The following is a 55,176-nucleotide window of genomic DNA, read 5'->3' on the forward strand; positions in this document are numbered from 1 at the left end:
TGGTGCGTGTGTGATTGATGCACTGGGCCATGCTGCGGGCCCGAGGGCTCGTCGACCTGGCCACCTGCTCCCAGCGGGGTCCTCCCCGTGGCGGCGGCGCCCGTCATCACTGCGTGCGCGTCCTCGATGCACGGACGGGAGCGCTTCAGCACGAGTTCCCTCACCCGTCCCCGGCCTTCTCCGTGGCCCTGGGGACGAGGCGCTCGTCATGCTTGCCAACGAAATGCCCGCGCGCATCTTCGACCTGTCCACGGGCGCGCTGCTCGCACAGGTGCAGGGGGCGCGGCGGAATGACGAGCGCGCCGAGAAACGCCTCAATAGGTTGCTCGTCCCATGAACAGATGACCCGCGGGCGCGACAGCAGATTCTTCAGCTCGTCGACGCACTGGGCTTCGATGCCATCGACGCGGGCCCCTTGTCGGGGTCCTGGCGGCAGCAACAGGGCACGGCGGTGTACTGCACCGACCTCGACGCCGAGAATCCCCCAAAGGCCCTGGCCGCTGCCGACGCGACGAAGGTGGCCGAGGTCCGTCAGCAGAACGACCTGAGCGTCAAGGCCATGTTCAGCCGCTGAGGCGCCCGCGTTCAACGCGACCCGCGGACGGGCTCGTAGGCCACGCGTCGCCCCTGGAAGTGAGGCGGCTCAGGCACGCGTGGCTTCGGCGATGCAGCGGGCGGCTTCGGCCGCGTCGCATCCGTTGAGCCCGGCGCCCCACGCGGCGTTGGCTTCCAGGAGCGCCCAGCCCCGGCCCTCCACCCAGGCCGCGTCCAGCACGCACGTGCGAGGCAGCATGGGCGCCCCCGCCGTGGTGGCGAGGAGCGCCCGTGCCTCTGATCCCAACGTCACGACTTCCGAGGACAGCACGGGCGTCTCCGGCGAGAGGCCCCGGCACTCCGCCGTGAGCGGCTCCGGTCCGCTCTACACTGCTCTCCGCGCGTGTGTCCCAGGTGGGGCGGGCCTACAACGCCTGACCCAGGGCGCGCGTCACGGCGCGAACTGTTCGACCGAAGGCGCGTGCGAAATGCGGATGGCTGGGATGTCCAAGACATCATCCTGCTTCACGCGGGTCCCCACGGTGACCTGGTAGGGCGGTTCATCCATCACGGGGGCACGCCCGTAGACGACGAAGTACTTGTCGTTGGCATAGGCCACGTTGCCGGACACGAGCTGGCGAGCCGCCGCGCCCCGGGAGATGGCGAAGCCGTGGCGGTCACGGACGTCCCCGTTCAGCTTCACCCGGGCGCCACGGACGCGGCCGGTGTCGGCCGTCAGCGCGCTCCAGGTGACGAGCACCTGGTGGCCCTCGGAGGCGACCTTGGGCGTGATGTCGTTCGTGTTCGAGGTGGCGATGGGGATGCCGCTGGGGTCCAGGACGTTCGCCGTCCCGTCCTTCACTCGGGCGCCGTAGATGTCGGCGGTGCCATTGCGTGCGTCGCTCCATGCGACGAAGAAGCCCTGCTTCGTCGCCGTCACCGCCGAGAAGTTCTGATTGCCCGGCGCAGCGGAGATGACGAAGCCGTCCGGGTCGAGCACCGCGCCCGTGCGCCGGATTCTCGCGGCGAAGATGTCCTGGCCGCCGAAACGAGAGTCCGTCCATGTCGCCAGGTACCGGTCATGGGACCAAGCCACCGCGACCCCATAGGAGTTGATGGCAGACAGCTGGTTGGAGATGAAGACCTCCTGGACGTCGAAGCCCGGCTTCGCCGTGTTCAGGGTGATGCCGCGGACCGCGCCAGTGGCGGTTCCGCCGAAGCCAATCCACGCCACCAGGCACTTGCGGTCGTGGCAGGCGATGCCCGGGGAGCCCGCGGGCTGGTGGTCGGTGGGTGTGAAGAGCGTGACCGGCGGGCCGTCCAGTGTCCCGTTCCGGTTGACACGCGTCAGGAAGATGGAGCTGTCTCCGGTCCAGACGACGAGGAACTGCCGGCCATCGAACGCGGTCGCATGGAAGTAGGCGTCGGGTCGAAGCCCGGGGTTGAGGGGGATGGCATCCGGGTCCAGCAGCCGGCCATTCTTCGAGACGCGCGCGGCGTAGAAGCGGCCGGGGCGGCCGTCGGACCAGGCCACGAAGAACTGGTTTCCGTCCTCGGCCACCTGGGCATCCGTCGAGAAGGTCGGTGTCGACCAGTTCGGGTAGGGCCCCTGGTTCCCCGGACCATGAAGCCCGGCCTCGACGTCCTCTTGCGAAGAAGCGTTGTCCTCGAACAGCTCCGCTTCACCGCCGCACGCCAGGGTGAGTAGCCCCCCGAGGAGCAACGCGCCCCAGCCACGAGTTTGCTTTGACAGTCCACGCATGAATTGCCCCCTTGCAACATCAGTCCGGCGGCAGGGTCCACGGCGGGGGCAGGTGGTCGCAATGCGGTATCCATGCTGAAGCTGGCGAATGGACAGACGCTGGACGCATCCACGCGTGCTTCGTCGCACCTTGAACGAACGCCTGAAACCGTGGCCCATGGCATGGCGGCCGGAGAAGAGCGCGGGTGAGGGGACAGGTTGCTCGAAGGCCGGTGTTGCTCTGGAGCCAACTGCGTTCAAGGAGGCGGACCTGATTTTCCGGGTGGTGTCGCGCAGGGATGGGAAGAAGCCGATTGTTCTGACGACCAATCTCCCGTTTTCGGAATGGACGACCATCTTCCCCAGCGCCGAGTGCGCCATCGCCCACATCGACCGCGTCATTCACCACGCGAGCATCATCAGCATCGAGGGTGACAGCTACCGCCGGCGCGTAGCCGATGCGTCTCGCGCCGAGCGCAAGGCCAAGAAGGGCTGGATTCCTCCGCTACCGGCCGGTCCTGCTCTCCCGCTGCGTTTTCTCGGACCCGACGGTAGTTACGCGGCTATCGCATCGACGTCTACGACTCCACTGCGTGTTCCGGGGCATGTCGAGCACCTGCGGTGAGGAGGGGCGCGACAGGCGCCATGACGGCGCCGGGCAGCAGCAGGCCACTGCGCCTCCGATTCGGAGGAGATGGCGGCACAGAGGCTGTCCATGCGGGAGTTGAGAGAGCTGTTCCGGTTGAGGTTCGAAGCGAAGCTGACGACGCGGTCGATTGCGGCGAGCCTGGGCATCGGCAATGGCACGGTGTGCGACTCCCTGGGGCGGGCGGCCGCTGCCACTGGAACTGGACGATGACGTGGCGCTGGCGGCGCTGCTGTTCCCCGAGGACGCGAAGGTGCTGGCGGAGCGTCCGGAGCAGGACTGGGCGCGCGTGCATGCGGAACTGAAGAAGAAGGGCGTCACCCAACTGCTGCTGTGGCAGGCGTACCTGGAGGCGGTGCCGGGCGGCTACCAGTTCAGCCGCTTCTGCTTTGGCTCGGTGTTACGGACAGCCCACCCTCATTCAGAGGAGTGAACGGCCACTCGTACGGGTAAGCGGAGCACAGGGAACGAGGCGCTTGCTCAGCGCACGAAGAGTGGCCCAATGGAGGGGCAGGAGGGCGAGGAGCGCGCAGTCCGCCACAGGGCTTGGCTGCGTCGAGGGCTTTGGAGGGTGAACGAGGTCTTCTGCGCTGGATTCGCTGGCCCCCGGGAAGTCTGCGCCGACTTTCGTCGGGCTTGCAGAATGGTCTCAGTAGTTTGGGCGCTCGAAAGGCCGCGAGCCAATATTCCGGGTGGCGCGTCCTGAACTGAGTGTCAAGACTTGGCCTGATGGGGAGCCCCGGTTTGAATCTTGACGGGCTCTCAGGGGGAACCATGACCCTGGCAATACCTACAACTGCAAGCAAGAGCCATTTCGAGAATACCGCGTACCAAAACCCTCATGATGAGTGTGACCTCATCATGAAAGGAGGTGTCACCAGCGGTGTCGTCTATCCACCGGCAATCCTGGAGTTGGCGCGGCAGTATCGCTTCCGTTCGCTGGGAGGGACTTCTGCCGGCGCTATCGCTGCTGCCGCAGCTGCCGCCGCCGAGTATGGCCGAGAGAAGAATTCACGCCCAGACGTAGGGTTCGCCGGTTTGCGCAGCATGATGGAGCAGCTTCAGCAAGCAGGATTCCTCCTCCATCTTTTCCAGCCGGCCCCTCAAGCGCGCAAGTTATTCGATGCCGTTGTCGCGACAATCACCGCTTTCAATGAGCCTGGGGAGAAGCGACAGATACTTCAATGGATGGAGTTGGTGCGAAAGGTTCTTCAGGGGCCCGACGTGGCAGCGCAGCGAGGCATACTGCCCATTAGAGCAGTTCGTCAGTCCCTTGCATTGATGGCATGGCCCGTTGCGACCATGGCACGTTGGGCCTCACGTCCCGTGAAGACGCTGGCAATGGGATCATCGCTTTGGTCTTTGGCCGGCGTGATGCGGAGGGGACTCGACATCTGGCAGTCACTCAAGGGTGGGGTTGCGTATGTGAGAGCCAAGGACGAAAGCTTCTTCGCCCTTTGTACAGGAATGGATGTCTCGTCCGAGAGCAAGGCCCCGAAGTACCCGGCACTGACTCCCTGGCTGCACGAGCACATCCAGAAGCTCGCGGGACTCGACAGCGATGACGTCCTGACTCTTGGCCGGTTACGGGAAAAGAAAGATGACAAGGGCAAGGCTGTTGGCATCGACTTTCGTATGGTGACAACGAATCTGAGTCAGCGTCAGCCCTATACGTTGCACGGCGAAGACGCGGACGCATCGAGCAGGCGAGTCGTGCACCCGGAAGAACTGGACGCTGGGTATCTCTTTTGTGCCGACGACATGCGTCGCCTCTTCCCCCTTGAGGTGGTGCGATATCTCAAAAATTGGATGGATGTGAGAACGTATCCGCTCAACAAGACTCAAAGTGAGCGAACCAAGGCCGCTTTCGAAAACTTCGACTTGGAGAAGGCGCGGGACAAAGGCTTCTATCCGTTCCCTGCAGGTAACGCGCTGCCCGTCGTGGTTGCCACGAGGATGAGTCTCAGTTTCCCTTTGCTCCTCAGTGCGGTACGTCTCTACACCATCAGGCATAGTGTTTTTCAGATGCGAGAGACGTTGAGCAAAGGGAAAAGGCCCTATGTGCTGCGGGTGAAGGATGCTGGTGCTGAGAAGAGCGACCTGCTGGAGAACTGGTTTAGTGATGGAGGGATTTCGAGTAATTTCCCCATTCACATGTTTGATGACTGGTTGCCTCAACGTCCGACGTTTGGGATTAATCTGGCGGACTCGCAGATGCCCACGAACATCACTGGGCCCAGGGAGGCGTCCATTCATCGGGGGAGTGATGATGTCTTTCTGGCACAGCCCCGATGTGTCCTCACGCCTCATGTCTACCCGCTTACGTGGTTGCGTGAGTTTCTAGGGGCAATCTTCGATACCGCACAGAATTATCGTGACAATACGCAAGCCCGCCTGCCTAGTTACAGAGAGCGGGTGGCTCACGTCCGCCTGGCGGATGGGGAGGGGGGACTCAATCTGAACATGGGGGTGGGCACCATCCAGACCATTGCCGAGAAGGGTGGTCGTGCCGCGGAAAGATTGCGGCGTGAGTTTGGATTCGATGAACACCGCTGGGTGCGCCTGCTCGTGTTGCTCGGACGATTGGAGGAGGAGTTCTTCCGTCTGCGAGAGCGATACGAGAATGAGTCAAAGGATGGGGACTGGCGTCAGGAGTTGCTGCGCCAGTACGCGGCGCTCTTGGCAATGTCTCAGGAAAACGGGCGAGGGTGGTACCGTGTCCCGCAGGAATCGCGGTGGCCACGATGGCGCAAAGAGGCGATACAGCGCATCGAGGCCCTGACCGTGCTCATCGACAAATGGACCTCCGGAAATACAACCGGAATTCCGTACGCACGAAATGAGCGGAAGCGGTATTTCTTCGCGTACGATGAGCCCATGCCCGAGAGCATCCTGCGTGTGACGCCCGAGCACTGATTGACATCGACCTTGGCTGCGGCGAGGCCTCACGTTGCAATCAACGCACGGGCGTCCCACGGTTGTGATCTGGCCCCCGTTCTTTGGGCCACGAGTTACGAGAGTCCTGCGGTGCTGCTGATGCCGTGCTCGGGGGATGATGCGGCGGGGCCGGCATGGGCACCTCGTGGATTGAATGTCAAAGTGGGGGCTCTGACCTCATGCGCTGCCCGGTTCCACCATTGGCTTCGCCATCGCCCGGCATTTCAGAGGCTTGCCCTCATGGTCCCATCCATCACAATCCAGGCCCTGGAGGACTTCCCTTCGCAGCTCGAAGCGCACTACGCCGCCATCCCGGAGGACTTCAAGCATTGGGCCCCCCCTTCGTGGGACGGCGTGCCCAGTGCGCCTTTGACCGCCATCGAGCAGGTCTGGCACGTGCGGGACATCGAGATTCTGGGCTACCACGTTCGCCTGCGTCGCACGCGGGACGAATGGAATCCAACGCTGGCGTCGCCGGATACCGATACCCTGGCCAGGGAGCGCGCCTACGGCAGCCGGCCCGCGGACCTCGCGCTGGCGGAGTTCCGGGAGGCCTGTGCGCAGACGGTGGCGCTCATCGCGAGCCTGTCGCCCGAGCAGCTCCATCGCACCGCTGTGTTCGAGGGCTACGGTCCACTGTCGCTGCAAAGCCTGGTGCACAATCTGTGTAGCCGCGATCAGCAGCACCTTGCGCACCTGGGGGCGGTAGCTCCCGCACCCCGCGCTCAGACGGGCCACACCTCAAGACGGCAATTGGTCCCTCACCAACTCGCGGACGCTGCGGAGCTTGTCCGGGTTGCGGGTGACGTAGATGGTAACGACGCGGCCATCTTCGATGCCCAGGGCGGTCGTCTGGAGCGTGCCGTCCTTCTCCAGGGTGACGAAGGCGGGCAGTCCGTCGATGAATCCCTCGTGCACCAGTTGCGAGTAGTTCACGCCCCTGATGCGCAGCAATCCCTCGAAGAGGCGCAGCGTCTTCTCCTGCCCGTAGATGGGGTTGAGGGCCGCCCTCACCTTGCCGCCACCGTCGGAGTACACGACGACGTCCTGGGCCAGGAGTGCCTGGAGCGCGCCCATGTCCCCGCTTCGTGACGCGGCGTAGAAGGCCGAGGCCAGCTCATGGCCCTTCGCCTCCGACACGGGGAAGCGGGGCCGAGCCTCGCGCACGTGAGCCCTCGCGCGGCTGGCGAGCTGGCGGCAGGCGGCCGGGTCCCGGTCGATGGCCTTCGCCACCTCCTCGAAGTCCATGCCGAACACGTCGTGCAGGAGGAAGGCGGCTCGCTCCAGAGGGGACAGTCGCTCCAGGGCCATCATCAGGGTCAGCGTCAAGTCATCACTCTCCACCGCATCGACGATGGGCTCCGGAAGCCAGGTGCCCACGTATTCCTCGCGGCGTACGCGGGCGGACTTCAGGACATCCAGACACAACCGCGTCACCGTGCGGACAAGCACGGCCTCGGCGTCGCGCACGGCGGTGCGGTCGGTCTGGTGCCAGCGCAAGTACGCCTCCTGCACCACGTCTTCTGCCTCCGCGACGATGCCCAGCATCCGGTAGGCGATGCGGAGCAAGCGGGGGCGCAGTGGGTCGAAGGCGTCAGCGGGATTCACGTCAGGCGGCCTCGGTGCGGGGAGCGGTGACGGGGTGAATGGAGCGGAACCCCACGGCGATGCGGTTCCAGGTGTTGATCATCCCGATGAGCAGGGTGAGGTGCACGATTTCCTGCTCCGAGAAGTGCGGCTTGAGGGCAGCGTAGTCCTCATCGGGCGCGTGCGTCTGGGAGACGTGCGTCAGGGCCTCCGTCCAGGCCAGGGCCGCTCGCTCGCGCTCGGTGTATAGAGGCGACTCGCGCCAAGCGTCCAACAGGTAGATGCGCTCCTCGGTCTCCCCATGCGCGCGGGCGTCCCGGGTGTGCATGTGGATGCAGAACGCGCAGCCGTTGATCTGCGAGGCGCGGATCTTCACGAACTCCAGGATGCTCTTCTCCAGGCCCAACTCCAGCAGCTTCTGGCCATAATCGAGTGTCAGCTTCATCGCATCGGGGGCGGCGGCGTACGGGTTCAGCCGGGGCTTCATGGGCGGCTCCTGAGTGTCGGGCAGGGCGAAAGTGCCTGCGTTCAACTTCAGGACGACGCAGCCGGGGCCGCATGTGACATGGCCTTTTCCGGCCGATTTATTCGCCCTACCGTTCCCGGGGCGAGGAATCAGTCGAGCCCCGTCTTGCCCACCGCCCAGTAGGCCTTCACCTTCGGCGTGGCGCGGTCGCCGTCGCCGCGCAAGCGGGCGCGCAGGGCCTGGATCGACTGCGCCCGGCCCGTCATCACCAGCGCCGCCCCGGGCTTCGCGCCCATCGCCTCTCGTAGCCGTTCATGGAGGCGGGCGAGATGGGCGTCCCCAGGCTCCCGCGCCACGGACTGTCCCTCGAAGCCCAACTCACGGAGCACGGGGACGCATGCGTCAGGCTCCGTCACCTCGAAGACGGGCGTGACGTCCCGCCTCGCCGCGGTTCGGAATGCGTAGGCCACTGCGAAGGACGTCTCGTCGCCGAACAGCACCACCGGCGCGTCTCCGGCCTCCAGGGACAGCGAGCGCCGGGGGCCGAAGAACTGGACGGTGTCGCCCACCTTCACGTCGCGGCCCCAGCTCGCACCCGGGCTGTCGCCGTGCAGGTACACGAGGAAGGAGGTGGCACCCCGTTCCTCGTTCCAGGACAGCGGCGTGTACGTACGCATGCCCAGCCCTGGCAGGAAGACCTGCACCTTGTCGCCAGGGGTCCAGCCCTGTCCCTTCAACGCGGGCCCCTCGCAGTCAATCTGCCGGAAGACGCGCGAGCGCTCGTGGACCTGCGTCACACGGCTGTCGGTGAAGAGGAAACGCCCCAGGACACTTCCCAGCAAGGTCTTCGCGGATGCCATTGGCACCTCCCTCCCGGCTTCCTTATGCGCCCCTCCTGTCTGGGGCTCGTGAAGTTGCGTGAAGCCGTCCCCGTGGTGCGAAAGCTCACTCCGGCTGGAGGAAGCGTCCGTCCACCAGGTGGTCGATGACCTCTCGCGCGGAATGCGGGTCGAGCCGGGCCTTCGCGCCGAGCTTTGACACCGCGCTGGAGACGGTCGTGGGGTGCTCGAAAGCAGCCAGGGCGGCCAGGAGGATGGCGCCGTCCTCGCCCTGCGTGAGCGTGGGGTCGGAGAACCGCTTCGGGCTGACAGAAGGAGCGCAGCTCATCGTGATGCCATCCACGGAGCGGAGGACCGTCACCGCCTCACCCGCGAGCTTCGCGGGGGCGCGATGGCTGCCCAGCCACTCCCCCAGGGTAAAGCGCTGGGTCCAGGGGGCGGTGTTGCGCAGCCGCGTCCTGCCCTGGATGGCGACGCTCTTGCGCGTGTCGCGGTGCTTCCATGCCAGCGCGTCCACCCGGTCGGAGGTGTGCTGGACCGCTGCTTCCAGCCCCGCGTCGCGGAAGCGAATCATCGGCACGGACACGTCACCGGGCTCGCGGCGCTCGAAGTAGCCGAGGAACTCCGCGAACGTCTTCGCCTCTGTCACCATGTCGAAGCGCGCGGGGTGCTGCGTCACCAGCGCCCCGGGCTGCGCTTCGAGCCGCTGGTAGCCCACCACGCAGTCCAGGCCGATGATGCGCTCCACGAGCCGCAGCTCCTCCGCCAGGGTGGCCTTGCTCGCGAAAGGCAGGCCTCCGATGCCGGAGATTTCGATGTCCAGGTTGGGGTACTTGCGGCAGGCGTCGATGACTTCCAGCAGCTCGTGGTCCTTCGCGCAGGGCTTGAGCAGGCCCCGGCCCATCTGCTCCAGCCGCTGCTGTTCGGAGAAGCAACCGATATCGATGACCATGTAGACGCGCTGGAACGTCGCGGCCAGCGCCGCCACCAGCTCCACCCGGGGTACGCCCCACAGGAAGTACGTGCAGCAATGGCTGGAGAGGTCCACGCCCGCCCAGCTGCTGCTCAGGAACCCGGCGGTGCTGCCCGCGAAGTCGTAGCGCATCTGCCACGTCCGGGCGGCGATCTCCTGGTGGTCGCGGCGCACGTTCTCCTCGGCGCGCAGGAAGGGCTTCGCGCGCCCGAAGTCCGCTTTCTGGTTGCCTCGCGCCCCGCCGCAATACAGGCAGTTCTCACCGCACCCCTTGCCGGGAGCGACCCAGCCGGAGAACGAGTGCTGGTCCATCTGGCTGAGGAAGATGTCGTTGAAGTGCGAGTAATAGATGTCGTCCGTGTTCGTGGAGCGCTGCACGTACTCCAGCGGCAGCCGGCGCGGCCGGCCGTCCGGACTCCTCGTCACGACGTTGGGCGGCGCCTCCTCGCCGTTGCACAGCGCCAGCAGTGGCACCTCTCCGTCGCCCAGCACGATGTGGTCGATGCTGTCGTAGCCGCTCAGCTCCTTCCACCAGTACGACGCGGAGTTGCCTCCCACGACGATGCGGATGGAGGGGTCGAGCCGCCGCACCGTCCTCGCGATGAGCAGCGCGCGGTCCACGTGGTGGAACCATTTGAGGCTGATGCCCACGAGCTTCGGGCGTACGCGGCGCAGGAGGCCCTCGAAGGTGCGTGTCACCTCGGCTTCGGTCTCATCCCCGTCGTACAGCCGCACGAAGGCCTCGATGCCGCCGCGCCGCAGGTAGCCCGCCAGGTACAGGATGCCGCACGTGGCCTCCCCCGTTCCGGCACCGACGAGGAGGACTGGAGAGAGGACACGACCGCCCATGCGACGTACACCGGCCTTTCAGGAGACGGCGGGCAGCGTAGGCGAAACAGGCCCGTCTCGGGCGGAATGGTGGCGCCCGTCCGCCTGGCTGCCCGTCCCCATCCTGGTATGGCAGAGCATTTCAGCAGGTCCGCCAGGTCCGCGGCACGCAGCGGGGACTGGAACTCCGCGTCCTGCTTCACGCCCGGTAGCCAGTCTGCTCCGAAACACGCGGGCATGAGAGGTGCTCGCGGAGCACCCGAGCCGGGTCATGGCGGCCTTCCGTCCGCCGTTCACTTCGGCGACGCACCGTTGCTCGTGCGAAGCCTCGCGAGGGTTCGCTCGAGGACCTTTCGCTGGAGATGGTCCTGGGGAATGCCTGGCGTCCGGTCCATCTCGCTCAAGGCCTCGGTCAGCAGTCGCTCCGCGTGTGCCCGCTCGCCATGTGCCATGAGGATGCGCGCATGGCCCGCGAGCACGGTGCCTCGGGAGACTCCCTTGGCCAGGGCCAGGGCCCGCTTGCTCGCCGTCAGCGCCTCATCCTTCCGCCCGGCCATCAGGTACAGCGCCGCGAGCCGGGCTGGCGGGTTGTAGTCCCCGGGCAGCTCCCGCTCGCTGCGCTCCAAGAGGGGAATGGCGGCGTCCGGCTCGTCCAGCAGCGCGGTGGCCATCACCCGATGCGAATCGAGCGCCGCGCGCTCCTCGGCCCCATTCGCGTGAGTGGCCTGGCGCTGGAGGAACGCCCACCAGGTCCGTGCCTGGTCGCGCAGCCCCGCTTCGTCCCCGGACGCCTCACGGGCCTCGCAAGCCAGCTCGTAGAGCGACGAGCGCTGAAGCGGAGTCAGCTCGGTCTCGGGAGCACCCAGGGCCCGGTTTGCCTCCTCGGCGAACTGGCCGCGCACCGCTCGCGCCTCATCGGTGTCCGTGTCCAGCGCGCAGCCCATGCCCACGTACAGCAGCCGCGTGCGATCGTCCACGCGCGAGAGCTTCGGCAGCTCCCTCGCGGCCACCCGCATGCAGTCCGCGGAGGCGCCCGTGGCGGCCAGCGACTTGCTCCAGGACACGAGGGCGCCCGCGCGGCGCGCGTCCGCGGGTGCCAACTGCTCCAGGGTCCGCTGATAGGCCGCCGCGGCTTCGCCGTGCTGACCGGAGAGGGCGAGCGCATCCGCCCGGACCAGCGCCTCCGTGCCCAGGCGGCCTTGCTGGAAGGTCCGCTCGGATTGCTCGAGCAAGCCCAGTAATTGGGGGAGGGACACCGCACCCAACGAGCGCGCGAGGACGGCACCCGTTTCTGGCTCCAGGACGAAGAAGGTGGGCCACGTGTCCACCGGGTATCGCTGGAGGAAGGCCATGCTGGTGTCGGCGTCCGTGTCCACCGCGAGCCAGACGAAGCGGTCCGCCCACTCATCCAGGGCGGGGGACGTCAGCACCGTGGCGCGCATGGACCGGCACGACTGGCACCAGGGGGCCCAGGCCTCCACGAGGACAGGCCGCCGGCCCTCCCGCCCCGCCCGGAGCGCTCCCTCCCAGTCATTCTCCATGAAGACGGGCCCTGCCTTCGCGGGAAGGGTGCGCTGCGGGGTGGCGGGAGGCGTCGCGCACCCCCAGAGCAGCAGCAGGGCGCCGACGGCGAGTCTCATCGTCATGGATTCTCCGGGGTTGTTGGCTCGACGCGGGCCCCAGACACCCCGGGGGCTGGTGCGGTTCCGGAATGCGGACGGATTGGACGGAGAGGGGCTGTGTTGAGAGGGGGAGGGCTGGAGCCGCAGCTCCGCGCCCCCCGAGGACCGAGTCGCTCGGGGAGCGTGGAGCATGCCGTGGCCGGCGGTGACTTCAGCGCGGCGTGACCTTGAGCAGCTTTCCGTTGGTGGCGTCGGTGAGCAGGTAGAGGGCTCCGTCGGGGCCCTGCACCACCTCGCGGATGCGCGCGCCCAGGTCCTTGAGGAGATGCTCCTCGCCCACCACGCGGTCGTTCCGCATCATGAGCCGCACCAGCGCCTGGCTGGACAGGCCTCCGATGAAGATGTTGTTCCGCCACTCGGGGAACAGGGTCCCCGAGTAGATGGTCATCCCCGAGGGAGAGATGACCGGGTCCCAGTAGTACACGGGCTGCTCCATGCCTGGGCCCCGAGGGCTCTCGTGGATGGGCGCGCCGGAGTACTCCTCGCCATACCCGATGGTGGGCCAGCCGTAGTCCTTGCCGGCCTCGGGGCGGTTGAGTTCGTCACCCCCGCGCGGTCCCATCTCGACCGTCCACAGCCGGTGCTGGCTGTCGAGCGCCGCCGACAGGACGTTGCGGTGGCCCACCGACCAGATTTCCGGCTTCGCCCCCTCGGTATTCACGTAGGGGTTGTCCTGGGGCACGGAGCCGTCGGGATTGATGCGGACCACCTTGCCGAAGTGGCTGTTCACGTCCCGAGCCTGCACCCGGCCCGCGAGGATGGAGCGCTCCCCGAGCGTGACGAACAGCTTGCCGTCGGGGGTGAACACCATCCGTCCCCCCGAGTGCAGCGTCGACTCGAGCGTGGGCATCATGCGGAAGATGACCTGGACGTCCTCCACGCGAGGCTGCGCACCGTCCACGAGCTTCGCACGCGCCACCGCGAGCCCGTTGCCGCCCTGGCGTGGCTCGGAATAGGTCCAGTAGATGAGCTGGCTCTGCGCGTAGTCGGGGCCGACCTCCACGTCGAGCAGGCCCCCCTGTCCGCGGCCATCCACGTTGGGCAGCCCCACGACGGCGGGAGACTTCGCGCCCTGCGGTGTGACGATGTAGAGCGAGCCGGTGGGCTTCTCCGTCACCAGCATGCGCTGGTCGGGCAGGAAGGCGATGGCCCAGGGATTCCTGAAGCCCGAGGCAATCTCGGTGACCTGGATGGGCGTCTGTGTCTGGATGGCTGGGACGCGTGTCTGCCCGGGGAAGGCCGGATCGAACTCGGGCACGTTGGGCGGCCCCTGCGGGACCGGGGGGCCTGTGGGAAGCGGCTCTTCCGGCGGAACACCCGCGTCGTCCGGCGGAACACCCGCGTCGTCCGGCGGAACGCCCGCGTCATCTGGCGGAACGCCCGAGTCTTCCGGTGGGAGGCCCGAGTCCTGCTGCGGGACGCCCGAGTCCTGGGGCGTTGGCGTGGGGTCTGGCGTCTGGCTGCAGCCAGATAGGAGGGCGGCGACGATGAGGGGCAATGACAGGGTTCGCATGCGACTCTCTCCTGGGGGATAGAACGGAAATGAACATCGCGTGCCTCGTGTCGAGTGGAAAGTCCGCGCTTCAACCGGCGGCCGGACCGTGCCGGACATCGGACAGAGGCTCGGCTCTCGGGCGGAGCTCCGCACGCCATCGCCAATCGCTGTGCAGCGAGGCACCAATTGTATGGAGTGGCCGTAGTATCCCGTTCACGGCGAAGCGGTGCCAGGGCAACGCCCCCCATTGGGCCGTGCACGGGGGCGTCACGGCGGTGCTCACCTGGGACTCCGCCGAAGAGCCACCGGCCAACGCCCAGGAGGAGCGCGACGAGGACGAGAGCCGGCTTCCTGCCTCACGAGCCCAGGGGGCGCCCTGGGGCCCGGCGAGAAGAGCGGGCTACGGTTCCGCGCCAGGGCGGGCTGAAGACTTTGGCGACGGGGCCTGGCCCGGCAGGACGGCGCGGAGCCGCGCATCGCGCAGCCAGAGCCCCAGCCAGAGCAGCGTCGCGATGTAGACGGGGAAGAGCATGTGGGAGAAGAGCGGGTTGCCGACCCGGACGTGGGTGGCGACCGCGCCTCCGAGATAGCCCGTCCACAGGATGGCCCCCAGCACCGAGAGCCGGGGAGTGAGGTACACCGCCAGGCACGCCAGTTGAACGATTCCCAAGCCGAAGAGAACGCTCACGGGGTAGCCGAGCTCCACCGTGCCCTGCTGCGCCTCCGGAATCTGGAGCAATTTCCCGGTGGCATCGAACAGCAGGAAGAGGACGGCGATGCCGCTCAGGATGCGTCCCGTCCACAGGGCCTTCTTCGAGGAGGACTGCGTGCCCGACTGCAGGCAGGGGGCCGGGGCGGTGTGCTGGAATTCGGTGTGGGTCGTCATGGTCATGGGGTTCTCCGTGAAGCGGTTTTGAGGGTTGGACCGCCATGGCCGCCGAAAATCATCGGTCGGTCGGAAAAAAGATCGCCGGCCCTTCGCGCCTGACTGTCCGCCGCTCGGTTTGGCGGGCAGGGTGGAGGAACGAAGTCCTCGCGGGGGGCAGGCCTCCCTCGGTTCAGCGCGCTTCTGGCCCGCGCGCCATCATCCATTGCTGTGCAGTGAAGGACCCAGCGGGTGCAGGCGCGAACGTCACGCGCGGCCGTCAACCCGACGAACCCGCCGGAGCACTGACCGGTTGGCCCAACGCCGTCGTTGGAGGACTCTCCGGCGGCGGTGTGGTTTCCGCCGGACTTGGCATCGCCAATGGAAATCTCACGCGAGGCTGAAGCTCGTCACGACGCGGCACTCCTACCCATCAATCGAGTTGACGCCCATCTTCTCTGCTTCCGTCGTGTCGCTGTACCAGAGGTTCCGCTCCCCGCGCGTGTCTCCCGAGCCCGCTGGCTTGTTGTTCCAGGTGATGGTCCGCTCGTGCCAATCGTCATCGGGGACGTAGGTCGTGTAGGCGTTTCCGTCGCCCCTATGTGCGACGCCAGTGTTGGCGGTCACGGAGAGCCGCACTGAGCGCACTCGTATATTCGGTGGCAGGAGGCTCAAGTCGAAGCGCAGGTAGACGTGACTGTACTGGCGGTTCACTTCCCACGCGGAATACTGGCCGTAGTTGGTGTCCGGTGCGGAGGAGGTGACCTAAGAATCGGCCACGGGCTCCCTCGTCACCGTGGTTCCGCCCAGCGCGGAGGTTCGGGTGGCGACGGGAAGCGGGGGTTCGGGAGAGGACTCCACGCTGACATCGCCGCACCCCGCGGCGCAGAGCGCGAGCAGGGCCGTCAGCGAGAGCGAATGTCGGTGAGGCGGAGAGAACTGCTTCAAGAAATGCATCAGGTCTGCCTCTCTGTGAGAGTTGTCAGACACGGGTCCTGATGCCGCCGTGAATCCAGGTGTACATCACGACTGAGAAGGGCCGGGCACGCTCATTCCCAGACCCGTAGTGTCGAGGCGCGGGGTGGCGGTCTAGGATGCCGCGCCATGGGAATCTTCGTCATCGGGTCTTTCTTTCTGGCGCTCCTTGGAGGGGGCGTGCTCGGGGTCGTGTCACTCCTCATCCACCTGTTCGCGGTGCGAAAGGGGCGCGGCTCGTGGAAGCGGTTCCTGCTGATTTCCGGAGCATCCACGGTGGTGGTGGGCGTATCAGCCTATTTGTGGATGTTCAGTGGCCCCGAGGCATCGGGCGCACCGACAGGGGACGACTACTCGCGGGCCATCCTGGGAGCAGCGCTCCTTGGAGGCTCGCCTGGGGTCGGGCTGCTCGCCGGACTGCTGACCTTGCTCAAGGGCAACGCACCGGCCCCCGTCTCGCCGGCATGAGGGCGCCTGATAGGGGACCCATGCGTCACCTGGCGGCCGTCGCTCTCTGGGTGCGTTGGTGTTGCAACCGGAGCCCCACGCCGCACGCGGGCGTGGCCTCCAGAGGCGAGGCGCGCTACTGCATGCGCTTCTTCCCCTGCTGAAGACGCGCTGGCGAAACGAACAGTCGAGTTCGTCCGCCATGGGGTATCCCCAGTTGCCCTCTATGCAACGGCCATGGGGGTGGGGTCCTCACGCGGAGTCAGCCGCCGCCTGGGCGCCGCGAGAATCCCTGTTGCCATGTACCAACCGAGAACAGGACCAGCCCCTGCTCCCATGACGGGTACCGGGAAGTTGCCGAGCATCGGCACGCAGAGGGTCGCGGCGATGTAGACGAAGAGGCTGGTAGCGAGGGGTGTTCCAGGGCCATCGCTTGTCTTCCATCGGGCGGTGCCTGGCGCGGCGGGCAGAAGGAGAAGGGCAAGCGCGGCCACTGCCACGATGCCGAGCGCGGGCGCCAGACTGGCGGCGAGTTGGAGGATGCGCTCGACGTGGGGGACCGCGGGGAGTGGGTCCGGCTGGAGCCATGCACCGAAGCCGATGAGGAGAACGACGGTGCAACTGAAGGCACGCTGGAGCCAGTGCGTCGAGTGCGCGCGGGCGAGCAGGGTGCTCGCCGCCAGTGCGAAGGCAGTCCCCTGGCCTGCGTCGGGTTGCGCGGCATGGACGGCCGATAACCCCACGGCAAGGACTGCAGCGGCGGAGAAGCGCCGGTGCAGCGCATCGCTCATTCCGAGGAGCACCCACGGCACCGCCACGGCGGAAGCGTGGAGACGAACCTGCCCCAGCTCAATCCATCGATGAACTTCGTCGAGTCCCGGAAAGAGGAGCGTCGAGGCGGTGAGCAGCACCGCGATGACGGAGAGGGGGCCGGAGACTCTCAGGAGTATCGCGCTCGAGAGGCGTCCTGCCATGGCCGCCACGCCAGCACCCAGTGCCGCCGCCGTCGCATTGATGGCGAATGCGGCGATGGGAGCGCCACTTCGCCATGCGACGAAGGCGCCCAGGATCATGGCGGGAAGTGGCAGGAGCAGAAGCCATGACGGTGCAGTCTTCTGCGCCTCGGTTGGAGTCATGCGGGGCGCATAATACGAGCGACAGTGCCCTCGCCTTGCGGCGCCCGGCCCCGACCTCGCTAGTAGGTGCCCCAGCGCGAAGGCAGGGGGCCGCTCCACTGTGTCCGAGTCCCGGGCGTCGTCAGCGGCGAGTCTCCGGCGATGCGCATGACGTTTGCGTCCGCGTTCATGTTGGACCAGTCCACCGCGATGTTCCGGCAGTACCGGTCACGGGCGAACCCTGTCTGGAGGTCATGCACACAAGGCGTCGGGTCCCAGACCCGGTCTGCTTGCAGACGCTGGACCGCTGCGACGATGTTGGAGGGCATCTCCCCGGAGGCCCGGACGAAGGGAACGCCGTCGATGGGCGTGCCGTCCGACGCGAAGAGTTCGAAGACCTTGCCGGAGTAGCTCAGCGCGCCCGGCATGCTGAAGTCCCATGCCCCGGCGGTGAATGGGGCGGCCTGTCCACAGGAGGCCGGGTTCCCAGGGGCATCCGTGCAGGCGCCGCGAAGGTGGAGGACCAACACCGCGCCCGTCTCCACCGTGTAGCCCTGGGGGAAGGTGAAGGTGAAGTCGGAGTTGGTGAGCTCCTTGAGGGAGATGCCCGTCAGCGAACCGCCGGTGACAGCCACCAGCTCGATGAGTTCCTGCTGGACGTACGGATTGATCTCCGTGATGCGCAGCGAAGCCTCCGGCGCGGAACTCCCGGCATCCGTGCCCGAGTCCGGCGCGCCGGCATCGCCCGAGCCTGCGTCCACGCCACCGTCATCCGAGCCCGGCTCCGTCGAACCCGCGTCCACCCCGGCGTCTTCCAGGCCTGCGTCGACGGTTCCCGAGTCGGGCAAGGAGGCCTGAACGCAGGTCTCCTCCACACAGACGATGTCCGGTCCACGGGATGCGCAGTCGCGGTTCTCCGTGCATTCGGAAGAGGAACAGGCGGAGAGGAGTGGGAGCAGGGCGAAGGCCAGGACTCGTGGGACGCGGTGTGTAAGGAGCATGGGGGGAATTCCTGGAAGCAAGAGGGGGAGACGGAGGGCAGTGATGACGGAGTGGCAGGGGCCGCAGATACACGGCCCGCCAGCAGCCCGTTGAGCCCACTTCATTTTTACTACGGAGGACACGGGCTCATGGCGCCGCGGGCGAACATCCGTGCGAGCCACGCGTCGCGTGTCGCGATGCATGCGCGCGCCAGGTCGGACTGCGGGGCGATGTCATAGAAGCCATGGAAGGCTCCGCCCCAGACGTGCAGCTCGCACTCACCACCCGCTGCCAGGATTCCGCGGGCATAGGCGACCACTTCATCTCGAAACGTCTCCGCTCCTCCGACGTCGATGAAGGTGGGCGGCAGCCCGCTCAAGTCCGATGCTCGCGCGGGCGCGGAGTACGGAGACACCTCGGGGCCTCCACAGCGGTCTCCCAGCACGGCTCTCCAGGCGGTCAGATTGCTGGTGCGGTCCCAGACGCCGACGCCATCGTATCGGTGTGCGGATTCCGTCTCGTTCCGGTCGTCCAGCATCGGGCATTGCAGAAGTTGGCCCAGCAGCCGAGGGCCCTGCTGGTCCCGAGCCAGAAGCGTGGTGCCCGCCGCGAGCCCTCCACCGCCGCTCCCGCCGAAGATGACCAACTGATTCGGATCAAACCGGAGCATGTCCGCATGCGCCGCCATCCACGCCAGCCCGGCGTAGCAGTCCTCCACCAGGGTGGGAGCTGGATGCTCGGGTGCCAGCCGGTACTCGACGGTGACACAGACCGCATCATGGCGGAGCACCCACTCCACGAGCGGCTTCGCCCCCGCGAAGCGGGTGCCCATCACCATGCCGCCGCCATGGATGTGATAGATGGCGGGACCGGGAACCGAGTGGCCTTGCCGGGAAATGACCGAGACCACGATTTCGGCGCCCTGGTATCCGGGGATGCTGTAGTCAACGCAGCTGACCTGCGCGTCGCCAATCAGCGTTTCCCGGGTCACGTGGCTCAACCGGCGGAAGTGCTCGAGCTGCTCCAACGTCATCTGCAAGGGCACATACCCCTTCAGCGGCGGGAGGAGGGGGGCCAGTTGTGGATCGAAGTCCGTCGATGAGGTCGGGCGAGTCATGCGCGTTCCATACCGGATGGGTGTGACACCCGCAAAGCGGCTGTCAGGCAACTGGCGGATGGGCACGCCCGCGTGGTTCTCCCTATTGTCCACACATGCGTGCGTTGCGAGTGCTACTGGCGTTCACGGTGGGGTGTAACGCACCAATGCCTCACCCCATTACGGCACAGGGCGCTCCGCCCGATGTCGGCGATACGTATGAAGCCTGTGGCTGCGGCTGTTGCCCGATGGCGGGGCCGGTGTACGAGTGCCTCTACTGGACCCAGGGAGACAGCCTGCAGGCTGTCATCGCCAAGGACAAGGCAATGAAGGACGGGCCGTTCTGCAAGGGGACCGGCAAGCGCCTGGGATGCTCATTGGGGACGATGTACAGGTACTGTGACTGAAGGCACCTGTCCGTCGGCTCGATGCGCTCAACCCGCTGAGCGCTTCCGAACCAGGTCCTGGCGCCTGAACGTCTTCACCAGGAAGTCCACGAGGGAGGGGCCCGCGCCGGCAGATGCCATTTCTTGAGAGGGGGCCTATCGTCCCCCGGCTAGGCCACTTAATCCACCCGAGGCAATGAGAGCGCATTCGCCTGGGGGATTCATGACGAGGATTGGTGAGCGTCTACCTTCTGTCTCCGCGCCCAAGGTCCGGACCTTGGCGGACATGAGCTCCGCCCGCGCGTTCGTGGACCTGCTCGGCTCGGTGATTCCGGCCCAGCATGCCGCGCCGGTCGCGGCTGCCCGCCACTACAACATCGAGTCCCTGGGCCCTTCCAACGCCATGCAGCAGGCTGCCCATGCGAGGGAGGTTCTCCCCTCCCTGCTGGGCCTGTTGACCGATGAGCGCATGGCGCGCTGCGTCGACGAGGCCTACCGGGAAATCTTTCAGGGCGACCGGTGGCCGCGCGGACCGGAGCGGTCCAAGTGGCTGGGCTTCGCGCGTGAGCTTCGCGCCAGCAACCCCCAAATCACCGCCGAGCAGGTCCGCGCCGCCATCGCGAACGAGCTGCGGCTCGAGCGGGACGGGCTGGATGTCGCGACGGTCGAGAACATCGACCTGTACATCTCCGGAGCCATCGGCTGGGTGACCTGGTGCTACGAGGGGGAGTCGCGTAACGCCACCGAAGAAGACATGCACCATTGGCGCGCCTTCGCCGCCGAGAAGAAGCGGGAGAACCCCGATATCCAGCCGGACGAACTCAAGTACGCCATCATCGACGCGGTGCGGGCGAAGGTGATGAAGATGGACTCGACGTCACCGGAGAACGTCGACAAGTTCATCGAAGACGCCGTGAAGTGGGTCACGCTCTGCTACCAGGGCAAGGAGCGTCATGCCTCCCCAGCGGAGATGACGTACTGGCGCGCCTTCGCGGCGGAGAAGCTGCGGGAGGACCCGGAGATGTCTCCGGTGGCGCTCAAGTACGCCATCACCGATACCCTCCGCGCGAAGATGACAGGCACGGACTCCGCGTCGCCCGCGAACATCGATCGGTTCATCGAAGACGCCATCGGGTGGGTCTCGATGTGTTACGAGAGCAAGACGCGCCACGCCTCCCCGGCGGAGATGGCGCACTGGCGTGCCTTCGCCACCGCGAAGCTCGCGGAGAATCCGAAGATGACGCCGGAGGAGCTCAGACACGCCATCACCGACGCCATTCGGGCGCAGGCACTGGGGATGGACACCCTGTCCCCCGCGAACATCGATGGCTTCATCATGGAGGCCATCGGCTGGGTGTCGCTGTGCTACCTGGGCGCGTCCCGCGCCCCCACGCCCGAGGAGATGCAGTCCTGGCGTGCCTTCGCGGCGGAGAAGCGGCGGGAGGACCCGGACATCACCCCGGAGGAGCTCAAATTTACCATCCGCGATGCGGTACGTAACGAACTGACGGGCATGAGCAAGCCCGCGGAGCTCAACATCGAGCGCTTCATCCGGGAGGCCTACGAATTCATGTTCCACGCCTACCGGGGCATGCCCGCGAACATGAAGCGCGAGCCGACGCCGCGAGAGCTGCACGAGTGGCAGCAGTTCGCCCGGGCCCGACTCCGGGAGGAGCCGAAGCTGTCGAGCGAGGAACTCAACTCCTACCTGCTCGACAGCCTGCGAACGGCGCTGGCCAACCAGTGACGGAGGCCGCTGCCTCGCGACCAGCGGTAGTCCAACAGCCATCGCCCCTCGCGTCTGTAAACGCGCTCTGTCCCGAGACCTCGCCGAGTGTTCAGAGGCTCGCAGGGGGGCGCGTTGCTGGTGATGGGCGGTAGTGGGGATGCCCTCCCAACACAGGGGAGAATTCACCAAGGGGTGCTTCGTCCTCCTCGCCGGGCTGTCCGCGTCAGAAGTCCCTGTTGGTGCTGGTGCGCAGGGATGGCGAGTGCATCCGCGGGCAGGGGGCCGTTCACTCCTTCCGGTGGAATCGTCTCAGATGCGTGGGCCTCCTTCCTTTCGTGCGCTCTCGCGCTCAGTTTCCCGGCGAGACGTTCGAGGAGGGGACAGATGACGGGGTTGGCTGGTTCCATGCTCGCCGTGGTGATGGCGGCGGCGAGTGGCTCGGCGTTGGTGCCGGTGAGCGGGGGCAATGCCCTGACGCTCCCGGCGCAGCGCCACATTGTTCGCATCGAAACCGGAAGCAATCGTCCGCCGACGTGGCTGGTGGCCATCCAGCACGGGGGCGTGGACGGCAAGGGGCTGGTGCTCTACCGCTCCGAGGACGCACTGCGAACACTGCGGCGGGTGGGGGACATCCAGCCCAACGCAGCGCACACGGACCGGGCAGAACTCCTGGCCGTGGGCATGGATGTGGCACTTGTCTACTCCTACGAGGGGCCACAACTGGCGGCATCCAGTCAGCACGACGTCTACTTCCAGTGGTGGCGCTATCAGCCCGGGGCGAATACCTGGGCGCCGGAACCCGCGGTGCGGGTGTTCGACGCGGACGCCAGCACGGCCTACTCACGGGCCTTGCTGGCGCGAGACTCGCAGGGACGGCTGTGGGTGCAGGCCTTCCGTCTGGAGCTCGACGGCGGCGCCACGGCGATGGTGTCCGTGTCCTCGAATGGGGGGCAGGGCTTCGGTTCGGCTCAGGCGCTAGACAAGGTCCGCCGACGGGGTGGGGGACGGCTGCTCAGCCTGGGGACGAAGCTCGTCTTCTTGTACGGAATGCATGACGGCTGGGAGCCCGCGCGCATGCGCATCCGCTCCGACTCGGACCCGGAGGGCACGTGGGAGCCGGTGCGCCAGGCTTTCTTTGACGGCATCTACCATGGCGCGGCGTTGAGCGCGGTGGCGGATGGGAAGGAGGGCATGCACCTCGTCTACAAGGACGAGCTGGAGAAGCTCTACTACCGGCACTTCGACGGGAGCAGCTTTGGTCCCCGCGTGTTGGTGGAGGGCAGCTCGGACTGGGCGACCCAGCCTGCCATCACCCGCATCGGCGACACGTTGTATGTCTTCTACAACCAGGTGCGGGCGCTCAATATGAGCTACGAGCTGCGCGTGCGCACGGTGGACGAGGATGGAACGCTTGGGCGCGTGGTGGCGCTCGACGGGGATGCGACGTTCAAGGGCTACCTCAACGCGGTGGATGTCCTGCCGGAGGGCAGCGGCGAGGTGCCCTGCCTCTATGGTGAGGCGGTGGACGCGGGCTCGCGGGGCTCGGTGTCGCGGGTGTCGCTGGTGCTCGATGAAGCGCCTCCGCCGGAACCGGAGCCGGGGCCGGGACAGGGACCTTTCGTCCTGGAGCTCGTGCGCTCCCTTTCCACGCACGAGCTGCTCGCGGTGGACGGGGCCGGCACGTTGTACGGCATTCCCGCTGAGGGCCCGCGTTCGCGGTTGATGGCGAGCACGGACGGTGGGCGCACCTTTTCGGCTCGGGGGCAGCGGGGTGGCAACCTGTGGACGGTGGCGGCGATGGAGGGAGGGGCGCTCCTGGCAGTGGCGAGTCACAGCGGGGAGTACTTCCTCCAGCGCTCCACGGACGGGGGGATGACGTGGGGGAACCAGCTGCGCCTGGGCACGTATCGTGCGCGGGGGCCCCAGAGCTTCGCGCGCTTGGGGAGCACGTGGTTCTTCCTCGAGTACCAGTCTTTTACCTCGGCCGCCGTGCCGATTCGGCTATGGGCCACCACGGACGGCGGGGCCACGTGGTCCGTGCGCTCCATGTTCACGGCGCACCGGCACGGCTCTGCCCTGGTGGCGGACCCGGCGACGGGCACGCTGTGGGCGACCATGGGGAGCAGCGAGGCACAGGCCGCAGTGCTTCGTTCCACGGATGGCGGGTGGACCTGGACGCCGCTGTTGCGTGGCTACAAGGCCAATGCCCAGGCGGGGGTGGTGCACACGGGCGGGGCACTGCTCTTCGGCCAGTCAACGTTGTTCGAGCCCGAGCACCCGAAGCTCCTGAGCCTGTCTCCGGAGGGGACCGTGAGTTCGCTGATGGAGCTGCCGGGGCCGGCGTACTCGCTCACCGCGGTGCCCGGGGGCGGGTGGGTGATGGGCACGGCCTGGTCCCGCGATGGGGACGTGCATGCGTCCGGTGACGTGTCCGCGCGACTCTTCATCAGCGAAGACGGCGTGACGTGGCAGGAGTCACACCGGTACGAGCGGATGAGCGGTGCGGACCTGACGCGCGCGGACGCCTGGGGCACGTTGCCATCCGGAGAGCTGGTGGTGCGCGTGGAGGATGCAAGCGGCTTCGGGAGCGCGGGCGTGGGCTTCCAGGTGCTTCGCGTCAAGCGCTGAGGCTGGCCGCGCCGAAATGGGGCGGGCTGCGTCTCTGTGGTGACAGCCCGCATGGCGGGGCCGCGGCCCGGTGGGTTTGCCACTCCAGGCGATACCACCGGGCCTTGTCGTAGCGCCCGACCCAGAAGCCCTCGCCGGAAATCGTACGGGTGAAGTGAGGGGAAAAAATCCCGCCCTCCGTTCGGGTGGCAAGCCGCCCACGACGGCCCGTTCCAATGCCACGCTCACTTGGGGAATCGACTCCGCCAGGCGCCGGATGCGCCTCTCCGTCGCCGACACGCGGCTGCGCATCGTCGTCTGGGATGCAGCCCTGCCGTAGTCGTCCGGCCTCCCGGAATCGCGGAGCGCATCGCCTTCCAGGGGGCGCCTCACGTCCGCCATCACACTTGCCGCGGGAGGGACCTTTCGATGACCATGAATGCACCTCGGAGGAACTTCCACGTGGAGCCACGACACAGGCCGGCACAGGCCATGGTCTCTCTCCCCTCGGACGTACTGGAGCAACTGCGAGAGGACCTGGCCCGTGCGGTGGCCCGGGTGTGTCCGCCCCGGATGGCCGATCGCCGCGATGACCTGGTGCAGACGGCCATGATGCGCGTCATGGAGTTGCAGCGGCGAGAGCCGGACTGCAGCCGGTTGACCTCCGCCTACCTGTACCGCGTCGCCTACACGGCGCTGGTGGATGAGTTGCGCAATGTGTCACGCCGCCGTGAGGTCCAACTGGAAGAGGTGGAGTCGCTGCCCGAGCCGCCGGTGGCATCGGGCGACCCGGAGAAGGCAGCGGGCGGCTCCCAGATTGCCCAGGCCGTGCGCGACTGTCTGCGCAAGCTGGTCCAGGACCGCCGGCTGGCGGTGACGCTGTACCTGCAGGGCCACAGCGTGCCGGAGTCCGCGCGGTTGTTGGGCTGGGACGACAAGCGCACCGAGAACCTCATCTACCGGGGCCTGGCCGCGCTGCGCCTGTGCCTCTCCACGAAGGGATTCGAGCCATGAGCGAGCGAGAACGCGGCGAGACGAAGCCCGATGATGCGGCCGTCGAGCGTCTGCGCGCCGCCGTGCGTTCCGAGGACCCGGTGGAGCGCGCGGATGCGCCGGTGGATGCGGACCTTGTATGGCGCGCGGTGAGCGGCGAGCTGCCCGCCGAGGAGCGGCGCGCGGTCGTCGAGCGTGTGGCGGCGGACCCGGCCTGGGCGGCGGCCTGGCGGCTCGCGAACGAACTGACGCGCTCCGCCGCGGAGGCCGCGCCTCCCGTGGAGCCCCCGGCGGACAGTTCGCGCACCCGGCGCCGAGACGGTGGCGCGCGAACGAAGCGCCGCTTCCGCTTCGCGTGGAGCCAGCCCCTGTGGGGTGTGGCAGCGACCGCGGCCCTGGCCCTCATCGTCGTGGGCGTGGTGATGCGGGAAGAGCCCGAGCCGCCGCGGCTGCGTGGCGGCGATACGGCGGCGGTCGCCTCCCAGGTGCCAGAGGCGGTGCCTCTCAAGCGCGACGCCTGTGTACTGCGCTGGAGCGGCGGTCCCGAGGGGACCCGTTGGTCCGTGCGGTTGTCCACGGAGGACCTGAGTTGGGTCCACCGCGTGGACTCGCTGGAGACGCGTGAGTACCGGGTGCCCGCCGAGGTGCTGGCGCCGTTGCATCCGGGAACGACGTTGCTGTGGCAGGTGGAAGCGCGTTTGCCGGACGGGCAGGTGCTTCGCGGCGCCACGTTCATCAACCGGTTGGAGTGAAGCGCGCGGTCCGAAGTCCAAGGGGGACCTCATGAGAACGGAGCTGGGCATGAAGACACGGCGGTGGATGCGAGCAGGACTGGTGGCGCTCCTGATGGGAGTGGCCGGAGGGGCAGGGCAGGCCTGGAGCCAGCCGGCTCCTGTCACCCGCGCGGTGAAGACGGCCTTCAGCCACGGCGAGGCGGGGGACCTGGTGGTGGCCTCGGTGGTGGAGACGGGCGTCCGCACGGGCCAAAGCCAGTCCGTGACGCTCCAGCTCCTCGACCACTCCGGTGCCGTCGTCGCGCAGACCACGGGGGTGGTGGACCAGGAGACTCCCCTTCGCCTGACCTACCGGACCCCCACCGCGGCCCCGGTGTTCGCGCGCGCCATCGCCACGGTGAGCGCGGAAACCCTCTCCGCGGCCGCGGTGACGGTGGAGCGTTGGTCCGTTGCGGAGCCGGCCTCCTGGACCGGAGCCCTCGTTTGCTATTTCGAGCTGGTTCCGATGCCCAGGCCTCCGCCTCCTCCCCCCGGGCCGGTGACGCTCAAGTGCGAGCCCGTCGACCCGCCACCTCCGCCGACCCGCTGACGTGTCGCTCCGGACGCACCGGTCCGAAGGAAGCAACAGAAGGCTCCTCTCCTTCCTGATGGGGGTCATTCTCTCGGTGTGTCCGGCACTGGCTTTCTCCGCCGCGCCGAGCCGTCCCCAGCCTCCCTCGCTCGAGTCATGCCGGGAGCGCTTCGCCTCGCAGCCAGAGGGCCGGGAGTCGGCGATGTGCTTCTACCAGTGTGCCCAGGTCACTTCCGCTCGTGACGCTGTCGTGCGCGAGCTGACGGCCTTGATGGAGCGTCACCCCGACCATGGCTGGCTGCCCCTGGTGCTCGGGCATGTCGGGATGCTGTCCAGCGGCAAGGAGGCGGAAGGTCCCTATCGTCGCGCGGCGCAGACGTTCCGCCGGCTCCAGGACGCGGAGGGCGAGGTGCTGGCGGCCATCAACCTGCGCGCCATCCTCCTGGCTCAAGGACGAACCGAGGAGGCCTGGGATTGGACGCGGCGCGTGGTGGAGGTGGCGAGCGCCTCCGGCCGGCCGGAGCTCCACGCACGCGCGCTCATCGTCGAAGCCAGCCAGCTTTATGAGGTGGCGCTCGACCTGGGCCGGGCCTTCCGCGTGCTCAAGCGCGCCGAGTCGCTCGTTTTCCCGGACGGCGCGGAAGGGCTGAAGAAGCAGTACCTGTCCGTCATGAGCACGGTGAGCGAGCGGCTGGGCCGGTTGGAGGAGGCCTCGGACGTCAATGCCCGGCTGGTGGAGTTGACCCGGAGCACTGGCGACCTCTTGCTGGAAGCGCATGCGCGCTTCACGCTCGCCAACGTCGCGCTGCGGCGGCTCGAGCGTGACCATGTTCCGGCGGACCGGGCGCGAGCGCTGGAGTTGGCGCGGCAGGCCCTGGCCGCCGCGGAGAGGGCGGGGAACCCAACGCTGGTTGCCCGGGCGGTGCGTCTCACGGCGGACCTGTTGGGAGACACACCCGAAGAGCGCCGTGAGGCGGACGCGCTCCTGGAGCGCTGCATGGCGCTCGCGGAGTCGCTGGATTCGGACGAGCGGCGGCTGGCGTGTCTCTGGACGCGCGCGGAGCGGCGGGCAGGCGTGGACCCGGCCGGCGCCATTCAGGACTCGGAGGCGTCACTGCGACTGGCCTCCGAAGGAAACGACCCGCTGTTCCTGGCGCTGGCCCTTCGAGGCCGCGGCACGGTGGCGTACCGGACACAGCCTTTGCCCCAGGCACTGGAGCATGCCGAGCGCGCCCTGGACGCGCTGGAGTCCCTGCGCCAGACGCAGAGTGATGCCTTCAGCCAGGCGGAGCTCTTCGCGACGTGGGCCCGCGACTACCACCGGCTCGCGGGCTGGACATTGGAGGCTGGCGGGGCGACGGGCAAACCCGCCACGCTTCCCTTCAGGGAGGCTGTGTCGCGGGCCTTCGCCGTGAGCGAACGGCTCCGGGCGAGGACGCTGCTCGATGCCCTGGTCGCCTTCCGAGCACGCGCGGACTCCGGGGACACGCCCGAGCGCCGGGCGCAGCGAAGCGAGGTGCAATCGCGGCTGGTGGCGGTCCAACGCCAGCTCTTGGACCCGTCGCTTGCGGGCGCTGGACGCGAGGCGGCCCTGAATGAACTCCACGAGTTGGAGCGCCGCGAGCGGGACCTGCGCCCAGCGCCTCGCCACGGTGTGCGGGAGTTCGCCTCCCTGGCGTCCGTGGAGAATGGGCTGAGGGAGGACGAAGCGCTGCTGGTCTTCCTCGTGGGGGACGACGAGGACCTCTCCGGAACGTCGGCGGGTGGTGCGTGGTTGTTCGTGGTGACACGGGGGCGAACCCACGTCCATCGCATCCCCGTGCGCACGCGGCTCGCTGCGGCGGCCACGCTGTTCTCCGGGCTCGTCGAGCGCAGGGATGACTCCGAGCGCGGCGCGGCGGTGGCGCTCCATGCGCAGCTGCTCGGCCCGGCGCTCGCGGGGCTGCCACCCACGGTTCGGCGGCTGCTGTTGGTTCCGGACGGACCGCTGCATGACCTGCCCTTCGCCGCGCTGCGGGAGCGTCGGGATGGGCCACCACTGGTCGCTCGCTACGAACTGGCCCTGGTGCCCTCGGCGAGCCTGTGGCGGCACTGGCACGGGGAGGCCCCATTCACGCCTGTCGGTGAGGCGCTGGTGCTGGCGGACCCTGAGTGGGGCCTGGGACAGGGTGTGTCGCGGCCGGCGGCGCGCTCTCGGGCTGGAATCTTCGACGAGGCCGCGCAGCTCGGCGCGCTGCCCGAGGCTCGTCGCGAAGGGCTCGGGGTGGAGCGGGAGCTGCGAGACACCCGCGTCGTCCCCCGGCTGCTGGTGGGCACGGAAGCCTCTGAGCGCGCGCTCAAGAGCGCGGACCTGTCGCTGGTCCGGGTGCTGCACATGGCGGCGCACGCCGTGGTGGACGCCGAAGCGCCGGAGCGCTCCGCGCTCGTGCTCGCCCCGGGCGCGGAGGACGAGGACGGCATTCTCCAGCCGCGCGAAATCATCCGGCTGCGTCTCGATGGCGCGCTGGTGGTGCTGTCCGCGTGCCGCAGCGCCTCCGGAGCGGTGCTGCCGGGAGAGGGCGTGCTGAGCCTCGCGCGGGCATTCTTCGAGGCGGGCTCGAGCGCGGTGGTGGCCAGCTTGTGGCCGTTGCGCGACGCGGAAGCGGCGGACCTGGTGGAGCATTTCTACCGGCACCTGGCTACGGGCTTGAGTGTCTCCGCGGCGCTGCGGGCCGCACAGCTCGAGGCCATCGACGCGGGTCTTCCACCTGCGGCCTGGGCAGGGCTGGTCGTGCTCGGCGACGCCGCGCTGGTGGCCGCCGCGCCTCGCGAGGGTGGTGCGCCCATGTTGTCAGGACTGGCTGGGGCGCTTGTCATTGCCGCGGCGCTTCTCGGGCTCCTGGCGTTGCGGCGCTGGGGCCGTTCAAGCTCTGAACGTTCCAAGCCAGTGAGGCGCGCGGGAGATGCCCGAGGTCTCCGATTCAGAGGTCGATGAGTTCGCTGGCCGCCTTCTTCGCATGCGCGCCGACGACGAAGCACGGGACCGACGTCGAGGCGTCAGACCTTGCGCGGCCCCACCAGCCGCCACGCGAGAGGCAGCAGCACGGCCGCGATGGCGGCCTTCAGGAGCCCTCCAGGAAGGAAGGGCGTGAAGCCGACGCCAAGGGCCTTGGCCACGCCGAGCCGGGCGGACAGGACAAGCCAGGGCAGGCCGACGGCGAAGACGGCCAACTGCCCCACGAAAAAGAGCGGCAGCGCGGTCCACGGCAGCCGGTCGAATCCACGCTGCGCCGCCAGCCCCACCAGGAAGGCGGCTGGAACGAAGCCGACCAGGTAGCCACCGGTTGCCCCCAGGATGCGTTCCAGGCCGCTGGCGCCCTCCGCGAAGAACGGCAGGCCCACCGCGCCCATCAGGAGGTACAGGAACTGCGCGGCCATGCCTCGCACGGGGCCGAGCGCGGCGGCAGCGACGATGACGCCCAGGGACTGTCCCGTGATGGGGACGGGCGAGCCCGGGACCGAAATGGAGACTTGCGCGAGCCCCGCCGTGAGCAGCGCGCCGCCGAGCACGAGCGCCACGTCGTGGGCTCGGGAACGCGCGACCCCATCGGCGAGCACGCGGAGGCGGGGACGGGCAGTGGTGGGGAGCGTCAGGCGGAGCCTCCAGAATCGGACACCGCGAGGACACGGCGCGCCGACGGGGTACACGCTCATGTCTCGAGGTGCAACGCCGGAGAAACCCGCATTCCTCCGTCGAGTCTGCTCCTGGGGCCGCCTGGGCGTCTTCGATAACACCGCGATGAGACAGCCATGACGCGAGGCGGCACGTCTGAGCGGCGCACAGCGTGCCAGGAAGGGCTGCGTGCCGACACGGCGGTGGGGTACAAACGAAGTGATGCGGGGCTTGTACGCATGGTGCCTCCTGCGTGAGCCCCCGCGCGGAAGGACACCAAGACATGAACGCAACCCGCTGGTTTGGACTCGCTTCCCTGACCGTGCTGCTGGCCTCGAACGCCTTCGCCGAGGACAAGGCCCCCGCCGCGACCAACGCCGCCGTCGGCCGGTGGACGACCATCGATGACGAGACGAAGAAGCCCAAGTCCGTCATCGCCATCTATGAAGAGAACGGCAAGCTGTACGGGAAGATCGAGAAGCTCTTCCGCGAGCCCAAGGAAGAGCAGAACCCACTCTGCGACAAGTGCGAGGGTTCGCTGAAGGACCAGCCCATCATCGGGATGACCATCCTTCGCGACCTGAAGAAGGATGATGACGAGTGGTCCGGCGGGAGCATCCTCGACCCGGCGAATGGCAAGACCTACAAGTGCAAGGTCGCCGTCGAGGATGGCGGCAAGAAGCTGAAGGTCCGCGGCTACGTCGGGATGTCGCTGCTGGGCCGCACCCAGTACTGGGTCCGCGCCGAGTAGCACCTTCGGCGGACGGCGGAAGCGGGCACCTCCCGCTTCCGCTCGCCGTGCCTACTTCGAGCCCTGCTGCGTCTCACCCGCGCCATCCGTGGACACGGGCGTCAGCGGCGCCGGAGCGCCTTGAGGCCGCGTGGTGGGGCTGGTGGAGGCGCCACCACTGGGCCGCAGCGCGTTTTGGCCCAGGCGCGAGAAGTTGATGGAGTTGCTCAGGATGCGCACTGCCTCCTGGTCCGCGTGGAAGCCCATGGAGTTCTCCGCCTCCACGAAGTCCAGGTAGAACTGGGCACGCTTCTGAAGGTCTCGCGCCTTGGCGAGCGCTTCCTCGGGCAGGCCCGCTTTCTGGGCGGACTCGATGTCGTGGATGAGGTCCACCAGCGCGTCCATGGCGAGGTTCCGCGTCTCGAAGGTGCGCGTCTGGATGGTCTCCGCGCGCAGGAGCAGCTCCGCCTCGCTCCACTTGTGGCACGTCTGGCACGCGCGGTTGATGTTCAGCAGCGGGCTGCGCACGTGGTGGTCGCTGACCTTCATCGCCCCCTCACGCATGAACGGCATGTGGCAGTCCGCGCAGGCCACGCCGCTCTTCGCGTGGATGCCCTGGTTGTACAGCTCGAACTCGGGGTGCTGTGCCTTCAACACCTTGGCGCCCGTGAGCTTGTGCGTCCAGTCGGAGTGCCCGTCCTCGTCGTAGTAGGCCATGATCTGATCGATGTTGATGCCCTTGGCCCAGGGGTACGTGAGGCGCTTCTCCTTGCCCTTGAAGTAGTACTCGACGTGGCACTGCCCGCACACGTACGTGCGCATCTCCTGGCGCGTCGCGTCCTGATTCACCTGGAAGTTGGGAACGCCCTGGCTGGCCTTGAGCGCGGCGACGCCCTCGATGAAGCCTGGCCGCGTCACGCGCAGCTGCATCGTGGTGGGGTCGTGGCAGTCGATGCATGAGACGGGGTGCTCCACCAGCTTGCGCGCCTCCATGAAGGGCATCTGGTTCATCTTCTCGAAGCCCTTGATGAGGTCGCCGTCACCGAGCTTCTTGTAGGGCACGTACACGCTGGCGTGGCAGTGGATGCAGGTGCCCGGCTGCTGCGTCACGTGCTGGCGCTCGGTGTAGACCTGGTCGTCCAACATGTGCGCGTGGCCGCGCTCCTCGCGGAAGTCCGTGGCGAAGGCGTAGCCGCTCCACATCGTCACCAGCCGAGGGTCCTCCTCGAGCCGGCTCTGCGCGACGACGGTGCGTGGGTCCGCCTGGGACGGCGTGCGCGCCACGGCTTCACTGCCGCCGTAGCGGGTGCGCTGCTGGTCCACCGTGCGCTTGTAGCTGTCGTACTGCAGCGGGAAGTTCCGCCCCCACACCTCCGGGTCGGTGATGGTGTCGTCCAGCTCCACCACCCGGTAGAAGGGATTCTTCGCCTCCTGCTTGCGCTCCATGATGTTGACCAGGAGCGCGGTGACGCCAGCGGCGGCCAGGGCGGCAGCCACCGCCACGGCAATCACCAGTTTGACGCCGCTGAAGCGCCGTTGCTTCTCGGTCATCGTTCAACCTCCTGACGGATGAGTTCGGGGTTCCCGGAGCCTTCGGGGTGCCCCACGGAGTTGTGGCAGGTGAGGCACTGCAGCGAGTCTTCGTGGGGCGTTTCGATGCTTTCCACGAGGCTGGCGTGGCAGTTCCGGCAAGCGTTCTCCGTCACCTGCCGGTTGGCGGGACGGATGCGGATGGGGTCCGGGAAGGTGCCGGTGGTGAAGTAGAAGGAGTGCCAGAAGCCGTTGCTCGCCTTGTTGAGGTACTTGGGCACCAGCCCTGCCGGCGTGTGGCAGTCGTTACAGGTGGCCACCGCGTGGTGGCTGCTCTTGCGCCAGCCATCGTACTGCTCGGTCATGATGTGGCAGTTGGCGCAGGCCGCTGGGTCGTCCTGCAGGTAGGCCGCGCCCTTCGCGTACGCGAAGGTGTAGCCACCGATGCCAATGGCCGCGCCCAGGGCGAGCCCCAGGGCCACTGCCAGGAGTGTGCGGGAGGCCGAGGACACGCGGAACACCGTAGCAACGGTTGTGCAGACGGCCAGTCCCATCTCGCAATCGCGGATGAATTTCCACGCCGTTTGGGAGGCCGGAGCCGGGGCGCGAAATTTTTGCGTCCATGCGGGAGGGTGCGCAGCATTTGCGTCGCGAAACACGCGTGGTGAAACCTCTGGACCCCTGCCTCGAAAATGCAATGCACGCGCCCAGAGGTTCACGCTCCACTCAGCGGTAGTCCGGAGACAGCGCGGCCGAGATGCGTGTCACCAGGTCCTCGGTCAGCACCAGCTCTTCAGGAGGCAGTGACGGCAGGCTGGCGTTGAGCGTGCCGCGCAGCTCACGCAGCAGCAGGTACGCGCCGAGCGACCGCGGGGCCTTGAGGACGTCCAGCAAGGTGCGGCGCGCCGCGTGGCTGCGCACGCCGTCAGTGTTGAGGATGATGGCCTCGATGTCCGCCAGCATGGGTGTGAGCAGCTCGGGGGACGGCGGAGGGGCGCTGGTGAAGCTGCCCCGGCTCGACGCCGGGTTCAGGTAGAGCCGCTGGAAGTTGCGCCGCGTGAGCTCGTCCGCCGACCACCGCCTCGAACACGGGGAGGCCGAACACGGCGTTCCAGCCTTTGATACCGCGCTTCAGCGCGCTCACGACGTCATCCGGCTGCAAGCTAGGGTCCTGCTGCGGCGCGAGCACGGTGTCCATGATGTGCCAGCGGATGGGTTTCATGCCGGGGTGGATGTTCCACTTCAGGGCCACCTGCTCGAACTGCTCCGCCGTCGTGTTGGGCACGAGCCGCCGATCGCTGCGGAAGTAGAGCTCCCGGGGTGGCAGCGGGGCGGGGGGGAACCCAGGCCCTCCTTCAAGTCGTGCTCCAGACCGCCGGACGGAGGAATGCCCATCGGGTGCTGGAGCAACGGGACGCCTTCATCGCGTCACTCAGGGGAGACGGCGACTGGGAGGAGTGACCCTCACCGCGCACGCATCACCCCCTGGGCTGATAGGGGGCGCCGAACGGGTTGTCATGACAGGAATGTCACGGCAATCCCGACTTTGAGGCCAGCGGTGTGTCGGAAACCCCTGAAAACACCCGGAGTCTGGGTTGGCGCGGTCGTTGCTGATGCGGGGGCACTGTTTACCCACCCCAAGGAGCAACGCCCCATGCAGAACTCCAGGTCCTGGCTCGCGGCCGTCGCGGCTGTCGCATTCGTCACGACGGGCTGTGATTCCGATGAAGCTCCCGACGCGAAGAAGGTCGCCGACATCGCCGCCTCCCGGTCGGCGGAGACGCTGCGAGGTGTCAGCAGCAGCATGAAGACCGTGAGCGGCCTGTCGACGCTCAATGGCTTGGACGACGCGATGGCGCTGTTCGGTGCGGGCTTCGAGGGCGTGCCGCTCCCGGCGCTGCCGACGGGGGACGAAGGCAAGGTGCTGTCCGCCTTGTTCGACGCGGATGAAGTGGACGCGCAGGCGGACGAACTGGAGCGGTTCCTGCGCGAGCGCGTCTTCACCGAGGCCAACGTGGAGTCCACGGAGGACAACGCCACCGTCTTCCGCTTGAAGGGCGAGCAGATCTGCACGGACGGCAGGGAGCGTGCGGACGCGGACTGTGTCCGCTTCGTGGATGATGCGCAGCTGCGCGTTCGCGCAACGAACCTGGGGGACAACTCCCTGGAGCTGGAACTGCTCATCGGCGCGAACCGCGCGGAGCCGCTGGCGCTTCGCTTCCTTCCGAAGGCCGTCTCGCTGGTGGTGGACCTGGGAGGTTTGAAGGGCGCGGTGGAGCAGCTCGACGCCGAGGCGGCCGGGTTCCTGCCGAAGGTGATGGTGGGGCAGGTCGAGCTCAAGGCGACGAAGGAGGGCGAGTCGCACTGGATTGTCAGCGCCTCCATCCTGGACGCGCTGCGGCTGGAGCTGGCGCTGGAGGGGAGCACCTTCGCGTTCTCCTCCGCGCGGGCCGCGCCGCTCGTGGCGTTCGAGGCGGACGGCCAGGCGAAGCGCGCGCGCTTCTCGTTGGACCTCAACACCACGGAGGTTCGCCTTCCCTACACGGGGTTGGCGCCGTCGCTGCGTGGCAAGGATTGGACGGTGTCCCTGGCCGGCATCTCGTACTCCGTCGAGGCGACGGAGAACCAGACGGACTTCGTGGTGAAGAACCTGGGCCTTGGCGACGCGCAGACCCACGTGAGCCTGGGGAACGACAAGCTCTTCGCGCTGGACCTCAATGAGCAGTCGGGTCGGCACTTCGACGTGACGCTGACGCGCGGGGCGGACGGCGCGCCGCTGCTGAAGGTGCAGCCGGAGTTCGACCTGGTGACGCGCTTCTACCTGGCGCCGCTGAGGCGGACCCCGCGTCGGAGATCCCCACGGCGTATGAGGACGCGACCTATCGGCTGCGTCTCAGCGGGGGCGCAGGGGGACCGAGCCTGCGCGCAGCGCCCGCCAACAGCGCCACGGGCTTCAAGGGCGGCCTGCAGGTGGTGACGGGCGAGCTGCTGCTCTCCGCGAATGACTCGCAGGTCGTCGTCGCCCAGGGGCAGTGCCTGGTGGGCGCGGAGCCGGCTTCAGAGAACGATGCTTCGCTGTTGTCGTACCTGCGGCAGGGTAGCTGCGAGTAGTCCTTCGACCCTTCGATGCCGCACCTGAGGGTCGCGCCCATTCCAAGGGGGGCGCGGCCCTCGTTTTTCAGCGAGCGGCTCCAGGAGTTGTCCTTCACGAAGCCACGAAGCCGTGGCTCCGGACCTTGTCCGGCGTGGTGCCCGTCATCCGCCGGAACATCGCGATGAAGGCGGAGGCGCTGCTGTAGCCCAGGTCGAGCGCGATGGCCTCGACGGTGTGTCCCTGCTCCAGCCTCGCGAGCGCCTTGACCACGCGCAGCCGCTGGCGCCACTCGCTGAACGACAGCCCCAGGTGCTGCTGGCACCGTCGCTCCAGCGTGCGCTCCGTGGTGTGCAGCACCCGCGCCCACTCGGCCAGGGATCGCTCATCCTCCGGGTGTTGCTCGAGCGCCGTGAGGACCGGCTCCAGGAGCGAGTCATCGGACATGGGCAGGTAGCTCCCATGGGTGGGGGCCAGCGTCAGCTGGTCGATGAGCACCCGGAACAGCCGGCGCTCGGCGCTCGTGCGAGGCTGCGCCAGCTCATGCGTCCGCAGGTGCTCCAGCAATGACTTCATCAGCGGACTCACCGCCAGCGCGCACGTCGTCTTGGGCAAGCCCCGGCACCACTCCTGCGCGAGGTAGAGCGAGCAGTGGCTTGCCTCGAAGCGGTTCATGCCCCGGTGCTCCACATCGGGTGGAAGCCAGATGCCGTACTGCGGGGGTGCCAGGTAGTGGCTGCCGGCCAGCTTGAGCTCCATCACCCCGCTGAACGCGTAGACGAACTCACCCCAGGGGTGCCGATGCCGGGGATACGTCGCCGCGGCAGGCAGGCTCGCCGTCCGGAAATACACGGGGTGTGGAAGCTTTGTGGTGAAAGGAACCTGGAGCTGCTTCGCCATGGCGCCTTCTCGGGATGGGTTGTCGGAATCTCGCTATATCAATCAGCCCCGCCATGCGAAGGATGTTCGCATGAGTTCTCACCGGAAACCCGCAGACGGCTTCGCGCTCGCGACCATGCTCGCGTTGTGCGCCATCTGGGGCATGCAGCAGGTGGCCGTCAAGCTGGCCGCTCCCCACATCCCCTCCATGATGCAGATGGCGGTGCGCTCGGGTGTGGGCGCGCTGCTCGTGGGGGTGTTGTGCTGGGTGCGCGGCGAGCGAGGGCTCTTGCGCCGTGGCCCCTGGCGTCCAGGGCTCGTGGTGGGCGCGCTCTTCGCCCTGGAGTTCCTCTTCGTCGGCGAGGGGCTGCGCCACACCCACGCGTCGCACATGGGCGTCTTCCTCTACACCGCGCCCGTCTTCGCCGCCCTGGGCCTGCACTGGCTCGTGCCTGCCGAGCGGCTGCGACGCACGCAGTGGTTGGGCATCGCCGTGGCTTTCGTGGGCATCGCGCTGGCCTTTGGCGGTGGCTGGCTCCAAGGTGGCATCAACCCGGGCGTGCTCTGGGGCGACGCGCTGGGGCTGCTGGCAGGACTGGCCTGGGGGGCCACCACCGTGGCCATTCGCGTGTCGGCGCTATCCGATGCGCCCCCCACCCAGACACTCCTCTACCAGCTGGTAGGCGGCGTCGCGCTCCTGCTGCCGGTGGCCCTGCTCACCGGACAGGCCGGCCCGATTTCAATGGCGCCCATTGCCTGGGCAAGTCTGTTGTTTCAGGGCGTCATCGTCTGCTTCGTCAGCTACCTCACCTGGTTCTGGCTCCTGCGCCGCTATCTTGCCTCCAACCTGTCGGTCTTCTCCTTCATGACGCCGCTGTTTGGCGTCAGCGCGGGCATCCTGGTGCTGAATGAGCATGCGGATGGCTTCTTCGCCGTGGGGGCCGTGTTGGTGCTCACCGGGATTCTCATCGTCAGTGGTTCGAGCCTGCTTCGGCAGCAGCCCGCGCTGAAGACGGGGACGACCTGAGCCTTCCGCGCCGGGGGCACCCGGCGCGTGCGAGTCTTCGCACTTTTCGCGAAGAGGCGTGTCGTGCATTCAATTGCCGGATGACCTCTCGACGCGTCTTCGGCGCAGCTCCGTTCAACGTCCCGGGCGAGTTCATCGGAGTCGATTTCTCTCCGGACTCCCGGCGCCTGTGGGCCACCCTCGAGGCGGATAACACCTCCCGGGTGGTGGCCTTCGATGTGGAGAGTGGTCGCGTCGCCGAACAGCGCAAGGTTGGCACGAACGTGTGGGCCGTCCATTCGCTCCAGGGGAGGGATGTCCTCGTGGGCGGATGGGGGTTCGTCCGTCACATCCCCGCCCAGGGGAAGGCGGCGTGGACGCTGAAGGGCGAACGGTCGCTGCACCTGCCGTGCCCGAGAGTCGGCCGGGCGCGAAGGGGAAGAACACCGTGACACGCAAGCCCGAGGGCCTGTTCGAACATCGCCTCACGGACGCACACTTCCACTTCAGTGGCCGCTTCAAGGAAGCGACGCCCCTGTTTCGCGCGGCGTCGTTGAAGGAACTGGGGGCGGCATCGAGCGTGCTCCGGGCGCGCTCCAGGTAGGGACGGGCCTCGGCCTCCGCTCGCTCCACGTTCGTGTCGAGCCGCGTCAGGAGGTAGCTGGTGTTCAATCCGGGCCACTGAAGTGTCCACGAGCGCCGTGGCGCCTTCGAGCAGTGGCTGGGCATCGTCGATGGCCCGCCTTCGCAGCGCGACGCTCGCGAGGCCCAGGAGAATCCAGGCGCACGCCCGGGACTCCGACAGGGGCGGCCGTTCCCGCAGGCAATGCCTTGTCAGCAGGCCTACGACTCTGTTCAACCGGGGGATGGGCCCGTGGAGGGGCTCCAGCGACGCCTACGAGAATTCCTGGGCCGTCGTCAGGATGAGGCCGGGCGCCGATACATGAGGTCGGTGCGCAGTGCGTACTTGCGGCCCTGGGTGACGGTGGCGCCCTCGTGGAGCAGGTGGTGATTGAAGAGCAGCGCGCTGCCCGTGCGCGGCGTCACGGAGTGCCCGAGTGACAGGAAGTTCGTCTCGCCTCCGCCCGGACATTCGTTGAGGTAGACCATGAAGGTGAGAAGGCTTCGCTCGTCGCGAGTCCTCACGAAGGCACCATCGAAATGCGGGGCGAAGTATTCACCCACGTCATACCGGTAGCAGCGCAGACGTTCATTGGCGCCACAGAGGGTCCAATCGCGTTCGAGCCGGTGGGGCACATGCGGCGCGATACGCTCGAACAACGTCTGCGCCAAGGGGACGTCGTCGAACATCACCCGCGAGTTGTTCCGGATATCGGGGCGCATCACGAAGCCCGCGGAGGTGGTGATGGGGGCCGCCGTGGGCCCCTCTGCTTCAATCCGTTCGATGAGCGCGGCGCATTCCTCCACGCTGAGCACGTCGTCCAGGACAATGATGAGCGGGTTGTGCGTTCCGAGTACATCATCCGGATTGGGCAGGACGGGCGTCATGGTCATCGCGAGGCGAATAGGTGGGAGGCCACGACCGGGCCGTGGGGCGGACTCTATCCCGGTTGACCCACGAGCAACCATGCGACGGCGGTCGGCATTTCGTCCACGGGGCGACTCCCGGGTGACTAGGTTTTCGCCGAAAGGCAGGCGTCCGTCAGGGAGGTTCATGCATGCCGGCGGTCCATCACAGGACGGTGGAAGTGGAGGGCCTCGAGATTTTCTACCGCGAGGCCGGGCCCGAAGACGCTCCGGTGGTGCTCCTGCCGCACGGCTATCCGTGCTCGTCCTTCCAGTTCCGCAATCTGCTGCCCGCACTCTCTGACGCATGGCGGCTCATCGCGCCGGACGCGCCGGGCTTCGGGTACAGCGCGACGCCGGACTCGAGCCGCTTCAGCTACACGTTTGACGGGTACGCACGCTTCCTGGCGCGGTTCGTGGAGACGTTGGGGCTCAGGCGCTACGCGCTGTACCTGCATGACTACGGCTCGCAGTTCGGCTTCCGGCTGGCGTTGCGCGCGCCCGAACGGGTCGCGGCGCTCATCATCCAGAACGGCGACATCTACGTGGACCAGTTCGGGCCGAAGTACCGGATGCTGAAGGAGTCCTGGGCGAATCCGACGCCAGAGCGCCGCGCGAAGTTGATGGCCGCGGTGAGCGAGGAGGGCTTCCGGGACGAGTTCATCGGCGAGATTCCCGAGGACCTCGTCGACCGCGTCAGCCCGGACCTGTGGACGTTGTCCTGGTCCCTGGTGGAGCGCTTCGGCCGGAAGGAGAACCTGGTCCACCTGCTGGAGGACCAGCGCACGACGCTGGCGTGGATGCCCCGCTATCAGGCATATCTGCGCGAGTACCAACCACCGACCTTGATTCTATGGGGGCCCCACGACGGCTACATGCCCGAGGGCGCCGGACGTGCGTACCTTCGAGACGTTCCGGACGCCGAGCTGCACGTCCTGGACACGGGACACTGGGCGCTGGAGACGCACCTGGACGAAATCGCGTCCCGCATGCGGGGCTTCCTCCAGCGCGTGCATGCGGTGCACACGGAGAGCAGCGCCTATCTCTTGTGAAAGCCGCGAGCGGTTCCGTCGGTGAAATCGAGACGCTACGCTGAGGCCCATGAAGGCGAACCGAATCGTCCTCGTATCGGGCCCGTCAGGTGCTGGTAAGTCCACCGTGGCACGAGGGCTCGCGGAGCAGTCACCCCTGGAGCGTGCGGTCCATCTCCATACCGACGACTTCTATGCCTACATCCGCAAGGGGGCGCTGGCGCCCTGGCTGCCGGAGTCCCACGCTCAGAACACCACGGTGATGACGGCCCTGGCGGCGAGCGCGGCGAGTTATGCCGTGGGCGGGTATGAGGTCATGGTCGATGGCGTCATCGGCCCTTGGTTCTTCGAGCCCTGGCTTGCCGCCGCCCGAACCCATCGGCTCGACTTGCGCCTCATCGTCCTGCTTCCGGGTGAAGCGGAGACGGTGGCGCGTGCCGTGAGACGTGTCCACGCGGACGCACTCACCGATGCCGACGTGGTGCGCAACATCTGGCGAGGCTTCCGCGAGGTGGCCCTCCCCGAGGGACATGTGCTCGATACCAGCAGTCAGGACGCCGCGGAGACCGTGGGCGCCGTCCGCCGTGGGTTGACGGACGGGCGCTTCCGGCTGGAGACGCCGTAGGACCTCGGCGCGTTCAGCGCGTGCCTCGGCCCTCCAGCAGGGCCTTCAGTCGTTCCAGGTCCGCTGCGACGGCTTCCGCGTCCCGACGGAACTCCTCAGTGGACATGCCGCCGCGGCGGCGGAGGGTGAAGATGATTTCGCTGTGGTCTCCAGCCGGAATGACGCGGACGGGGTTGTAGACGGTCTCCCCATTCGGAAGCGTGACGTCATGGTCCAGGATGCCAAAGGCGTTGGCGGGCGCGAACGCGACGGTGACCCGGCCCATGGGGGAGTCGGCCACCCAGTGGCCGTCCGCCTCATGGATGGCGCTGCTGAGGCCGGCCGCCCAGGCTGGGAGGTTTCGCGGTTGGCTTGCATAGGCGTAAACGTCCGCGCTCGAGCGCGCGATAAAGACGCTGATGTGCGTGGATTCCGTTGTCATGGCGCCAGCATCGCGCGAACGGTGACTTCGGCGCTTGGAGAAATCGGACATCGCCGGCGGGGATGATGCGCCTCATGTGCAGGCGCATCGACCCGCCGCATCTCAGTACATGTAGTTCAACGCGACGATGTCGGAGGGGGTGAACTCACCGTCGGTGTCAGGCGGGTAGCAGGCGTTCATGATGGACCCGCCTGGCGTTGCCCCCGTTGGCGTTCCGGGGATGTGCAAGGCGCCCGTGCCCGTCGGCTCTATCACGCCACCGCCACCCCCGCTGCCACAGCTGATGCTCGGGTTGAAGAGATCCGTGTGGCGGAGGCCGATGGTGTGGCCCAGCGCGTGGGTGATGACATGTTCACTCACGTCCACGCCGTAGCTGTTCAGACCGGTGCCAATCGAAATCGTCCCATAGGGAAGTCCGCCTGAGGGAAAGCCCGCGGCGTGACCGTCACCCGCCATGGTTTTCGCGGTGATGTTCGCGCTGCAGCCGGTGGCCGGGCTTCGAACAAAGGTAATCCTGAGTCCCAATGCATTGTAGTTGGCGAGGGCCATGTCGAGACCTTGGTTGAGCCGGACATGGCTCCGGAACTCCGCCGTGGGATTGACGCAAATCCTCGTCACGCTGGAGCCGACGATGTTGGTCGTCCTGAAGTGCTCCTTGCTTCCCTCTCCACGCTGGAGCATCTCCCGGGAGGCCGCGAGCGGCACATGCGCGTCGCCCCCGACGTAGACGGCGTCATCGACGACGGTGATGTCGTCGGGGCGAAACCCTGCCTCGGTCAGATTGGAGAGGAGTTCAGCGTTCCTGGCATGTGAGTCGGGCCCGCAGCCGGACAGCAATACGCCACAGTTCAACATCAGGACTGCCGCTCTCTTGAACATGGTTCGATGGGCTCCTGTCGTGAATCGGGTTTCTGCGCTGCTCGCTTGAGCAAAGCATGGCGGAAGTAGAGGCGCACGGTTCCTGACCACTCTCCTGGTGACTCTCTTTCCTCGCCGTCGGTCGCGGAGACGAACAGCCCCAAGTCGAACAAGGGCGGAATCATCGACAAGACCCAGCCGGAGACGAAGTGGAGCCAGGACATCTTCATGGACCCGCGCAAGGTCTACGGCGGCGTGCACTCCGAGGTGCTGGTCGGCGCCAACGCGGACGCGAAGGCCAAGGGCAGCTTCGACCTGAAGAATGGCGATGTCGGCGCGGAGGTGGGCGCGGGCGCGCTGGTGGGAGCCGAGGCGAGCGCCATGGCTCGCGGCGAGTTCGGCCCCATGCAGGGCTTCGTGACGGGCAGCGCCATCGCGGGAGTGGGCGCCTCGGTGGATGCGAAGGTGGCGCTGGAACGGCCTTCAAAATGGAGGAAGCGGCGCACGGGCCGGTCGCCCGCCCATCCATGCTGGGAGCTGACCATGACGGGGCCTCGGCACAAGGCCGGTGCGGCTTTCCTGCCACGGGCACGGGACTTGCCATAGGTTGTGGAGATGTGTCTCTCCGGCCTCGTGCTCACGTGGGTCCTTTCCCTCCAGGAAAGTACCGCGCCTTCACCGCCCAAGCCCGTCACGGTGATGACCTACAACGTCCTCTACTCCGCTCCCGAGGAGGACGTGCAGAAGTCGCTCGATGTCATCGAGAAGGAGGCGCCCGATATCCTGTGCCTGCGTGAGCTGACGCCGAGATTCGCCAGGGCCTTTCGGAAACGACTGGGGAAGCAGTTTCCCCACGTGCGACTGGTGCCGCGAAAGGGAACCTGGGGTGTGGGTATCGCCAGCCGGTATCGGCTGCTGCGAACGGAGCACTTCCCCCAGACGCCACACCGGATGCCCGCGCTGGAGGCGGACGTCCGGCTCGGTGAGCACTTGGTGAAGGTGGCCTGTGTGCACCTGATGGCGCCAGGTGCCAGGCATGAGCGGGCAGATGACCTGCTCACTTCCATGGAGAAGAACGCGGTGCTTCGGAAGCGCCAGGCGGAGGCGCTGGTGCGGCGCTATGCGCGATGGCGAGGACCGGTCCTGGTGCTGGGGGACATGAATGAAGGCCGCTCAGGGAAGGCCATGGAGGCCTTCGCCTCCGCGGGTTTCCAGCACGCCTGTGACGGACCGGACGCCGCCTGCGGTGCCACCTGGCCCGGCGCTGCCTCCCCCCTCCCGAGCGTCGTCGAAATCGACCATGTCCTTGGCCGCGAACTTCGCCTGACCGGTGCGAAGGTGCTGCGTGCGGGAGGCTCGGACCACGACGCGGTCCGGGCGACGCTGGACTTTCCACCGTGAAGTCCTCCAGTCGTTCTGGGATTGGGTGCTGGCGCAGCAGCGGGCCACCACGCCTTGATTCCAGATCCGGCGTGCTCCCGGGCCTCATGCCTGGGCGCGGAGCACGCCGCCGAAGCCGCGCTCACGGCCCAGGGCCGGAGACACGCCGGCTTCATTCACCGCTTCGCGCCCGGAGATGAGCACCGCCTTCACCGCGGCGTCGTTGCGGTTGACCAGGCGGACGAAGCCCCCGAAGTTCTCCATGGGCGCCTCGGCCACCTTGTCGAGCTTCGCGTCCAGGCCTTCGGGCTGGATGACCACCAGGTCCGCGCGGCGGCCCTCTGCGAGCACGCCCGCATCCAGGCCGAACCACCCGGCCAGCTCCCCGGTCAGCCGGTGGACGGCGCGCTCCACGCTCATGAAGGGCTCGCCGCGCTTCTCCGCCTCGCGCACCAGTCGCAGCAGCCGCAGGGGGAAGTTGTAGTGCGCCATGTTGCGCAGGTGCGCCCCGGCGTCCGAGAAGCCCATGAGGATGTCCGGATGCCGGCAGATGCGCTCCAGTTCCTCGCGCCGGTCGTTGGCCATCACCGTGTACCAGCGCAGGGCGTCTCCGTGGGTGGAGATGAGGTCCAGGAAGACGTCCACCGCGTCACGCCCCTGCTCCTTCGCCACCTGGGCGAAGGACTTGCCCACCACGCTGGCGTCGGGGCACTGGAGGATGCGCGACTCGTTGAAGTCCCGGTGGAAGGCCCGCGGCAGGAAGCGGTTCGTCCACTCGCGGCGGAAGCGGCTGCGGTACTCCGGCGTTCGCAGCAGCCCCGCACGTGAGGCGGCGTCCTGGAGGTGGAGGGCTGCGGCGCCCGCGCCGAACTCCTCGAAGACGACCAGGTCGATGCCGTCCGCCCAGAGGTCGAAGATTTCGGGCAGGGCCTGCCACCGGAAGTCCGCCCCCAGCAGCCGGTTGGCCACCTGGGAGAGCACGCCGATGAGGCGGTGGATGCCCCGGTTGGCGCGCGTGTCCATCATCGAGATGACGGTCGTCTTGAGGCTCGGGCGGAACAACCCGATGCTCTCCAGGAAGAACAGCACCACGTTCACCTTGGTGCTGATGTTGGGCACGCCCTGGAAGACACGGCCTCGTTCACGGAGCAGCCGCGTCAGGCGGCGGTACTCGCTCCAGCGGGCGTAGGTGGACGGCAGGGGGCGGCTGCGGATGTCGCGCGAGCCGCCCATCTTGTCCCACTTGAGCGTCATGATGGACAGGCCCACGTAGCCGAGATCGAGCCCCTCGCGCACCAGGGACTCCATGGCGCGCAGCTCGTCCTCCCGTGGGCGCAGGCCGGGCTCCAGGCTGCGGTGCAGGCCCATGGTGTGGGCTCGCAGCGCGGAGTGCCCCAGGAAGGACGCGACATGGGGGCCCAGCGGCAATTGCTCCAGGTGCGTCAGGTAGTCGCCGAGCGTGTTCCACGTCTTGCTCTCCTCCAGCAGCGACCGGACGGTGTCGTAGGGAATGGCCTCCACGCGGCAGAACATGTCCGCCAGGTCCTCGGGCGTGCCCAGCGCGAGGCTGAGCGAGCAGCTCCCCATCATCACCGTGGTGACGCCGTGTCGCACGGACTCCGACAGCGAGGGCGCCAGCTCCACCTCCGCGTCGTAGTGCGTGTGGCAGTCGATGAAGCCCGGTGTCACCCAGTGGCCGGTGGCGTCGATGACGCGCGTATGTGGGGCGCGCGGAATCGCTGCTTCCGAAAGCGTGGTGACGGTGTTTCCCCGAATGCCCACATGGAGCTTGCGCGGGGGATTGCCCAGACCATCGAATACGAGGCCGTTCTCGACGATGAGGTCCATGGACAGAGCCTAGGTCCCGTCGATTGTCAGCTTCCAGCCAGAAGACGCGGCGACAGTTCTCTCCTGCACATGCCGGCGTGGATGCCATTGCCTGGGCGCGCCAGGGGAGCGCTCGCCCCCCGGGCAGCCGCACCGCGGGGGCGTGACTACCTTGGCCTGCGGAAGGTGCGAACGCACCAAGAGCCAAGGAGGCGTGCAATGCAAGGCAAGGGTCGGAAGTGGCTCACGCTGGTGGGCCTGGGGGCGTCGCTCGCGGCGTTCACCGGCTGCAATGAGCAGTCCGCACGGGAGAACTCGCGGCAGGTGGGCCGTGAAGTGGGGGAGGCGACGAAGGAGGTCCAGGAAGGCGCCCGGGAGGCCGCGAAGGAAGCCCATGGCGCGGCCCGGGAGGCGGCCCAGGGGTTCAGGGAAGGCCGGGGCGGCTCGGGGAATCCCGACGCTGGCGCCGACGCCAATTGAGGATACGCGCGAGGGACTTGTGCGCGGCTTCCAACGCTAGCGCCGCCGCCGCGGGGGACCCGTGCGTTGGGACGGCGCTGGCTCGGGTTTGGTTCGGGCGAGCCAGTCCTCCAGGCGCTCCGCGGCCTTCAGCTCGTCGGACAACTGGCTCCGTGCCTCCTCGGGAAGGGGCAAGGCCTGCAGTTGCTGCTTCAAGGCATTTCCCGTCGTGGCATCCCCCAGGGCAATCGCCAGCTCCATGCGGGCGGCCAGGGCGCGAACCCGGTCCACCACGGGCGCCTCTGCCTCGTACCTGGCGAGTCCGATGTCGAGCGCCCGCGCGGCGGCTTTGTCGTCATTCTTGAACTCACGAAGGATGCGCGCGTTGTCGATGGCCTTCGCCAGTCCCGCGAGCTTCTCGGAGCCGCCGTACTCCAGGTCCTCCGGCTCATCGCGCTGGATGAAGATGATGTTGTTGCCGGTGGGGTCAATCAGTGAGAAGCGGCTCTGGCCGGGCCTGAACCGGGTGATGCGAGGCCTGCCCGTGGCCAGCACCTTGCCGTACTTCGCGCGCAGCGCGTCCGTGAAGGCCCGGTGGTAGGGCTCCACCGAATCCACCATGACCAGGCAGCCACCCGAGTTCTCTTCGCTCGGGTCCAGGCTCTTGGCGCCCTTGCCGAAGTGCAGCTCGATGTCACTCCAGCGCAACGCCAGGTACAGGTACGGCTTGGTCATCTGGTACGTCACGGCAAAGCCGAGCGCCTGGTAGAACGCCAATGTTTCGTCAGCCGAGACGCAGGGAAGCAACGGAACAGTCGTTTCCTTCCCGCTGATGACGGCGGCCTTCGTCGCATGGGTGGGCATGGCCCGATGATAAACGAGCGACGTCGCCGGAGGCACATCTTCGTGTCATGCGCCAAGGTGCCTGTTTCTGCGTATGGCGGCGCTATGAGACGCACATGCGCGCGTGCCCGGCGTCAGGATTGAGTGGTCATCCAGGCGGCGAAGCCTCGAAGCCCGGGAATCTGATAGCTCCAGAACGCCTCGATGGCCTCGCGCAACGCTCGCTCGCGCGCATGCTCCGTCAGGATGGCGGCCAACATGCGCCGGGTGTTTTCGAAGATCCGCGTGAGCACGAATCGCGCTGTCGGGCTGACGCGCAGTCCAGGGGTGGAGGTGCGAAGCTGCGCGAGCGTGGTGGAGACCAGCAGTTCGACGAAGCGCTCTCCGTAGTGGGCGTAGGGCGTGCCAGCGGCGCGGTCGAGCAGCACCACGACCGCGAGTCGGTTCTCCACCCAGAATCGGAGCATCTCCTCGCCGCGTTCGTGGACCTGGCCGGGAGGCTCGCTGAGTGCCATGTGCGCGAGCGCGCGCACGCGCTCCTCGAGCAGCGCTTCGAAGCGCTCGGCCAGGGCGGGCGTCACGACAGCGGCGAACAGCGCTTCCTTGCTCCCGTAGTAGCGATACATGCTCGCGGTGCCGAGCCCAGCGCGTGAGGCGATGTCACTCATGGTCGCAACGGCGTAGCCATGCGTCGCGAAGACCTCCAGCGCGGCGGTGAGGATGCGCTCGCGGATTTCCTCTTTGAGGACCTGGGGCATCAGGCGTCGAACAGCCGGGGATACGAGTAGGGGGCCCACCGATCGTGCCACGGGCGCGCCGCTTCGAGCTGGTACGCCAGCCCGAGCAGCAGTGCTTCTGCTCCAGGCGCGGCGGCGAAGTGCGTGCCGATGGGAAGCCCGTCGTCCGACACGTGCAGTGGGACGGACATCGCCGGGCACCCCACGATGTTCTGGATGGGGGTGTATCCCACGGCGGTGGCCATGCGGCGCATCAATGCCTCACGCGGGAGGACAGGGGAGAGGTGGCCGATGCGCCAGGGGACGACCGCGAGCGTGGGCGTGAGGACGGCGTCATACTCGCGGACGGCGGACAGGTAGCGCTCCACGCTGTCCGCGAACACGCGGCGGGCTTCGGTGAGCGCATTGGACCCTCCTCGCCGGAACACCTCAGTCAGGGCCTGACTGAAGGGCTCAAGCTCGTTTGGAGCCACGGGCTTCCCCCGCAGGTGCTCCACCATCTGGACCGCCCCCGCGACGGCAGCGCCTCCGAACAGGAAGAACGCCTCCCCGAGCGTCGCGCCGTCGACGACGGGAGGCGAAATCGGCTCCACGTCGTGTCCGAGCGCCAGGCATAGCGCCACGGCTTCGTCATACGCACGCCGCACGGCGGGCTCTGGTTCCTCGTCCGTCATCGTTCGGGTCCATGTTCCGATGCGCAGGCGGCGTGAGAGGGGCTCGCGGACGTAGCCCACGGGTGGAAGTCCGGCGTCCCGGTCTTCGGTGAGGGACAAGAGCAGCGCGCTGTCTCTGACCGAGCGGCTGACGCAATGCTCGCTGACCAGCGCTCCGAAGTCCGACTCCCCCAGGTTGGCGGACACGCAGCGGCCGCGGCTCGGCTTGAACCCGAAGAGTCCACAGACGGAGGCGGGAATGCGCACGGAGCCGCCGCCATCACTGGCATGCGCCAGGGGGACGAGCCCGGCTGCCACCGCGGCGGCCGCGCCTCCGGATGAACCCGCCGCCGAGGTCGATAGCTCCCAGGGGTTGTGGGTGATTCCATCCAGGAGCGTCTCGGTGCTGCCCAGCATGCCGAACTCGGACGTCGCGCTCTTGCCCACGGTGACAAGTCCCGCTTCATCCAGCCTCTCGCTGTAAGGCGTGGCCTGGTCGGTGATGTTGCCCGCGAACAGCCGTGAGCCCAGCGACCAGCGCAGGCCTGGGTAGGGGGTGACGTCCTTGATGAGGAAAGGCACTCCCGAGAAGGGGCCGGGCGCGGCGGGCCTCGTCCGGGCGCGCTCGAAGTCGAGCACGGGCGCCGCATTCAGCAGCGGGTTCAATGCCGCCATGCGCTCGACACATGCATCGAGCAGCTCCTCGGCGCTCACCTCGCCCTTCGCAACGAGCTCCGCCTGCGCCACGCCGTCGAGGCGGGCAAGTGCAGCCAGCTTCGCCATGGAAGCCTCCTCTTGATTTCGACAAGTCGAATCGCGAATCGAATATTCCCGATTCGGGCGTGCGTCAAGCAGCGGCCGGCGGAACGGGCGAGCGGCATGCACTCAGGGCCGCACGACGTCCCGGATGAACCAGGTCAGCGCCTCCGCCATCTTCTGGTGTGTGGCCGCCGACGGGTGCCAGTCCTCGCCAACGCCGTCCACGTTGGGATTCTGCACGGCCATCACATGCCGGTAGACGCGGGCGTCTCCCTGTTGCTGCCGCTCCGCAACGAGCTCGGTGAGCCAGTCGCCGACATGGACCGAGGTCGTCGTGCCGTTCTGCTCGAGCTGCTTGTGGCCGTCCGACATGCTCCCCAACGTGCAGACGATGTGGGCGCGCGGGTGGAGCGTCCGCAGGCGGGTGAGGAACGCGCGGTAGGCGGATTTGAAGGCCGCTTCGTCCGGAAGGTAGGCGTCGGTGCCGCTGCCGGCGAACGTGTCGTTGGTCCCCGCGTTGACGACAATCACATCGGGCGACGCGCCAGAGAAGTCCCAGGCGACGCCGTGTCCGGGGACCACGAGCTCGTAGAGCGCGGGCACCAGGCCGGACGTGGACATGTCCAGGTTGCGGTACACCCCGTGGCCCGAATAGCAGATGAGCACCGCCTCCGCGCCCAGGTTCCCCGCCGTGAGCCAGGCATAGGTGCGCCGGGGATTCTGGTTCTTCGACGTGAAGGTGGGCGCGGTCCAGGAGGGCGAGTCCGGGATGAGGGAGACGTCGCTTCCGTAGCCACAGGTGATGGAGTCCCCGACGAACTCCATCCGGAGTCCCGCGCGCACGGGCGGCTCCCGGAGCTCGCCATGGACCTCCAGCGCCACGAGTTCGCTGTGGCCGACCAGGGACTCGGTGCGCTTGATGAGCTCCACCGTGTGCAGCCCGGCCTCCAGACCGGTGGCGAGCACGTAGCTGGACTGATGGCGGCTCACCGCGAGCTGTCGCGCGGGCGCCCCGTCAATCACGACATCGAAGTAGGTGGTCCCCACCTCGCCACCCTGGCCCGCGTCGTGGAGCTCCAATCCGAACGGCGTCTCCCCAGAAGCGGGCTCGGATCGTCACTCCGGGGTGGGAGAAGACGACGCCGGTGTCCGAACGGTACGTCCGGCCGAGGTACTGCACGCGTGCATCGGAGGCGGGAATGCGCACCCACGCCAGTGCACCCGCGTCGGGCGCGAGCGGCGGGGTGCCGCTGTCGCCCGTGGTGTCCGGCGGGCTGTGCGAGGCTGACTTGCACCCACTCACCAGCAGTCCGACGCCCACGCTGGCGACCAGCAGTCCCCGCGCCAGGGCCGCGCCGATGCCACGCACCGCATGACGAGTGTTCCTCATGCGCTCAGTGGATATCGCAAGACGGACACGCATGCGCTGGGGATGGAGGGCACCCGGGCGTCCAGGGGACGTCAGCGCGGGCATCAGGCACCGTGCCGACACTCGGCTCGGCACGGTGCCACGCGGCGCGCTACGGGCCGGTCAGCCGGTGGAGCGGGAAGGAGGGATGGCTCCACGTCCCGCCGGGGAAGCTCATGTTCAGGGAGGACGGCATGGCGCTTGGAATGCCCGCCGCGCCGCTGGTGGTGAACGTCCCCGCGGGCGTCGAGTTCACGGACGGCGTGCCGGAGCACCCCGGGCACAGGTTGTTCCCGGTGATGTAGCTCATGGGGAAGGAGAGTGACGTGCCACTGCTGTTCACCACGCCCTGCAGCCACACCGGGCTGCTCCCCTGGTAGACGGTGATGTTGGCGACGTGCAGCGTGCCCTGGCTGGCGAAGGTGACGCCCCAGCCGGGCTGCAACGGGTTGAACCACGTGCCAGTCAGGTTCATGGCTGGGGCGCCGCTGGCGAACACGAACGGCTGGATGGGCTCGTTGCCGGAGAGGCCTGCCATCGTCCAGTAGAAGCGCCACTGTCCGCCGCTGAGGATGAGCCGCGCGGTGCCGACGACGGAGGTCGTCGCGCTGGCGCCATTCCACGAGGTCCGCAGCAAGTCACCCCGCCACTCCCCGGGCTCCGCGTGCAGGTAGCTGAGGTACCAGATGGGGGTACCCGCCGCCGTGTACGTGAACCAGGTGACATAGAGCTGGTCGGAGGCGACTTGCTGGATGTCGATGGCATTGCCGGAGCGCGCCGGGTTCCACCAGAGCCCCTGGGTGGGGAGTGACGGCAGGTTGGTGTAGATGGCCGCCGCCGCGTTGACGCGGCCGGTCCCGCAGTGGCCGGCGCAGCCAGAGATGGGCGTCGCGGTCTTCTTGATGCGCGCGGCGACCAGGTCGGGCGTCAGGGAGGGTTTCTGCGACAGTATCAGCGCGGCGATACCCGCGACATGCGGCGCGGACATGGACGTCCCCGCCAGGTAGCGGTAGCAGTAGTCACCCGCGGTCAGCACCGAGACAGGCTTGCCAGTGGCCCAGGCCGACAGGACCTGGTCGGTGCCGCTGACATGGGGATCCAGGTCGGGGTCGGAAGGGCAGCCGATGCCCTGGCCATACAGGCTTCCGCTGGCGAAGCCGCCGGGCGCAATCACGTCAACGCGGCTTCCCCTGTTGCTCCAGGTCGCCACGCCGCCGGACTGGGTGCTGGCGCCCACGGCGATGACGCCCTGGCAGGAGGCGGGCGTCACGTGCTCCGTCTGGTAGTTCGCCGCTCCATGGTTGCCAGCCGCGGCGACGAGCACCACGCCCTTCCCCAAGGCGTAGCTCACCGCGCTCTGCGTGTCCGGGTAGTTCGAACACGGGTGAATCGCGGAGGGGGCATTGGGGTTGTATCCCAACCCGAAGCTCATGTTGATGACACGCGCGCCGTTGTCCGCCGCATAGCGGATGGCCGCGTTCACTCCGGTCATCGGGATGTAGCCGCTCGACGATGAAATCTTGAGCGGCATGAGCTGGCAGCCCCAGCAGACACCGGCTACGCCTACGCCGTTGTTCGTCCGGGCTCCGAGGATGCCGGCCACGTGCAGCCCGTGGTGCCAGGTGCCATCGTCATAGGGGTTCGGGTCTCCATCTCCAAAGTCGTAGCCCGTCGTCCAGCGGCCCAGCAGGTCCGGGTGGTCCAGGCGTCCGGAGTCGAGCACGGCGATGGTGACGTTGCCAGTGACGGTGTCCCACGCCTGGGGCAGGTTGATGGCCGGGTAGTTCCACTGCTGCGAGTACAGCGGGTCAGTCGGCGTGGCGAAGAACTCGAAATAGAGGTTCTCGTGCGCGTACTCGACGTCGGGGTCCTGGCGCAGCGCTTCGATGGCCGCCAGGGTGCTGGCTTCCTCCTCGGCCACCGAGGCCTGGGCGAGCGGTTGCTCCCGCACCAGTGACACCAGGGACGCGCCACTGGGCAGCGGCTCGATGAGCGCCGTCTGGTAGCCGCGCACGGACGGCACGGCGGCGGCATGGGGCCGCGCCTTGGCCGTGTCCTTCAGCTTCACGATGGCCTGGCCCGGGGCGAACCGCCGCCTGGCGTCTGCCCGCTTCAGCGGCTCCGGCGTGGCGGGGGCCTGGGTGAGGGCATCGCCTGTCACCGGGAGAGATGGCTCGGGGGATTCACTTCCGCAAGCGTTCAACAGCAGCGACGTCAGCAGCGTCGAGAGCAGGGGGACTCGGACAGCCAGGCGCATGCAACCTCCAGGGAGTGTTGAGTGGAGGTCACAATCAAGACGGACTTCGCGTGTGTCAATGGATGTGGAGCTTGCTGGCTGGGTGCTGAGAGGGATTGTGGGGCGGGGTGATTTTTACGATGAGGGGAGAGGGTAATCCTTGCTGAGTGAGGCTGCGTGTCTTGTATTCTCTGAATGGGAGAGCCAGGGCGCGGCGCAGCCTGTGATTGTTTCGCGACCGCGCGAGAGCGGCCCTGGCGGCAGGAAAGGGGTTCTCTCCATTTCCGGGGGCTGTTCGTCGCGATGCGCGTTGCCCTGGGCGTGCTGGTCTGTGGTCCGACCGCCGAAGAAGTGGAAGCGCCGGCGGTCCTACCGGGCCTGCCTCGCGGCCTGGAGCGTGTTCGCCAGGAGCATGGTGATGGTCATCGGCCCCACGCCGCCGGGCACCGGGGTGATGGCGCTGGCAATGGGCAGGATGGCATCGAAGTCCACGTCCCCCACCATGCGGTAGCCGCGCGGCGAGCTCGCGTCGGAGACGCGGTTCTGCCCCACGTCGATGACGACGACGCCCGGCTTCACCATGTCCGCGGTGATGAGGTTCTGCTTGCCCACCGCGACGATGAGGATGTCCGCCTGCCGCGTGAATGACGCGAGGTCCGGCGTGTGGCGGTGGGTGATGGTGACGGTGGCGTCGGGGCCCGGCGCCATCAGCAGCGACGCCAGCGGCTTGCTGACGATGAGGCTGCGGCCCACGATGACCACGTGCTTGCCCCGGGTGGGGATGTCCTCGCGCCGGAGCATCTCCATGATGCCGGCGGGGGTGCAGGGCACGAAGGCCCGGGGGTCTCCGACGAAGGCGAGCCCGGCGTTCACCGGGTGGAAGCCATCCACGTCCTTCGCCGGGTGGATGTGCTCCAGGACGGCCTTGTAGGGCAGGTGGGCCGGAAGCGGCAGCTGCACCAGGATGCCATGCACGGCCGGGTCGGCGTTCAGCCGGTCGATGACGGTGAACAGCTCCTCCTTCGACACGTCCTCGGGCAGCGTCAGCGTCTGGCCGCGCATCCCCAGGGCCTCGCACGCCCGCGTCTTGCTCGCGACGTAGGCCTGGCTCGCCGGATTGTTGCCCACCAGCACCACGGAGAGCCCGGGCGTCACGCCAGCGGCCTGGAGCGCCGCGACTTCCTGGGCCATCTCCGCCCGCATCACCCGGCTGATTTCGGTTCCATCGAGGGTCCGCGCCATGCGCGGCTTCTTACGCCAGATTCTCCAGGTTGGCGCAGCGCTTCTTTGCGGTGTCCACCCCGGACGGTGTCCTGGGACACGCTCCCCGTCGTACCCCGCGGGCCCTGGATTCGCGGGGAGCAAAAAGAGCAGGGCCCGCGCGCACTCGGGACTTGGGCGGCGAATGAGAGGGCGAGGACGGCGCGACGCCGGACCCGCTTCGCTTCTCGGAGAAACCCATGACGTCCATGCATTGTCGTGTTGCCACCACCCAGCGCGAGCTCGACGACGCGGTCCGCGTCCGCTGGGCCGTCTTCGGCGGAGAGCTGGGGTTGATGACGGGGTGGGTGCCGCCGTCGCGTCGCGAGGTGAGCTGTTTCGACACGCTGGACACCACCGTGCACCTGGTCGTCTACGCGGACGCGGCCCCGGTGGCCACGTTGCGGCTGCTGCTGCCCAACCCGGAGGTGGCGGATGCCATCGGCGGACGGCTGGGGCTGGAGCTGGAGCAGAAGCTGGACCTGTCCGACGTGGTCCGCCCGGGCATGGTCATCGCGGAGACGTCGCGGTTCTGTGTGCTCGACGGCTGGCGCCACTCCGAGGCCGTCACCCGGCTGCACGCGGGCATCTACGAGGAGAGCCGGCGGCGCGGCGTGACGCACTGGATTGCGTCCGCGAACCTGGACACGGATTCGCGCGAGGACGCGATGCTGTCCTGCCAGGTGGCCGCCTACCGGGGCTGGATGAGCCGGCGCTGGCGCGTGGACGTGCCGGAGCCGGTGGAGGCGCCCGCCATCCCCAGCAATCCCTACTACACGCCCATGGAGCGGCTGCGCGCGGAGCAGGGCCTGCTGGACGGCCTGCGCGTGCCGAGGGCGCCCACGCTCTTCGCCCGGAAGATGGGGGCGCGCTTCATCTCCGAGCCCCTCTACGACGCCAACTTCCGCCGCTTCACCCTGCCGCTCATCGCCGCGCTGGATGAGATTCCCGCCAGCACCCTGGCGCGCTTCAACGCGCTGGCGCAGCACCCCCTTCGCCGCGCCGCCTAGGCCGCTGGCGCTTCTTCCTTTCCTTCACCTTCAACGCGCAGCAGCCGGGGACCGGAAACGGCCCGGAAACAGGAGACGTCCGTGAACACGCAAGTGCAGAACCCGACGCAGGTGGACTGGGTGGCGGTGCTGGAGCAGGAGGCACGCGGGTTGGTGGCCGCGCTGGACGCGCAGCCCGACGCCCGTCGCCTCTTCGACGGCACCATCGACACCGAGGGCTACATCCACTACCTGATTCAGACCTACCACTATGCGCGCTGGAGCACGCCGATGCTGGCGGAGGCGGGCCACCGGCTCAAGCGCCAGGGCCGGCACCCACATCTGGCGGAGCTGCTGGTGCAGAAGGCCGGAGAGGAACGCGGCCACGAGAAGTGGCTGCTGTCGGACCTGAAGAACCTGGGGTGCCCGGAGGTGCGCGTGGAGACCGCGGCGCGGACCCCCGCGGTGGACGCCTACACCGGCTGGAACTTCTTCACCTCCCGGTCCGGCGTGCCGACGGCGGTGCTGGGGACCGCGTATGTCCTGGAGTACCTGTCCCAGACGCGAGCGACCGGCGTCGTGGAGCGTCTGATTGCGGCCGACGCGATTCCGGACATCCGCAAGTCCGTCACCTTCCTGCGCAGCCACGGCGCGCTGGACGGGGACCATGTGGCGGAGATGGAAGCGGTGCTGCGGACGCTGACGGACCCCGAGGAGCAGGCGGCGGTGATTTTCTCCGCCCGCGCCACGCGGTGCATCTACCCGGGCATCTTCCGCGAGCGCTGAAGGCCGCATACCTCCCCGGTGGTAGAGACAGCCCCGCGGCTGAAGGCGATCCTCCCCTTCGAATCGTCGTCCGCGAAGTGGGAGGCGTCTTCATGCGCTACATCACCCAGATCCGTCTCGAGGGAGGCGCGCTTCACGAGCACATTGCCCGCCTTCGCTGGAAGGAGGGCAACGAGGTGGGGGAAGGCAGCCGCCTGGAACTGGTCCAGTGGCTCAAGGCGGGGGGAGACGCCCGCGTGCAGACGTGGCCCCGGGACGTGAA

At 67.8% G+C, this 55,176-nt stretch carries 54 protein-coding genes and 1 pseudogene (1 of these 55 only partly in view); 26 read left to right on the forward strand and 29 right to left on the reverse strand.

Annotated features, from left to right (window positions below):
* Window positions 1-208: 208 nt before the first annotated feature.
* On the forward strand, window positions 209-337 hold the full coding sequence (locus OZ403_RS11140) for a hypothetical protein (protein ID WP_257792138.1): 129 nt from the start codon (window positions 209-211) through the stop codon (window positions 335-337).
* A 78-nt stretch (window positions 338-415) separates the two neighbouring features.
* Window positions 416-574, forward strand: a complete 159-nt coding sequence (locus OZ403_RS11145) for a hypothetical protein (RefSeq protein ID WP_237078196.1) — start codon at window positions 416-418, stop codon at window positions 572-574.
* Window positions 575-643: 69 nt separating this feature from the next.
* Here OZ403_RS11145 and OZ403_RS11150 read toward each other — a convergent pair whose 3' ends face one another.
* Together OZ403_RS11150 and OZ403_RS11155 are read right to left on the reverse strand one after the other, a co-directional pair.
* Window positions 644-847 (reverse strand): DUF4343 domain-containing protein, encoded by a 204-nt coding sequence (locus OZ403_RS11150; RefSeq protein WP_140796405.1) that lies wholly within the window; start codon window positions 845-847, stop codon window positions 644-646.
* 138 nt (window positions 848-985) lie between these two features.
* Window positions 986-2,296, reverse strand: a complete 1,311-nt coding sequence (locus tag OZ403_RS11155; RefSeq protein ID WP_237080286.1) for a hypothetical protein — start codon at window positions 2,294-2,296, stop codon at window positions 986-988.
* A gap of 115 nt (window positions 2,297-2,411) precedes the next feature.
* Between OZ403_RS11155 and OZ403_RS11160 the strand changes: the two genes are divergently transcribed.
* The 4 genes and pseudogenes from OZ403_RS11160 to OZ403_RS11175 form a co-directional block, all read left to right on the forward strand.
* Window positions 2,412-2,900 carry an ATP-binding protein gene (locus OZ403_RS11160; protein WP_237078199.1) on the forward strand — a complete coding sequence of 163 codons (489 nt, stop codon included), beginning with the start codon at window positions 2,412-2,414 and terminating at the stop codon, window positions 2,898-2,900.
* Between the two features lie 175 nt (window positions 2,901-3,075).
* A complete protein-coding gene (locus tag OZ403_RS11165; protein ID WP_140789362.1) occupies window positions 3,076-3,354 on the forward strand; it encodes a hypothetical protein in 279 nt (92 codons plus the stop codon).
* 341 nt (window positions 3,355-3,695) lie between these two features.
* Window positions 3,696-5,837 (forward strand): patatin-like phospholipase family protein, encoded by a 2,142-nt coding sequence (locus OZ403_RS11170; RefSeq protein ID WP_268784174.1) that lies wholly within the window; start codon window positions 3,696-3,698, stop codon window positions 5,835-5,837.
* Window positions 5,838-6,098: 261 nt separating this feature from the next.
* Window positions 6,099-6,494, forward strand: a pseudogene (locus OZ403_RS11175) (DinB family protein); the annotation flags it as partial.
* Window positions 6,495-6,599: 105 nt separating this feature from the next.
* Here OZ403_RS11175 and OZ403_RS11180 read toward each other — a convergent pair.
* The 8 genes from OZ403_RS11180 to OZ403_RS11215 all read right to left on the reverse strand — a co-directional run bounded on the left by OZ403_RS11180 (window position 6,600) and on the right by OZ403_RS11215 (window position 15,307).
* Complete coding sequence (locus OZ403_RS11180; protein ID WP_140853642.1) at window positions 6,600-7,466, reverse strand: sigma-70 family RNA polymerase sigma factor; 867 nt, start codon at window positions 7,464-7,466, stop codon at window positions 6,600-6,602.
* A 1-nt stretch (window position 7,467) separates the two neighbouring features.
* Entirely contained in the window at window positions 7,468-7,932 is a 465-nt protein-coding gene (locus OZ403_RS11185) for a carboxymuconolactone decarboxylase family protein (RefSeq protein ID WP_140853644.1), read from the reverse strand.
* A 128-nt stretch (window positions 7,933-8,060) separates the two neighbouring features.
* The gene (locus tag OZ403_RS11190) at window positions 8,061-8,771 is read right to left on the reverse strand and encodes a siderophore-interacting protein (protein ID WP_268784175.1); all 711 of its coding nucleotides are present in this window, start codon (window positions 8,769-8,771) and stop codon (window positions 8,061-8,063) included.
* Window positions 8,772-8,856: 85 nt separating this feature from the next.
* Window positions 8,857-10,572 carry a B12-binding domain-containing radical SAM protein gene (locus OZ403_RS11195; RefSeq protein WP_140789367.1) on the reverse strand — a complete coding sequence of 572 codons (1,716 nt, stop codon included), beginning with the start codon at window positions 10,570-10,572 and terminating at the stop codon, window positions 8,857-8,859.
* A gap of 272 nt (window positions 10,573-10,844) precedes the next feature.
* Window positions 10,845-12,197, reverse strand: a complete 1,353-nt coding sequence (locus OZ403_RS11200; protein WP_268784176.1) for a thioredoxin family protein — start codon at window positions 12,195-12,197, stop codon at window positions 10,845-10,847.
* 187 nt (window positions 12,198-12,384) lie between these two features.
* Entirely contained in the window at window positions 12,385-13,746 is a 1,362-nt protein-coding gene (locus tag OZ403_RS11205) for a PQQ-dependent sugar dehydrogenase (protein WP_140853650.1), read from the reverse strand.
* Between the two features lie 382 nt (window positions 13,747-14,128).
* Window positions 14,129-14,620: a DoxX family protein gene (locus tag OZ403_RS11210; RefSeq protein ID WP_268784177.1), complete on the reverse strand. Its 492-nt coding sequence runs from the start codon at window positions 14,618-14,620 to the stop codon at window positions 14,129-14,131.
* A 399-nt stretch (window positions 14,621-15,019) separates the two neighbouring features.
* A complete protein-coding gene (locus tag OZ403_RS11215; protein WP_268784178.1) occupies window positions 15,020-15,307 on the reverse strand; it encodes a DNRLRE domain-containing protein in 288 nt (95 codons plus the stop codon).
* A 390-nt stretch (window positions 15,308-15,697) separates the two neighbouring features.
* Between OZ403_RS11215 and OZ403_RS11220 the strand changes: the two genes are divergently transcribed.
* Window positions 15,698-16,036, forward strand: coding sequence for a hypothetical protein (locus OZ403_RS11220; RefSeq protein ID WP_268784179.1), 339 nt, complete (start codon window positions 15,698-15,700; stop codon window positions 16,034-16,036).
* Between the two features lie 203 nt (window positions 16,037-16,239).
* On the opposite strand, the gene OZ403_RS11225 is transcribed toward OZ403_RS11220, so the two are convergent.
* The 3 genes from OZ403_RS11225 to OZ403_RS11235 all read right to left on the reverse strand — a co-directional run bounded on the left by OZ403_RS11225 (window position 16,240) and on the right by OZ403_RS11235 (window position 19,228).
* Window positions 16,240-16,989: a hypothetical protein gene (locus tag OZ403_RS11225; protein ID WP_268784180.1), complete on the reverse strand. Its 750-nt coding sequence runs from the start codon at window positions 16,987-16,989 to the stop codon at window positions 16,240-16,242.
* Window positions 16,990-17,210: 221 nt separating this feature from the next.
* Window positions 17,211-18,131 (reverse strand): hypothetical protein, encoded by a 921-nt coding sequence (locus OZ403_RS11230; protein ID WP_140874108.1) that lies wholly within the window; start codon window positions 18,129-18,131, stop codon window positions 17,211-17,213.
* Between the two features lie 110 nt (window positions 18,132-18,241).
* Complete coding sequence (locus OZ403_RS11235) at window positions 18,242-19,228, reverse strand: alpha/beta hydrolase (RefSeq protein ID WP_268784181.1); 987 nt, start codon at window positions 19,226-19,228, stop codon at window positions 18,242-18,244.
* A 651-nt stretch (window positions 19,229-19,879) separates the two neighbouring features.
* Here OZ403_RS11235 and OZ403_RS11240 point away from each other — a divergent pair.
* From OZ403_RS11240 to OZ403_RS11265, 6 genes are all read left to right on the forward strand, one after another.
* The gene (locus tag OZ403_RS11240) at window positions 19,880-21,340 is read left to right on the forward strand and encodes a hypothetical protein (RefSeq protein WP_268784182.1); all 1,461 of its coding nucleotides are present in this window, start codon (window positions 19,880-19,882) and stop codon (window positions 21,338-21,340) included.
* A gap of 366 nt (window positions 21,341-21,706) precedes the next feature.
* Window positions 21,707-23,950, forward strand: coding sequence for a WD40/YVTN/BNR-like repeat-containing protein (locus OZ403_RS11245; RefSeq protein ID WP_268784183.1), 2,244 nt, complete (start codon window positions 21,707-21,709; stop codon window positions 23,948-23,950).
* A gap of 471 nt (window positions 23,951-24,421) precedes the next feature.
* Window positions 24,422-24,943: an RNA polymerase sigma factor gene (locus tag OZ403_RS11250; RefSeq protein WP_140789387.1), complete on the forward strand. Its 522-nt coding sequence runs from the start codon at window positions 24,422-24,424 to the stop codon at window positions 24,941-24,943.
* Entirely contained in the window at window positions 24,940-25,674 is a 735-nt protein-coding gene (locus OZ403_RS11255) for a hypothetical protein (RefSeq protein WP_268784184.1), read from the forward strand. Before OZ403_RS11250 ends, OZ403_RS11255 begins: the two co-directional genes overlap by 4 nt.
* Before the next feature lie 31 nt (window positions 25,675-25,705).
* Window positions 25,706-26,245 (forward strand): hypothetical protein, encoded by a 540-nt coding sequence (locus tag OZ403_RS11260; protein ID WP_268784185.1) that lies wholly within the window; start codon window positions 25,706-25,708, stop codon window positions 26,243-26,245.
* Between the two features lie 58 nt (window positions 26,246-26,303).
* Entirely contained in the window at window positions 26,304-29,201 is a 2,898-nt protein-coding gene (locus OZ403_RS11265) for a CHAT domain-containing protein (protein ID WP_268784186.1), read from the forward strand.
* Window positions 29,202-29,263: 62 nt separating this feature from the next.
* Here OZ403_RS11265 and OZ403_RS11270 read toward each other — a convergent pair whose 3' ends face one another.
* A complete protein-coding gene (locus tag OZ403_RS11270; protein ID WP_268784187.1) occupies window positions 29,264-29,785 on the reverse strand; it encodes a biotin transporter BioY in 522 nt (173 codons plus the stop codon).
* A gap of 377 nt (window positions 29,786-30,162) precedes the next feature.
* Here OZ403_RS11270 and OZ403_RS11275 point away from each other — a divergent pair, with 377 nt between their 5' ends.
* On the forward strand, window positions 30,163-30,630 hold the full coding sequence (locus OZ403_RS11275; protein ID WP_140789395.1) for a DUF2147 domain-containing protein: 468 nt from the start codon (window positions 30,163-30,165) through the stop codon (window positions 30,628-30,630).
* A 51-nt stretch (window positions 30,631-30,681) separates the two neighbouring features.
* Here OZ403_RS11275 and OZ403_RS11280 read toward each other — a convergent pair whose 3' ends face one another.
* The 4 genes from OZ403_RS11280 to OZ403_RS11295 all read right to left on the reverse strand — a co-directional run bounded on the left by OZ403_RS11280 (window position 30,682) and on the right by OZ403_RS11295 (window position 33,424).
* Window positions 30,682-32,160, reverse strand: coding sequence for an ammonia-forming cytochrome c nitrite reductase subunit c552 (locus tag OZ403_RS11280; RefSeq protein WP_268784188.1), 1,479 nt, complete (start codon window positions 32,158-32,160; stop codon window positions 30,682-30,684).
* Window positions 32,157-32,660 (reverse strand): cytochrome c nitrite reductase small subunit, encoded by a 504-nt coding sequence (gene nrfH / locus OZ403_RS11285; protein WP_140796408.1) that lies wholly within the window; start codon window positions 32,658-32,660, stop codon window positions 32,157-32,159. The genes OZ403_RS11280 and nrfH overlap by 4 nt, the downstream gene beginning before the upstream one ends.
* A gap of 205 nt (window positions 32,661-32,865) precedes the next feature.
* A complete protein-coding gene (locus OZ403_RS11290) occupies window positions 32,866-33,102 on the reverse strand; it encodes a hypothetical protein (RefSeq protein ID WP_268784189.1) in 237 nt (78 codons plus the stop codon).
* Window positions 33,065-33,424: a hypothetical protein gene (locus tag OZ403_RS11295; protein ID WP_268784190.1), complete on the reverse strand. Its 360-nt coding sequence runs from the start codon at window positions 33,422-33,424 to the stop codon at window positions 33,065-33,067. Before OZ403_RS11295 ends, OZ403_RS11290 begins: the two co-directional genes overlap by 38 nt.
* A 369-nt stretch (window positions 33,425-33,793) precedes the next feature.
* Here OZ403_RS11295 and OZ403_RS11300 point away from each other — a divergent pair, with 369 nt between their 5' ends.
* Complete coding sequence (locus OZ403_RS11300; RefSeq protein WP_268784191.1) at window positions 33,794-35,116, forward strand: hypothetical protein; 1,323 nt, start codon at window positions 33,794-33,796, stop codon at window positions 35,114-35,116.
* The gene (locus tag OZ403_RS11305; protein ID WP_268784192.1) at window positions 35,110-35,250 is read left to right on the forward strand and encodes a hypothetical protein; all 141 of its coding nucleotides are present in this window, start codon (window positions 35,110-35,112) and stop codon (window positions 35,248-35,250) included. The genes OZ403_RS11300 and OZ403_RS11305 overlap by 7 nt, the downstream gene beginning before the upstream one ends.
* A gap of 94 nt (window positions 35,251-35,344) precedes the next feature.
* Here the strand turns inward: OZ403_RS11305 and OZ403_RS11310 are convergent, their stop codons facing one another.
* Window positions 35,345-36,130, reverse strand: coding sequence for an AraC family transcriptional regulator (locus OZ403_RS11310; protein ID WP_268784193.1), 786 nt, complete (start codon window positions 36,128-36,130; stop codon window positions 35,345-35,347).
* Between the two features lie 70 nt (window positions 36,131-36,200).
* Here OZ403_RS11310 and OZ403_RS11315 point away from each other — a divergent pair, with 70 nt between their 5' ends.
* Together OZ403_RS11315 and OZ403_RS11320 are read left to right on the forward strand one after the other, a co-directional pair.
* The gene (locus OZ403_RS11315) at window positions 36,201-37,136 is read left to right on the forward strand and encodes a DMT family transporter (protein ID WP_140789403.1); all 936 of its coding nucleotides are present in this window, start codon (window positions 36,201-36,203) and stop codon (window positions 37,134-37,136) included.
* A 427-nt stretch (window positions 37,137-37,563) separates the two neighbouring features.
* On the forward strand, window positions 37,564-37,719 hold the full coding sequence (locus tag OZ403_RS11320; RefSeq protein ID WP_161604878.1) for a hypothetical protein: 156 nt from the start codon (window positions 37,564-37,566) through the stop codon (window positions 37,717-37,719).
* Between the two features lie 314 nt (window positions 37,720-38,033).
* On the opposite strand, the gene OZ403_RS11325 is transcribed toward OZ403_RS11320, so the two are convergent.
* Window positions 38,034-38,624, reverse strand: a complete 591-nt coding sequence (locus tag OZ403_RS11325; protein WP_237078206.1) for a 2OG-Fe(II) oxygenase — start codon at window positions 38,622-38,624, stop codon at window positions 38,034-38,036.
* Between the two features lie 170 nt (window positions 38,625-38,794).
* Between OZ403_RS11325 and OZ403_RS11330 the strand changes: the two genes are divergently transcribed.
* Window positions 38,795-39,694 (forward strand): alpha/beta fold hydrolase, encoded by a 900-nt coding sequence (locus OZ403_RS11330; protein WP_268784194.1) that lies wholly within the window; start codon window positions 38,795-38,797, stop codon window positions 39,692-39,694.
* Between the two features lie 49 nt (window positions 39,695-39,743).
* A complete protein-coding gene (locus OZ403_RS11335; RefSeq protein ID WP_140789409.1) occupies window positions 39,744-40,298 on the forward strand; it encodes an AAA family ATPase in 555 nt (184 codons plus the stop codon).
* Window positions 40,299-40,311: 13 nt separating this feature from the next.
* Here the strand turns inward: OZ403_RS11335 and OZ403_RS11340 are convergent, their stop codons facing one another.
* The gene (locus OZ403_RS11340) at window positions 40,312-40,578 is read right to left on the reverse strand and encodes a hypothetical protein (protein WP_201799770.1); all 267 of its coding nucleotides are present in this window, start codon (window positions 40,576-40,578) and stop codon (window positions 40,312-40,314) included.
* 243 nt (window positions 40,579-40,821) lie between these two features.
* Window positions 40,822-41,598 carry a M57 family metalloprotease gene (locus OZ403_RS11345; protein WP_268784195.1) on the reverse strand — a complete coding sequence of 259 codons (777 nt, stop codon included), beginning with the start codon at window positions 41,596-41,598 and terminating at the stop codon, window positions 40,822-40,824.
* A 207-nt stretch (window positions 41,599-41,805) separates the two neighbouring features.
* On the opposite strand from OZ403_RS11345, the gene OZ403_RS11350 reads away from it, so the two are divergent.
* Both OZ403_RS11350 and OZ403_RS11355 read left to right on the forward strand, forming a co-directional pair.
* Window positions 41,806-42,183, forward strand: coding sequence for a hypothetical protein (locus OZ403_RS11350; RefSeq protein WP_201799755.1), 378 nt, complete (start codon window positions 41,806-41,808; stop codon window positions 42,181-42,183).
* Between the two features lie 93 nt (window positions 42,184-42,276).
* Window positions 42,277-42,978 carry an endonuclease/exonuclease/phosphatase family protein gene (locus OZ403_RS11355; protein WP_268784196.1) on the forward strand — a complete coding sequence of 234 codons (702 nt, stop codon included), beginning with the start codon at window positions 42,277-42,279 and terminating at the stop codon, window positions 42,976-42,978.
* A gap of 84 nt (window positions 42,979-43,062) precedes the next feature.
* On the opposite strand, the gene OZ403_RS11360 is transcribed toward OZ403_RS11355, so the two are convergent.
* Window positions 43,063-44,805, reverse strand: a complete 1,743-nt coding sequence (locus tag OZ403_RS11360; protein WP_268784197.1) for an N-acyl-D-amino-acid deacylase family protein — start codon at window positions 44,803-44,805, stop codon at window positions 43,063-43,065.
* A gap of 198 nt (window positions 44,806-45,003) precedes the next feature.
* Here OZ403_RS11360 and OZ403_RS11365 point away from each other — a divergent pair, with 198 nt between their 5' ends.
* On the forward strand, window positions 45,004-45,264 hold the full coding sequence (locus tag OZ403_RS11365) for a hypothetical protein (RefSeq protein WP_140797807.1): 261 nt from the start codon (window positions 45,004-45,006) through the stop codon (window positions 45,262-45,264).
* A 36-nt stretch (window positions 45,265-45,300) separates the two neighbouring features.
* Here the strand turns inward: OZ403_RS11365 and OZ403_RS11370 are convergent, their stop codons facing one another.
* The 6 genes from OZ403_RS11370 to folD form a co-directional block, all read right to left on the reverse strand.
* Window positions 45,301-46,107 carry a glyoxalase gene (locus tag OZ403_RS11370; RefSeq protein ID WP_140797808.1) on the reverse strand — a complete coding sequence of 269 codons (807 nt, stop codon included), beginning with the start codon at window positions 46,105-46,107 and terminating at the stop codon, window positions 45,301-45,303.
* Between the two features lie 113 nt (window positions 46,108-46,220).
* Window positions 46,221-46,844 carry a TetR/AcrR family transcriptional regulator gene (locus tag OZ403_RS11375; protein WP_140789422.1) on the reverse strand — a complete coding sequence of 208 codons (624 nt, stop codon included), beginning with the start codon at window positions 46,842-46,844 and terminating at the stop codon, window positions 46,221-46,223.
* Window positions 46,844-48,259 carry an amidase family protein gene (locus OZ403_RS11380; RefSeq protein ID WP_268784198.1) on the reverse strand — a complete coding sequence of 472 codons (1,416 nt, stop codon included), beginning with the start codon at window positions 48,257-48,259 and terminating at the stop codon, window positions 46,844-46,846. The genes OZ403_RS11375 and OZ403_RS11380 overlap by 1 nt, the downstream gene beginning before the upstream one ends.
* 102 nt (window positions 48,260-48,361) lie before the next feature.
* The gene (locus OZ403_RS11385) at window positions 48,362-49,315 is read right to left on the reverse strand and encodes an SGNH/GDSL hydrolase family protein (protein WP_268784199.1); all 954 of its coding nucleotides are present in this window, start codon (window positions 49,313-49,315) and stop codon (window positions 48,362-48,364) included.
* 440 nt (window positions 49,316-49,755) lie between these two features.
* On the reverse strand, window positions 49,756-51,900 hold the full coding sequence (locus tag OZ403_RS11390; protein ID WP_268784200.1) for a S8 family peptidase: 2,145 nt from the start codon (window positions 51,898-51,900) through the stop codon (window positions 49,756-49,758).
* 348 nt (window positions 51,901-52,248) lie between these two features.
* Entirely contained in the window at window positions 52,249-53,121 is an 873-nt protein-coding gene (gene folD, locus OZ403_RS11395) for a bifunctional methylenetetrahydrofolate dehydrogenase/methenyltetrahydrofolate cyclohydrolase FolD (RefSeq protein ID WP_268784201.1), read from the reverse strand.
* 218 nt (window positions 53,122-53,339) lie between these two features.
* On the opposite strand from folD, the gene OZ403_RS11400 reads away from it, so the two are divergent.
* The 3 genes from OZ403_RS11400 to OZ403_RS11410 form a co-directional block, all read left to right on the forward strand.
* The gene (locus OZ403_RS11400) at window positions 53,340-54,149 is read left to right on the forward strand and encodes a GNAT family N-acyltransferase (protein WP_140797812.1); all 810 of its coding nucleotides are present in this window, start codon (window positions 53,340-53,342) and stop codon (window positions 54,147-54,149) included.
* Between the two features lie 81 nt (window positions 54,150-54,230).
* Complete coding sequence (locus tag OZ403_RS11405) at window positions 54,231-54,914, forward strand: iron-containing redox enzyme family protein (RefSeq protein ID WP_268784202.1); 684 nt, start codon at window positions 54,231-54,233, stop codon at window positions 54,912-54,914.
* A gap of 92 nt (window positions 54,915-55,006) precedes the next feature.
* A protein-coding gene (locus OZ403_RS11410; RefSeq protein WP_174258717.1) for a DUF3892 domain-containing protein crosses the window boundary here: on the forward strand, window positions 55,007-55,176 show its 5' portion. The gene runs 91 nt beyond the window's last position; the window shows 170 of its 261 coding nt (coding positions 1-170); the start codon lies at window positions 55,007-55,009; its stop codon lies off the right edge, out of view.

Origin of the sequence: Myxococcus sp. NMCA1, assembly GCF_026810205.1 — a bacterium.
In the GTDB taxonomy this organism is placed as follows: Bacteria; Myxococcota; Myxococcia; order Myxococcales; family Myxococcaceae; genus Myxococcus; species Myxococcus xanthus_A.

What these genes read in the sequence shown, in the direction of transcription:
- OZ403_RS11370 (WP_140797808.1), bottom strand. Translation starts at nt 46,107, where the DNA reads ATGCCCACCCATGCGACGAAGGCCGCCGTCATCAGCGGGAAGGAAACG.
- OZ403_RS11245 (WP_268784183.1), top strand. Translation starts at nt 21,707, where the DNA reads ATGACGGGGTTGGCTGGTTCCATGCTCGCCGTGGTGATGGCGGCGGCG.
- OZ403_RS11190 (WP_268784175.1), bottom strand. Translation starts at nt 8,771, where the DNA reads ATGGCATCCGCGAAGACCTTGCTGGGAAGTGTCCTGGGGCGTTTCCTC.
- OZ403_RS11300 (WP_268784191.1), top strand. Translation starts at nt 33,794, where the DNA reads ATGCAGAACTCCAGGTCCTGGCTCGCGGCCGTCGCGGCTGTCGCATTC.
- OZ403_RS11345 (WP_268784195.1), bottom strand. Translation starts at nt 41,598, where the DNA reads ATGTTCAAGAGAGCGGCAGTCCTGATGTTGAACTGTGGCGTATTGCTG.
- OZ403_RS11195 (WP_140789367.1), bottom strand. Translation starts at nt 10,572, where the DNA reads ATGGGCGGTCGTGTCCTCTCTCCAGTCCTCCTCGTCGGTGCCGGAACG.
- OZ403_RS11275 (WP_140789395.1), top strand. Translation starts at nt 30,163, where the DNA reads ATGAACGCAACCCGCTGGTTTGGACTCGCTTCCCTGACCGTGCTGCTG.
- OZ403_RS11260 (WP_268784185.1), top strand. Translation starts at nt 25,706, where the DNA reads ATGAGAACGGAGCTGGGCATGAAGACACGGCGGTGGATGCGAGCAGGA.
- OZ403_RS11350 (WP_201799755.1), top strand. Translation starts at nt 41,806, where the DNA reads ATGGACCCGCGCAAGGTCTACGGCGGCGTGCACTCCGAGGTGCTGGTC.
- OZ403_RS11365 (WP_140797807.1), top strand. Translation starts at nt 45,004, where the DNA reads ATGCAAGGCAAGGGTCGGAAGTGGCTCACGCTGGTGGGCCTGGGGGCG.
- OZ403_RS11230 (WP_140874108.1), bottom strand. Translation starts at nt 18,131, where the DNA reads ATGCTCCTTACACACCGCGTCCCACGAGTCCTGGCCTTCGCCCTGCTC.
- OZ403_RS11360 (WP_268784197.1), bottom strand. Translation starts at nt 44,805, where the DNA reads ATGGACCTCATCGTCGAGAACGGCCTCGTATTCGATGGTCTGGGCAAT.
- OZ403_RS11290 (WP_268784189.1), bottom strand. Translation starts at nt 33,102, where the DNA reads ATGCTGGCGGACATCGAGGCCATCATCCTCAACACTGACGGCGTGCGC.
- OZ403_RS11375 (WP_140789422.1), bottom strand. Translation starts at nt 46,844, where the DNA reads ATGCCCCAGGTCCTCAAAGAGGAAATCCGCGAGCGCATCCTCACCGCC.
- OZ403_RS11335 (WP_140789409.1), top strand. Translation starts at nt 39,744, where the DNA reads ATGAAGGCGAACCGAATCGTCCTCGTATCGGGCCCGTCAGGTGCTGGT.
- OZ403_RS11250 (WP_140789387.1), top strand. Translation starts at nt 24,422, where the DNA reads ATGGTCTCTCTCCCCTCGGACGTACTGGAGCAACTGCGAGAGGACCTG.
- OZ403_RS11255 (WP_268784184.1), top strand. Translation starts at nt 24,940, where the DNA reads ATGAGCGAGCGAGAACGCGGCGAGACGAAGCCCGATGATGCGGCCGTC.
- OZ403_RS11200 (WP_268784176.1), bottom strand. Translation starts at nt 12,197, where the DNA reads ATGACGATGAGACTCGCCGTCGGCGCCCTGCTGCTGCTCTGGGGGTGC.
- folD (WP_268784201.1), bottom strand. Translation starts at nt 53,121, where the DNA reads ATGGCGCGGACCCTCGATGGAACCGAAATCAGCCGGGTGATGCGGGCG.
- OZ403_RS11210 (WP_268784177.1), bottom strand. Translation starts at nt 14,620, where the DNA reads ATGACCATGACGACCCACACCGAATTCCAGCACACCGCCCCGGCCCCC.
- OZ403_RS11185 (WP_140853644.1), bottom strand. Translation starts at nt 7,932, where the DNA reads ATGAAGCCCCGGCTGAACCCGTACGCCGCCGCCCCCGATGCGATGAAG.
- OZ403_RS11235 (WP_268784181.1), bottom strand. Translation starts at nt 19,228, where the DNA reads ATGACTCGCCCGACCTCATCGACGGACTTCGATCCACAACTGGCCCCC.
- OZ403_RS11310 (WP_268784193.1), bottom strand. Translation starts at nt 36,130, where the DNA reads ATGGCGAAGCAGCTCCAGGTTCCTTTCACCACAAAGCTTCCACACCCC.
- OZ403_RS11330 (WP_268784194.1), top strand. Translation starts at nt 38,795, where the DNA reads ATGCCGGCGGTCCATCACAGGACGGTGGAAGTGGAGGGCCTCGAGATT.
- OZ403_RS11170 (WP_268784174.1), top strand. Translation starts at nt 3,696, where the DNA reads ATGACCCTGGCAATACCTACAACTGCAAGCAAGAGCCATTTCGAGAAT.
- OZ403_RS11240 (WP_268784182.1), top strand. Translation starts at nt 19,880, where the DNA reads ATGAGCTCCGCCCGCGCGTTCGTGGACCTGCTCGGCTCGGTGATTCCG.
- OZ403_RS11380 (WP_268784198.1), bottom strand. Translation starts at nt 48,259, where the DNA reads ATGGCGAAGCTGGCTGCACTTGCCCGCCTCGACGGCGTGGCGCAGGCG.
- OZ403_RS11400 (WP_140797812.1), top strand. Translation starts at nt 53,340, where the DNA reads ATGACGTCCATGCATTGTCGTGTTGCCACCACCCAGCGCGAGCTCGAC.
- OZ403_RS11390 (WP_268784200.1), bottom strand. Translation starts at nt 51,900, where the DNA reads ATGCGCCTGGCTGTCCGAGTCCCCCTGCTCTCGACGCTGCTGACGTCG.
- OZ403_RS11355 (WP_268784196.1), top strand. Translation starts at nt 42,277, where the DNA reads ATGACCTACAACGTCCTCTACTCCGCTCCCGAGGAGGACGTGCAGAAG.
- OZ403_RS11225 (WP_268784180.1), bottom strand. Translation starts at nt 16,989, where the DNA reads ATGGCAGGACGCCTCTCGAGCGCGATACTCCTGAGAGTCTCCGGCCCC.
- OZ403_RS11325 (WP_237078206.1), bottom strand. Translation starts at nt 38,624, where the DNA reads ATGACGCCCGTCCTGCCCAATCCGGATGATGTACTCGGAACGCACAAC.
- OZ403_RS11155 (WP_237080286.1), bottom strand. Translation starts at nt 2,296, where the DNA reads ATGCGTGGACTGTCAAAGCAAACTCGTGGCTGGGGCGCGTTGCTCCTC.
- OZ403_RS11140 (WP_257792138.1), top strand. Translation starts at nt 209, where the DNA reads ATGCTTGCCAACGAAATGCCCGCGCGCATCTTCGACCTGTCCACGGGC.
- OZ403_RS11205 (WP_140853650.1), bottom strand. Translation starts at nt 13,746, where the DNA reads ATGCGAACCCTGTCATTGCCCCTCATCGTCGCCGCCCTCCTATCTGGC.
- OZ403_RS11265 (WP_268784186.1), top strand. Translation starts at nt 26,304, where the DNA reads ATGGGGGTCATTCTCTCGGTGTGTCCGGCACTGGCTTTCTCCGCCGCG.
- OZ403_RS11220 (WP_268784179.1), top strand. Translation starts at nt 15,698, where the DNA reads ATGGGAATCTTCGTCATCGGGTCTTTCTTTCTGGCGCTCCTTGGAGGG.
- OZ403_RS11165 (WP_140789362.1), top strand. Translation starts at nt 3,076, where the DNA reads ATGGCACGGTGTGCGACTCCCTGGGGCGGGCGGCCGCTGCCACTGGAA.
- OZ403_RS11315 (WP_140789403.1), top strand. Translation starts at nt 36,201, where the DNA reads ATGAGTTCTCACCGGAAACCCGCAGACGGCTTCGCGCTCGCGACCATG.
- OZ403_RS11280 (WP_268784188.1), bottom strand. Translation starts at nt 32,160, where the DNA reads ATGACCGAGAAGCAACGGCGCTTCAGCGGCGTCAAACTGGTGATTGCC.